We start from the raw sequence: 47,335 nt of genomic DNA, 5'->3' as shown, positions 1-47,335 counted from the left end.
ATTTTTAATGAAAATGGGGCTCCTCTAGGGCGTTAGATCACATTGTATTGGGTGTCTGAGGCTTTAGACCTCGTGGGTCAGCGTTATGGATCTTGTCCTGCAAATACGGATAATACGTGAAATTCAAAGTTTATATTTGCTAGGTGGTATCACTGTAGGATGAAAACACGAGATCCTTTCACGTTCTAGAGGAGCCCTGTTATATAGTTCTGTGATGGTTGAATCTTCAAAAAAATGGATATTGGGGTTCTACTTAAGTTTGGCCTTTTTTATAAAATATTTACTCTTGACTTAATTGCCATTATACGCTGACCCCAGCTAGCTAGAGCCCCCTTTCTCCTTGTTAAAACTGCTAAAAGCCTTTAGGAAAACAAACTTTTCTAGTTTTTAAGATAAGTTTATCAGGAATTTATTCCTTCCGATCCATTCATCTTCTAGGCGGCCTCAAATTAGCATAGTGTACAAATCCTCCTTCCAGAAAATAGTGTCAGTCCCCCACTGCTTTATCCATTTAGCAAACCGGGCGACTAACCCCAAGCGAACCTATACTGTCACTTTTTCATTTTCAAATAGATCATATAAAATGCACCCAATATAATCCAAATCCCACCAATCAGTTTAGCTATTGAAGCTAAGCTAATCCAAACGTAGCCAATAATTATCAATCCAATGATTGGGAATATAAGGTGGTTTAGATAATCCTTACTCTTCTTTTTTCGAATAAAATAGTTTATTACTGAAATATGAAGTAACATGAATCCTGTTAGCGCACCAAAATTCACTAAAGAAGTTAAGTCATCCATGTGAGATGTGAAAAGGGTAGCAACAACTAATGAAATAATGGCAACAATGATGGTACTTGTATAAGGTGTTTTATATTTTGGATGTACTTTCGCAAAGAAGGCAGGTAATTTCTTATCCCGAGCCATACTGAATAAAAGACGTGCTATTGCAGCTTGGAAGATCATGGCATCAGCAACGCCAAAGGCAATTGCCACAGCCCCCGCGGTAACCCACTTTAACCAGGCACCCCCAGCCATTGCAGCAATGTCATAAAAAGCAGTGTCTATATTGGTAAAGCCATTAAAATCAGGATAAATGAGTGCTGCAATCCAGGTTTGAATTATGAATAAAGCCCCTACTGCAAGTAAAGAGTAAATAATTGCCTTCCCTACTGCTTTTCTTTCTCCTTTAGATTCCTCAGAAAGCGTCGAAACTGCATCAAATCCTAAAAAGCTTAATACAGCAATCGAAACAGCCCCCATCACTAGTCCGATACTAAAGTGTTCAGGATTATATAGTGGTTTAATTGAAAACTCAGCACCATTAACTCCATTTGCTACTGCAATAATTCCAAATATCACAAAAGCGACTAACACAGCTAATGATAAAAATAAGATGATTTTAAGTGCTGTTGTTGTAATCTTAACACCAACTATATTTAAAACTGTATTGATCAAAATAAAGAATACAATCCAAGCAACCATTGGGACTCCAGGAAGAATACCACTAAGTGCCGCAGCAGCAACCAAATAAATTAATGTAGGTACAAAAATGTAGTCTAGTAAAAATATCCAGCCAGCGAAAAATCCAACAAACTCGTTTATCCCACGCTGAGCATAGGAATAGACAGAACCTGCAATCGGAAATGCCTCTGACATGCGAGCATAACTAAGGGCTGTGAAAATCATACCAACCATGCCAATTAAATAGGCAAGTGCGACCATCCCGCTAGAAGCTTGCGCCACATAACCATATATAGCAAATGGGGCAATTGGGACCATTAAACATAACCCATAAATTAATAAGTCCCAAAATGAAAGTGTGCGTTTTAGTTCCTGTTTATACCCAAATTCCTCTAGTAAAGTATCTTCCTTAACTTTAATTGTATCTTTGTTCTTCTTTACAGCACCCTCCATAGATTCAACCTCTCCTCATATCATTTAGTGATAATAGGTCAAGTAATGAGTTACCATCGTCCGTGTTAACAAATATTTGGAATCGGGTAGACAAAGGAATCTTAAAAGATTCCTTTGTCTACGGCACCATATATTTTTTCTGCCGCTTTCTTACTTACCTTTCCTTCACGGATATCCTTTAAGATTAGTTGAGGATCACGAGAAATTGGATCGCCGTATCCACCGCCGCCTGATGTTTCAATAATGATCCGATCACCTGGAAGAGCCCGCAAATATCCCTTAGTCATTTCGATCTCTTTTCCATCACTCCCAACATGTCTGATCCTCGCTGGTGTGCCTGTTCCCCCACCGTCTAATCCCCATGGAGCAAAATTTGGATTGGATTGTTCGGTATAAACTAGTCCTTGATGCGGCTGTTCAAGTATCTCGTATTCCCTTCTAATCCCTAGTCCCCCGCGCCATTTTCCCGGTCCTCCCGAATCAGGTATAAGCTCGGTTGAGCGAACACGCACCTGATAAGATAGTTCACATACTTCAGCAGGTAAAATGGCAACGTTCCCACAGTGGGTATCAACTGCATCAATGCCATCACCGTTAGCATGGGCCCCCATTCCTCCCCCGAGGTCGTCTTGGATTACCCTTGGGGTTTTATTAACGGGATGCCAGCTGTCAATGGCCAAACTTGAGAATCCGATGAATGTTCCTGCAGCTGTTCGTTCTGGATATAGCTCTGAAAGCCCCCGTAAAATGGTATCAGCTATTCGCTGAACAGCAAGATGACGTAAACTTACCGCCGCTGGAAAATGGGGATTTACGATACTTCCTTCAGGAAGCACTACTTTTATCGGCCGGAAGCACCCCTGATTTTGTGGTGTTTCCGGATCGACAACACACTTTATTGCATATAGAACGGCTGAAGCTGCTGCGGCTGGCGGAACATTCATACCGCCTGCCATTTGGCGGCTTGTGCCAGTGAAGTCAACTTCAATTTCCTGTCCATTTTTAACAACTTTTACACGTATTTCTACTGGTTCGCCCCCAACACCGTCATCATCCAGCCACCCGCTGACAGTCGCCGCAGCATCCTTCATAGTGGCTAACTCAGTCCGCATGCGCAATTCTGAGTAATCCATGGACTTTTTCATGACTTCCTTTAAATTATTGCCTCCATACCGCTTAGCAAGATCCTTCAAGCGCCCTTCACCAAATCGGCAGGCAGCTATTTGAGCACGCAGATCCCCCATCGTTGCTTTAGGCTCCCGGACATTTCCGGCGATGATTGTTGTAACTGCCTCATTTATTCCCTCTGCTGTTGCCAGCCTTACGGGCGGGATGCGCAGACCCTCTTCAAAAATCGATCTGTTGTCAAAACCCTCCGTTCCAGGATTCTTACCGCCCATGTCTGCATGGTGGGCAATCGTTCCACAAATTCCGATTAATTCACCGTCATAGAAAGCCGGGGTAAACACGTGAAGGTCTGGTGTGTGCTGTCCGCCACGGTATGGATCGTTTACTAAGAACGCATCACCTGGTTTAAATGAATCTAAAGGAAAGTCGTTTAAAAGATCCCTTAGAGCCGTGCCCATTGATCCAAGATGGGCTGGAATATTTTCTGCCTGTGCAATTAGATTCCCTGTAGAATCAAAAATTCCACATGAATAATCAATCATTTCTCGAATAATTGGCGAATAAGCACTTCTCCCAAGCACACCGCTCATTTCGTCTGCGGCAGTAAGCAAGCTGCTATAAACAACCTCCAGCGTAATTGCATCAATCTCCAATTCTGGTAATGGCTTATTTATGGATGTCTGCATTTGTTTGCTCATTCGATCCCCTCCAATAACACAATTAGATTTCCTCGTTCGTCAGACCTTACATTTTGCTTTGGCTCAATAATTATGGTTGTATCCATTTGGACAATAATGGCTGGTCCTTCAATCTCCACATCCAATGTGAAATCTTCACGGCGATAAATAGGTGTATCCATCCAGCCATAATCATCAAAGAACACGGATCGATGGTTAATCGGTATGGCAGAATTTACACCAATCACTTCGGTTACTTGCTGGTTATCTATTCTGTCAATTTCGCCAATGGCGGATAATCGTAAATTAACAATTTCAACGGGTTCATCTATTGCTGCATGACCGTAAGTGCTCCTGTGAACTTCATGAAAACTATCGGTTGCATTTTTAAGAAGTGCTGCTGTAATTTCCTCCTCAATTGGAATATTCAGATAATATTCCTGCCCATTGTAACGAAGATCCAGCGACCGTTTCAAACCTATTCTGTCAGAAGGTACACCCTCTTTATCAAGGCGGTCTACACCCCTATTTTCAAGTTGGATGAAACTTTCTTCTAGTTTCATTAAATTGGCATTCTTAATTGAAACGACCTCGGTATGTGTAAAGTCATGGCGGATATCACTAAGGAGCAGGCCTGTTGCACATAACACACCAGGCGAAGCAGGGATCATCACCTGTCTAATCCCTAATTCCCGGGCAAGTGCTGTAGCATGTAATGGCCCTGCACCGCCATAAGCCATTAACGCAAAGTCTCTTGGATCGTAACCGCGGCGGCTTGATACCACCCGAAGAGCACCGGCCATATTAGCATTGGCAACTTCTAAAATTCCGGCAGCCACTCGTTCCACATCAAGGTCTAACTCATCAGCAAGCCTTTTTAATGATTCATACGCCAGTTCGGGGTAAACATCAAATTCACCGCCGAGATAATGTTCTGGATCAAGCCGGCCTAGGAAAAGATTCGCATCGGTCACCGTAGGATCGATACCGCCTAATCCATAACAAGCCGGCCCAGGCACAGCACCTGCACTCTTAGGGCCTACTTTCAATGCTCCACCCTGGTCTTTCCATCCTATACTGCCTCCGCCAGCCCCAATCGTATGAATGTCAACAGTTGGAACTTGAAGAGGGTACGTGTTATTGACCGTGGTCCCTTGAACCACTTGGGGTTTTCCGTCGATAATGATTCCAATGTCGGAACTTGTACCTCCCATATCAAAAGTCAGGACATTTGGAACATTTGCCTTCCGGGCAATTTCTGCAGCTGCAACCGTCCCTCCAGCTGGCCCGCTGAGGATAAGGTTATGTGAAGACACCTCTGCTTCCTTACCAGATACAATCCCGCCATTTGACTGCATAATATTTAATTTATTCCCGATTCCTTTTGCCTCCAGTTCCTGACGCAAATGGCGAATATACCGCCGTACAACCGGAGCTAATGCACCGTTAATCACAGTTGTAGATGTGCGGGGATACTCGCGAAACTCTGGACTGACCTCTGAAGAAATACATACATAAAGATCAGGAGCAAGTTCTGCGGCTGCCTCTCGAATTGCTGCTTCATGTTCCGAATTAGCGTATGAGAATAGAAAAGAGACGGCAAGGCTTTCAATTTCGTTGGAGACCATTTCATTTAATACTTCGTATATCTCGTCTTTATCTATCTTTTCAACTACTCTTCCATAAGGATCTACACGCTCTGTTACCTCCATTCGGAGATTACGAGGGACGATTGGGGCAGCTTTTTGCTGGTGAAGCTGATATAATTCAGGGCGCATTTGTGTACCAATCTCTAATAAATCGCGGAAGCCTTTTGTAGTAATCAGCCCTACTTTCGCCCATTGCTCCTGCAGCATTGCATTTGTAGCTACGGTTGTCCCATGTGCCAGGAACTTAACACTATGTATAGGTATTTCCGCTATTTTACAAAGACGTTCCAACCCATTCAATATGGCTTCTGCTGGATTTGAAGGGGTCGAAGGGACCTTAATAACAATTAATGGAGTTTCATCCTTCCATAAAACGCAGTCTGTAAAAGTTCCACCAGTATCAATACCTACACGGACATTAGTTGGGACTTCAATCGAGCTCATCATTTAACACCTCTTCTAGTAATGAATTTTATTGATTGCGTTTACATTTGCTTGCAAATACCTTATTAAAAGATATTGCAAGCATCGTGCCAAAATTAATCATTCCTAAATAGACTAACTTTACTGAGTTTTCCTTCTACAATGCATATTATGATGGCATCTTACATCAGCATAAATGCGTTTTTGCATCAAACCAGGAAATAAACGTCAGCCTAATGCGCAAGTATTTTAACCACTTAGCATCCTATCTCTCTATCCCATGTTTCTGCAGCTTTCTAACAATAGTAGATTGGTTTACTCCGAGACTACTTGCCATTTCCCTGGTTGTGTTATATCGGCTCATCGCCTTTAATAAAACTTTCTTTTCAACTGTCTCTATGAATTCTACTAAATTTGGCAGATCTTGATCCTCTATTTCTAAAGGAATTAGTTCCGAAGCATTGTTTTCCTTTTCATCCATGATGATGGCCTTTTCCATTACTACAAATCTTTCTATCGTATTTTCTAACTCCCTTACATTACCTGGCCATGAATACTGTAATAATTGTTTTAACTGCACAGGATTAAAGGCAATATTTTTTCGATATTTTTTATTAAATTCATGCAGGAAATAAAAAGCCAGTTTCTCTATGTCTTCCTTTCGATCTCTAAGGCTGGGAATTTGGATAGGAACCACATTAATTCGATAGTATAGGTCCTCGCGAAATGTACCATCTTTGATCATTTGACTAAGGTCTTTATTTGTAGCGGTAATAATCCTGACATCGATTTTCTTTTCCTTTGTCCCGCCAACTTTCATAATCACCCTTTCCTGTAAGGCTCGTAAAAGCTTAACCTGAAGAGGGAGTGACAGTTCGCCAATTTCATCCAAAAAAAGAGTCCCTTTATCCGCAAGCTCAAATATTCCTAGTTTTCCACCTCTTCTTGAACCCGAAAAAGCCCCCTCTTCATATCCAAATAATTCCGACTCTAATAGGTTTTCTGGTATTGCTCCACAATTGATTGTAATAAATGGTTTATCTCTTCTATTACTTAATAAATGGATTTGATTTGCCACTAATTGTTTCCCTACGCCCGTTTCACCCAATATTAATACTGAGGCATCAACTGATGCTACCGAACTTATAAACTCATTCAATTCTTCCATCTTCTTGCTCTTATAAATAAATTGTTTCTCCTCGGATTTTCCTTGATGAATACGAGCAACTTCTGTTTTATAATTTTCCAGCAGCCTCCTAGATTCCTCCAGTCTTTGATTTAGTTCATTGATCTCAGTTGAATCCTTTGTTATCGAAACTACCCGAATAACATCCCCTTTGTCATTTTTAATAGGGATCGATTCAATATCAAAAATTTCACCCTTACTTGTATACTGCAAGCCACTTTCCCGCTTTCCCGATCTTAAAACCTTCGCGGTGATTGAGGGATAGAATACTTTCATCTTCTCTAGGTCAAACACATTTTTACCTAAATGCTGCTGGTCATCTGTAGAGGTTACCCGAATTACTTTTCCTGTTTTATCTGCTACAAACACACTTTGATAATACTGTTCAAAAACGGTTTGCAATTCTTTCATAAACCACTCATCATTGTACGCAATATTTTGAATATTATTATCAGACTCCCAATCAATTACTCCTTTAATCTCCTTATTTTTATTCATAATAACAATTATTTTATTTTCTTCATAGATCGGTTGATTCGAATCTTCATAATTTAAAACGGAAACCTCCGTCGTGATACACTCAATAGATACCGTATTTATATTGGCGAGATCAACTTCTTTTAATTTTTCATATAACGTTTCGCGTCTAATACACCCCGCTATCCTTTGGCCCGAACAAAGAATAAACCAATTATAATTTGATTTAATTGCCTCAAATACAATTTGATGAAAGGTTACAGGCAATGTTATACAAATCGCATCTCTTATGAAATAATCCTTTATATTCATTTTATTTCACTCCCTTTTATCGCTTCTTTAGCAATCGAAGTAAAAGATTGATTGAGAAATATACAGAAACCACCTTCATACATTATTATTCGATACTAACTGCAAACCTCCTGTTAGAACGTTCCTGTGTGCAAAGGAACAGAGCTCATCTTCATGAAACTCTACGAATCTATATTGCACCTTGCCCTTCATAAACAGCGGTTGTTATCCCATTAACTTGCAGCCCAGATCATCGAAAAGTGATGATGGGCTTTTCCTAGAAAAACAAAATGGCAAGAAGTAAATCTTCCTGCCAAAACTACTTTCTTCCAAACCACCCGCTTGGCTGAACATTTCAATTGATGTTTACCTGCTTAACCTCATGATATGCCTCATTCCTTCAACTTACACGAAAACAGGACTTCCTTTTTCCGTTTCACTGTAGGTAATACTAACTTCAACGTTTTTTTGTTTTAGATACGCTAAAAATTTCATTGGATCAATACATTTCTCAGGAGGCTTAACTCCCTTTTCCGCGACTTCTCCATTCAATATCATTTGCGCAACAATCGAAGCAGGAACAGCTGTCGCATATTGCGTTGGACTGACATTCCACTCCTTTTGATAACCTGTTACAACCTCTAAACGAACCGATGCTTTATTTCCATTTTTAATTCCCTTAACCTCGACTAGTAAGGAATCTTTGCCCCATACCGGTTTTTCATTAGCGGACAATACTGTTTGTAATAATGAAACGGTTTGTTGTCGTGGAATTACCCTTTCCCCTCTAATTTCAACAGGGCCGGTTTCTAAAAGGCCTAAAGAAGTTAACAATTTAATTTTTTCAATCGTTTCAGGATCCCAGGTATCCTTATAGGTAATATTCTTTACACTTGGAAAACTCACTGGCAATGTCGCTAATTCCGAATGGATAATGGAATAGGTTTTTTGCGCCCCAATTTCCTCAGAAAAGCTGGTATATTCTTCATCCGCTAACGGAGGGATTTCACTTAATTTTCCATTTTTTACAACTAGTGCGTTGTTTATCGCCTCATCAATGATGGTATCGACTGCAAAGGAAAAGGTTACTCCTGAAGAGGTCGAACCATAACGGATATGAATTTCCTCCGCGACATCCAGGTGTTCCACGCCATACCGGCTAAAAATATTCGAAGTCCCGGGATCGGAGCCCATTCCCACAATGGATAAAATATTGGCATCAGCCATTTCTTGATCCAATTTTAATTGTTCTTTGGTTCGGTTGAATAATCCGCCAAGATCAAGAACACTAACACCAGCTGCTGCTGCTGCCTTCATTACATCGATGTTAAATATATAATTGGTAGCATTGACGCAAACCCTTGCTTGACTGAGAACTTCCTTTGTTCTTTCCTCGTCTTTAATATTAAGTGGAAAAATGCTAATCTTATTATCCACCCATTTTTTTAACTCTTCTAGTCTATTAACATCTAAATCTGCTGCAATCACACTTATGCCGCTTTCAACTAAATCTTTTACAATGACGCGTCCAATCGTTCCGGTAGCACCTAATACAACAATTTTATTCATATTAATTCCTCCCTAAAAATTTTTTAACACTGTAGTGCACCAAATCCTCCTTGAAAAATTTGGTACACATAAGCCTTACTTATTACTAATGCAAAAATAATGCCAAGTCGTTTTTCCGTATAATTACAATCATTAGCATTGCATCACAAACAAAAAAGATGGCATCATACATCAAATTCGATGCAAATTAGCATCGAATTCTGAGATTAAACGTAATTATTTTTAAAAATGAGGCCCCTTTTTGCTTAAACCATATAGCAAATCAGGGGACCAATTTATGATTCTTCGTACTAGAATCATATCAGTTTTGCTAAAGGGAAACTTTTATGGCACACTTGCCTAGAAAATGATCCGAAATCCGTTATCTAATGGTTTGAAAAGAAAAACCTAGCCAGGAAGGAGGATTTATCCATACGAGAACTATCAAGAATCACGGATATTCGGCTTCAAACATTATCTGAACCAGGAAATCAAAAATGGCAGAATATCAACTTTTTCCACATCCAGCCAATAGCAGAGGAGTTTTATCTAAACCGTCCCGTTGGTCTTTTGAGTGGGGTCTCCCCGAATTTGCATAGCTTCTAGAAACTTACTTTTTCTCATGAAAGATCAACATTCATCCTTTGAAAATGAGGTCAATCCGCCGATACTTTAACTATTTAGCAGACCAGGCGTTTAAAAGGGATTTGTACCACCAAACTTTCAATCTAATCATACCAATTAGTTTCTAATATTTTCTATTTTTCCTGTTGAAAGGCTATTGTTCCATTCATAATGGTTAATTCCACCCGTGTTTCCGGTATTTCTTCTGCCGGAACTTCAAAAAGATTGCGGTCTAATACAATTATATCTGCTAGTTTACCAACTTCTAAAGTACCTAATTCATGTTCTCTGAACGTTCCGAAAGCAGACCCATAAGTATAGGCTTTTAATGCATCCGCAAGAGTAATGCATTCATGAGCATTCCATATCTTTCCGCTTTCATTAGTACTATCCATTCTAGTTATGGCTCGATAAATTTCTAGCATTGGATTTAAAGGAACAACTGGACAATCACTTCCTAAAGCTAACTTTGCTCTAGCAGTCTTTAATGTATTTAAAGGAAATGTAAGTTTATCCCTTTCTGAACCTAATCGAGATAAATATGCATCTCTTTCCAATGCTGCTAAATGATAGGGTTGTACCGAGGCAATGACACCATACTGATGAAAACGACTAATATCGTCAGGATGAATTATTTCAATATGCTCAATGGTGTGTCTGGAGTCTCTTAAACCATTTATTTTCTGTGCTTCTTCAAATGCATCTAACGCTAGACGGACGCTCGCATCACCGACTGCATGAAAACGAATCCTAAAACCTTCTTTATCAGCGTCTACAACCCATTTTTTAATTAATTCAGGTGGAAACGTTGTATTTCCACGTATTTTAGGATTATCTGCATAAGGTTCTAATAAGTATGCTGTATATCCAGTAATGACTCCATCGATAAATTGTTTTAGGCCTGAAAATTGCAGCAAGTCCGTTTTATACGTATCTCTCAGCTTTTTAGCTTGTTCTAAGTCACCGTTTAGAGCAGGATAAAAGTGAATTCGAGTCGTTAAATCACCTAAATCCTCTAAATGTTTATATAGCTCAAAATCATCAATAATCTCACTAGACGGACCATATAAATCATTTAATGAGGTAACACCGTATTTTGCAGCCATTTTAAAAAAGTTTTTTACCATTTGTTTTTTCTTTTCTCGTGAAAAATTGTAGGCACCTTTGGAGATTAATTCCATCGCATCTTCGTATATTATGCCTGTTAGTTCTCCATTCTCATCCTTTGCAAATTCACCAAAAGGAGGATTTTCTGTATCCCGACCAATTCCCATTACCTCAAGTGCCTTGCTATTTACCCATGCATAATGTAATTCTGTATGAGTAAGAATTACAGGTCTATCTGGAAGAACCCGATCTAATGAAGCTCGGGTAGGCAATTGTTTATTTTCCCAATTCTCATTTTCCCATGAAAATCCTATAATCCAATCATCTTCAGGTCTTGTATAAGCAAATTGAAGAACCATTTCTGCTACTTCCTCTTCCGATTTTGCATTTACAAGGCTAATACTATCCAATTCAATGCTTCCTAAGATTATGTGAAGATGAAAATCATGAAACCCTGGCATAATCAGTTGATTTTGATAACGGTAGATTTTTGTATTATCTCCAATAAAAGAAGATATTTCCTCTTCAGTACCGATTGCTGCAATCTTATTATTAATAATGGCAATAGTGGCTGGCTCCGGTGTATTAGTAAGTCCAGTAAAGACGGTATTACTTGAAAGGACAACATCTGCTTTCCTAAAATTGATCATATGTACATTCCTCCTGTCAAAATACCGATGGGATAATATCAGAAATAATTTAAAAAAAGTATAACTACTCCAAAGTATATTGTTTTTACCTTTTTAAGAAGGTATAAAACTGAAACCTTTAAAGAAGCAGCTATACAATCAACTATTAAAATGCTAAGATAGATATTTCGATAACATTATCACAATAAATCAGTATATTAAGTTTAATACCAATCTAATATTTACTAAGAATTTCCTCTGTAATACAATTGATTTAAAAAATTAAGAGATTTCTTAATCAAACCACCCAGTTGGTTTGATTTCCATATTATTTATTACGTGTTTTACTTCCGTATATTGTTCCAATCCATAAGTACCGAGCTCACGCCCTATTCCACTCTCTTTATAACCACCCCAAGGACCCTCAATTAAGGTTTGTTCATACGTATTAATCCAGATTACTCCAGCCCTTATACTTTTAGATACTCGTTCAGCTTTTGAAACATCTAAAGTAAAAATTCCGGAAGCAAGTCCGTAAGGGGTTCCATTCGCAATCTTTATTGCTTCCTCTTCACCTTCAAATGGAATAATGCACAAGACGGGACCAAAAATTTCTTCCTGAGCAATAAGTGCATCAGGATAGACATCTGTAAAAATAGTAGGAGAAATAAAATACCCATTCTTTAATTCATCATTTTCTAAACGTGTACCGCCACAAGCAAGAGAGGCTTCTTTTTTTCCAATTTCAACATAGTTTAGAACTTTTTCCAATTGCCTTTCATTTATTAATGGTCCCATTTGAGAGAGAGAATTCATTCCATTACCTACTCTGATTTTCTTAGTCCGTTCAACTAGTTTATTTACATAACGGTCATAAATCCCTCTTTCAACGAGAAGCCTGGATCCTGCCGAACAAACTTGTCCGCTATTATTAAAAATTGCAAACATTCCATAATCCAAAGCCGTTTCAAAATCTGCATCATTAAAAATAATATTTGCTGATTTACCACCTAGTTCAAGGGATACCTTTTTTAAATTTCCTACTGCTGAAGTTAATATTGTCTTGCCAGTTGCTGTTCCACCTGTAAAGGCAATTTTATCAACAAGGTTGCTTTCTACAAGAGGAGCACCCACCTCAATTCCAGTCCCATTTAAAAGATTCACTACCCCTTTAGGGAAATCTAGCTCATCCATGTATTCAAATAAATGGATCGCAGTAAGTGGTGTAAACTCAGATGGTTTTAAAATACAAACATTTCCTGCAGCAAGTGCTGGCGCCAATTTCCAAGCAGCCATCAAAAGGGGATAGTTCCAAGGGATGATTTGAGCACAGACACCTATAGGTTCTCTTACGATTTTTGATGTAAGAGGTGCTTCTACTTCTAAAGTTTCCTCTAATTGTATTGTTGTTAGACCCGCATAATATCTAAATGTTTGTATAGTCGATTCAATATCAATTTTTGCTTCTTTAATTGTCTTTCCATTATTCATAGTTTCTAATTCTGAAAGAAAGGAAGCATTTTCTTCAATTTTATTTGCAAGCTGATTAAGAAGTTGCCCTCTTTTTCTCAGAGAATAGTTCCTCCATTCTCCACAATCAAATGCTTGTCTGGCAGCTCTAATGGCTGCCTGAGCATCTTCTTTTTCACCAGCTGCTACTCTTGCAAGAACTTCTCCTGTTGCGGGGTTATAGACTGGTAAGCTCTTCCCACTAACCGGCTTTACCCATTCTCCATTTATATATAATTGATCATATCGGGTTTGTATAATATTAACCATATTAAATCCCTTCTCTTTAGGAATTAACCATTTGATATTGTTCTTCTTTAACCATATTGCCAAGATGTTTTTCAATCGTATTTAGAACCGTTTCAATTTGTTCATAAGTAATCACAGCAGGTGGCTCAATCCGGATAACAGTAGCGTTATTTAAAGTCCCCCCCACCAAAATATTGTCACTGAATAGCCGCTTAGCAAGGTCAAAGCCAATATCATTATTAGCAAACTGCATTCCAATCAAAAGGCCTTTACCTCTTGCAGCAACCATTAATTCTGGATAATTAATTTGCATTTGGGTAAGCCGATCAAGAATATAGTCCCCTTTTTCTTTAGCTACTTGAGGAATGTTTTCTTCCAGAATCGTTTTAATTCCAGCAATAGCACCAGCACAACAGAGCGGGTTACCCCCAAATGTGGAAGATCCTAATAGAAAAGGATTTTCCTCCAGCCTTTTCCAATGCTTTCCTCGAGCGACCATTGCAGCTATTGGCATAACTCCGCCTCCGAATGCTTTACCTAAAGTCATAATATCCGGAACAACATCAAAGTGATCAATTCCAAACATGGTGCCAGTTCGCCCCATTCCTGTTTGCACTTCATCAACAATAAGCAGACATTCATGCTCATCACATAGTTTTCGAAGACGTTCAAAATAATCCATCGGCGGGATATTTACTCCACCCTCGCCTTGAATTGGCTCTACGATTATACCTGCAACTGTTTCCCCTGTTGTTTCAAGATTCTTAACCATTTCTTCCATTGCATCGGCATTACCATACTCTACATGATAAAATCCTGGAACAAGCGGCATGTACGGTTCGCGAAAAACTGCCTTTCCTGATGCAGAAAGTGATCCCATTGTTTTACCATGAAAACCGTTCGTTGTAGAAATAAAGCATTTTTTACCAGTAGCTATTCTAGCAAGCTTTATGGCCATTTCATTTGCTTCTGTTCCACAATTTGTTAAATAGGAGTATTGAAGATCCCCTGGTGTTATAGCTGCAACTAGTTTTGATAAATATCCACGTAGTGGATCAACAAGTTCCTGACTATGAAGGGCATATCTTTTAATTTGTGCTTCTACTGCTTTTACAACATTGGGATGCCGATGACCAAGCAGGTAAACCCCATAGCCACCTAAACAATCTATAAATTCTTTTCCTTTTGTATCTCTGAATACTGCCCCTTCCCCTTCCCATTCAACAAATGAATAGTCAGTAGACGCTGCTTTCCGATGCTTTAGGATTGCTTTGTTTACATAATTTTCAAAATTCACGACAGAGTCTTCTACAATTTGGTTTTTTTCCTCCCCTGTAAGAGATGAACTCTCGATATAATGTAAAATCCTTTTTGCAATCTGTAGGCTTTCTTCTCGCGTTTTTCTCATATTATCCATCCTTTTAATCTGATTTTTTGCACATAAAAATCTATTCTTTGAGATTGTGAGAACCTTAAATTTAAGAAAATTCAGGTTCCTCCGCCCAAACAGGTTTACCGGCTGATAAACCTCCGTCAATAACAAATTCGGCTCCCGTGATATATGCAGATTCCTCTGATGATAAATACAACACCATTTTTGCCACATCTAATGGAGCGCCTAAACGTCTTAACGGGATCGTCCTAGCTTGTTCTTCTGGTTGTTTGTTAGCCATCCTGGAGGCATACTCTACCATTTGGGTTTTAATAAAACCTGGATAAATAGAATTTACACGGACATAGGGTCCAAATTCCATAGCAGCATCCTTCGACATGGTTCGAATGGCTCCTTTAGAAGCTCCATATAAAGTGTGTCCAGCCGCACCAATCAATGCAGCAGTAGATGAGGCATTAATCACAGAACCTCTTTTATTCTTTAACATGCATGGGATTACATACTTCATCCCCAAGAAGGTTCCTGTTACATTCACACTCATGAGTTTATTCCATTCTTCCATCGACGTTTCAAGTAAAGGTTTTAATAGAAATAAGCCTGCATTATTAAATAAAATATCGATAGACTTGAATGTTTTCATCGATTCCTCTACCACTCGAGCCCAATGTTCCTCCTGACTTACATCATGTTGAAGAAATATAGCCTTACCTCCCTGATGATGAATTTCCTCTACAGTTTGGTTTCCATTTTTCTCATTTATATCTGTTACAATGATATGGGCTCCTTCTTGTGAAAGCAGTAATGCTGTTGTTTTCCCAATACCTGAGCCACTGCCAGTAATCAGGGCTACTTTGTTTTTTAATTTCATTTGAACACCACCAATTGTTATATTATTGACTGAAAAAGGGGACTAACTGGCAATCCACCCCCCATCAATAACCAATTCAGTTCCCGTTATGAATGATGATTCTTCTGAAGCTAAAAACAATGCCCCATGTGCTACATCTTCAGGCTTGCCAAGACGCGGCCAGGGTGTTACTTCTTTCATCCACTTAACGGCTTCAGGATCAGAGAATAAGACATCTGTCATTGGGGTTTCTATCATTCCCGGATGAATGGAGTTAACTCTTATGAAATCTTTTGAGAATTCCATTGCTGCAGACTTACTTAAAACACGGATAGCTCCTTTAGATGCATGGTAAGATGCGTACCCATTTACACCAATAATTCCATACACTGAAGAAATGTTAATAATGGATCCTCCCCCAGCTTTTCTAATCTCAGGAGCAGTGTATTTCATTCCAAGAAATACACCGCGTGTATTCACTGCCTGAACACGTTCCCACCCTTCAAGCGTTTCATGTTCAACGTTATTAGGTGAACTGATTCCGGCATTGTTAACGAGGATATCCACTTTTCCAAAATGCTGTAATGTCTTGTCTATTACCTTTTTCCAGTCTTCCTCTGATGAAACATCATGACAAAAAGGCAAGGCGATTCCATCCGAATTAATAATTTCGTTTGCAATCTTTTGGACTTCCCGATCAAGGATGTCTGTTACGACAACTTTCGCACCTTCTCGGGCAAATAATTTTGCCTCAGCAGCACCTTGACCCATTGCAGCACCAGTAATGATGGCAACTTTACCTTCTAAACGCTTCATATCATTTCTCCTTAATTTTCGTATGTTTCTAAAATTTATTTGTTCATTTTTGAACGAGCATAATAGTCGAACATAACAGCTCCTATTATGATCATCCCTTTGAAAATCGATTGCCAATATGGGCTTAATGATAGACTATCAAATACATTTGACATCATAATCAGTGTACATCCGCCAACTAGGGTTCTCCAGATTGCTCCTTGGCCGCCACTCAATGAGGTACCGCCGATCACAACTGCTGCAATAACATCCATAATAATTAAATCCCCAATATTCGCCTGTCCCTGCCCCAGTCTTGAAGCGATTATTATGCCGCTAATCGCTGCACATAGGCCAGATAAACCATAGGCACTTGTTGTAAGCCAATTTACCCTCAATCCAGATAACCTGCTTGCTTCGTGATTTCCGCCAATGGAATAGAGAGAACGTCCATATGTGGTAAAGGCTAAAATAATGCCAAAAATAATATAAGCTAAAAAAAGAAGAATAACCGAGACTGGAATATTCCCTATGAAACCCGATCCTAGCCAGCGGAATGATTCTTTTTCTACAAAAAACGGTTGAGCCTTAGAATAAACAAGAGCGAACCCTGTAAACATAGATCCTGTACCTAAGGTTGCTACAAACGGAGGAACCTTTAACTTTGTTACTAATAAACCATTAAATAAACCAGCACAAAATCCTACAATTAAGGTAATTAGGGCGACTATAGGAATGGATATGCGATCAGCCAAGCTTGCAATTAGGACCGCACTTGATGCATAAATTCCCCCAACAGACATATCCAGACCACCCGTTATTAAAACAAAAGTCATTCCTATACTCATCATTCCAATTATAGACAATTGACTAAACATATTTAGAAGGTTTGCTGAGTTTAGGAATCCTGGGTAAAGGATTGTGGAGATGATGATCAAAATGGCGAATGCAACCACAACACCGTATTTGTAAAATAGAGAGTTTAAACTTTGGATATTAAACGTTGATATGTTTTCTGTATTGATTTTAGACTCCAAATTATTCATACGACCCTCCCTTTAAAAGTTGATTTGAGAATATTATTAACACTAATTTCTTCCTTTGTTTTTAGTTCATTAACTAATTTTCCCTTTGACAATACTAGTACTCTATCGCTAATAGCAACTACCTCTTCTAACTCAGAAGAAATGACAATAATGCTGGTCCCTTCTCTTGCTAATTGCTTAAGAATTTTTAAGACATCGATTTTAACTCCTATATCGATCCCTCGTGTTGGTTCATCTATTATCAGAACCTTCGGGTTGATATTCGTTACTTTTGCCAATAATACTTTTTGTTGGTTTCCACCCGATAGATTTCGACAGATTGTATCGATTGAACGGTTAAGACCAAATTTATTTCCAAGCTTCTCAGCTTTCTCCTTAGCGGATTTTTTATGATATATTCCCCATTTTCTTACACTCTTAAAATCCACCATATTAATATTAATCTGACTAGATAAATCTAATACAAGACCTTGATGTTTACGGTCTTCAGGTGCTAAGGCAATACCCAGCCCCATCGAATATTTAGGTGAATGCGGCCATTTTACTTTTTTACCTTCCATCCATAATTCTCCTGAGGATGAAGCCTCTAATCCCGCTAAGGCACGAGCCAGAGTGCTTCTTCCGGAGCCAACCAATCCACCAATCCCAACAATTTCTCCAGCCCGGATCGAAATATCTATAGATTCAATTGAACCTGGAACAGTCACCTTTTCTGCACGTAATATCTCCTGACCAAATTGGCCATTTTCAGGAAATGATTTAGAAATAACCTTAGCTAGGTCATTTCCAATCTCTTCCCCTAACATTTCAGAAACCAATCGATCCTTATTCCAGTATTCTATTCGTTCTGTTCGAATTTTTTTTCCACTTCTTAAAATAGTAATGTGATCACTGATTTCCAGTACTTCATCCAAGTGATGGCTGACATAAATAATACATATCCCTTGGTCTCGTAAGGAATGAATCGTATCCAGCAGCGATTTCCTTTCTGGAGGTGCAAGAGAGGCGGTAGGCTCGTCAAATATAATGACATTTGCGTTGGATTGAAGCCCGCGCATTATTTCTAACATCTGCTGATCCGCAATGGAAAGACGTCCCGCCGTTTCCATCGGTGAAATATTTACTCCTAACTGGGCACACAATTCTTTAAACCGGGCTTTCATCTTTCCTTGGGATAAAAAACCCTTCGTGTTCATATATTGACCTAAAAAGACGTTATCGACGGCAGTGAGTTCAGGCACGATCGTCAATTCTTGAAATATGGTGGCAACTCCAAGATTTCTAGATGATCTTGGGTCACCATACTGTAATTCCCTTCCAAAAATGTGGACACTTCCATCAGAAGGAGCAATTCGACCTGATAACATTCCTAACAAAGTTGATTTCCCCGATCCGTTTTGTCCTACTAACGCATGAACCTCACCTTCATAAATCGTAACGTCAATATTTGAATTGGCAAAAAAATTCCCATACTTCTTGGTTAAACCAGAAATTTTGATTGCTTCTTTTTCGAATGTCCTAACTGGTCCTATCATTGCTCCCTCCATGTCACGAACCTCCAAGCTTTTTAATACTCCGGTAATCCTTTTGCTTTAAACTCTTTAATATTATCCTTTTCGACATAAGGTGTTCCTGGCAGTATTTCTTCTTGTGTTAAGTTATAAAACTTCTTAACTTCTTTGCCATTAAAATGGTCATGCAGTGCTTCTAAACCCCTTTGAACCTCTTCTTTTGGTAACATAATAACCGTTTGTTGAATATCACCATTTTCTACCGATTTAAAGGACCATTGGTCGCCGCCAAAGTCATAAATTTTAACATTCTTTCTGTTTGCTGATTTTACAGCCTCTACGACACCGACCGTCATTCCCGAATAATTTGAAAAGATAACATCTAAATCTGGATTGGCTTGTAATACGTTTTGAGCCACTTGATATGCCTTGTTAGCTGTATAATCTGTAGCAAATTCACCTGCTAGATTCCAATTAGATTGCGAGGTTAACTCGGATTTAACAGCCTGCATCATATTTATATAGTTACTACCTGTTGCCGGACCTCCGATCACAGCTATTTTGCCGCCTTCAGGATTGTCCTTAATAATTTTTTGCATAATATCCTTATAAACAACAAGCCCTTGACCACTTACAAAGCTTAATACACCTTTTGGAGCATTATCCTGTACACCACAAAGTTCTATGTCAATAGCTGCAACAGCAATTCCTGCCTTAGGGGCATCTTCGGTTAGAATTTTACAAACTAGATTTCCGTCATTCGCTTCTACGACAAAACCGTCATACTTGCCTGAAGTAATAGCATTTTGTATTTGGTTTAATTGCACCAGGGGATCAAATTGGCCATCAAACACGTCTAATTTCATGCCTAAATCTTTTGCTGTCTTTTCAGCATGTGTGATTGCTGTTTGTAAATAGTTATTACTTGCAGCGGATGAGAAAAATGCTATTCTTTTAGGTTTATTAGAATCAGTTACCTTTGAACCCGCACTTGCATTATCTGATTTACCTGAACTCCCAGTGGTTGAGCTTGAGCTTGAATTACATCCTGTTAACATGACAATTAACAATAAAATGAATAGCGGCATAAACTTTCTCATCAAAATTCCTCCTAAATATTTATTTCTTGTTCTTTATATGGTTTGTATTTTAAATACAACTCTTTTCTCCGTTGTCGATCCTTAAATGTTGTTGCTGCTCCATTTTTACGATTTTCATATAATTCATCAAGGTCTACTATGCCTGTAATAACCATGCTACAATTTGTTTCCGCCTCAGTGATAACCCCTGTATCCGGCCAAGCACTATCGCAAGGACTCAATATTGAAGCTCGGCCGTATCCTTTGCCTACAGGTCCGCCTATCTCACCAACTGTTGGACAATGGACGAAATACACCTGGTTTTCAATACAACGAGATTGGGCGCAATGACGAACTCTCCAAAATCCATGTTCTGTAATTGTATAAGATGGACAGAAAATAATTTCAGCACCATTTTGACTTAAGATATGAGACACTTCGGGAATTTCAGCCTCATAACAGATAGCCACCCCAATTTTTGCAGGTCCGATATCAAAAACTTCGATTTGATCTCCTTCTTTTGTTCCCCAATCTGCCTCTGCAGGAAAGATATGAGTCTTTTTGTGTCCTACATAGGTTCCATCTTGTTTGAAAATATAAGCAATATTAAAATAGTTATCTCCTCGGCGTTCTAAATGGGATCCTCCAATAATAACCTGCTTCCTATCATTCGCAAGACGACTAAAGAAATTCTTGTACTGTTGCGTAAATTCATCGATTCTAGTTACTTCTTTTACTTCTAATTCATTAAAGTCTGGGAAAACAGTTAATAACCCTACGGTAAACGACTCAGGAAATAGGACATAATCGGAATCTGAAGGCACATCTTTCAACAATGCATTGACTTGATTCTCAAACTCTTTAAAGCTGCTTACCGGCTCTAATTTAAATTGACATACAGAGATTTTTACAAGTTTCATAGAATCACCTCTTCCTAATAAATTTAAATATCAAAACCATTTACTGGTAATGATAGATTAGCCCTTTTCATTATTCAGGATGAATAACATATTCTATATTTTCAACATATGAATCATAAATACTGCCTAATGTAGTAAACCAGGCTCCACGGGAATCCATATATTTGATTAATTTTTCTAACATTTGAATGTTATGTGCACGACCGATGGTTTGAGGATGCACTGTTAATATATAACACGCTCCTTCCTCTTCTTCACATGCATAGTCAAAGATTGATTTCCATCTGTCATATAACTCTTGATTTGATCTCATCCCCTCAGCCCCTCCTGGAACGAATTCCTGTGTAGGGAAATCATCTAAGTACCAGGACACCGGAATCTCTATGATTTTACTTGGCGGCCCAAATTTATTTCCGTTATCCTCATTTATCTCAACTGGACGCGGACGATAAGGATATAAATCATTTCCCATCAAGCTGCTATCATAGCTAAACCCATGTTTTTCCAAAATACTAAGAGTGTTCGGACTATAATCCCACGATGGGGAACGGTAACCTCTAGGCTTAACACCAATTCGATCTAATGCCTCAAGACCCATATTCATGATCTTCTCTTCCTGCTCATATGGTAAATCAGTCGGGTCTTCATGTGCGTACCCATGATGACAGACTTCGTGTCCTATTGTAACGATTTCTTTGCAGATATCAGTGTGTGTGTCGATTGTATGTCCTGGAATGCAAAAGCTTGTTTGGATGGTATACTTATTAAATAATTTTAGTAATCTTGGAACGCCAACTTCCGCACCAAACTCACCTCGAGCCATGTAGGAAGGGGAAAATCTCTTAAAGGTCCCCATCCATACAGATGCAGCGTCAAAATCTACACCAATGTTTACCGCCACTCTCTTTCCTTCAGGCAAGGCAATCTTTCCAGTACTTTGCACAAACAATCCCTCCACTATTTTTGATTCAAGCATTTTCAAACTATAAAAACAGGACTTTCAACTATTCTATTTGTTTATATTAGGATATTTGATTTTTTTAAAAATTTGGCTCTTCTAGTAAGGTGGACATTCTTTTGATTTACCTGAACCATATAAATTAATCTAAATTCCAATAAGGGGATATTAACTCTACTACATTGTCAACATAGGCCTTTTGGTGATCCATTAAACGGTGAATCGGAAGCATATTTGTATGAAAAATCCTAAAAGGGTCTTCCACACCCGAATTTAGACCACTGAGGGATTCAATGATTGCCAATGTACAAAAAGGAACATAAGCAGTACTATAACCTCCCTCATGACAAATAACGATTCTCCCATTACAATGGCGATCAGCTATCCCTTTTACAAGGTCCGTCATTTGTCTAAATCCTTCCGAATTTACCATCATCCTTGATAGGGGATCATAGATACTTGAATCCTGCCCAGCCGAAACAATAATTAATTCTGGTTTAAACTCATTAGCCACGGGAATGATAACCCTTTCAAATGCGTGTATGTAACCTTCATTTGATGTTCCTGGCGGAAGAGGAATATTAATATTAAAGCCAAGTCCCTCCCCCTCTCCAATGTGCTCTGCAAACCCTCTATCTTGGGGAAAATTATATTCTTGATGCAGTGAGATAAATAATGTACTAGGATCATTATAGAAGGCGTTTTCTGTCCCATTTCCATGATGCACATCCCAATCTAAGATCATAATCCGATTTAGGCCATATATTTGTTTTGCATATTCAGCCGCAACCACAACATTATTAAATATACAAAATCCTCTTCCACAATCTGCCTCTGCGTGATGCCCAGCAGGTCTTGACATTACATATGCGTTTTTTACCCGTTCTTCCATAACAGCCTCAACCCCAGTTATAGCAGCTCCAGCAGAAAGAAGAGCAATTTCATAAGAACCTTTTCCAAACGGTGTATACCCATCCCCTGCATCTCCGCCAAAACCATCGCTTAACGCTTTAATCCGGTTTATATACTCTTCTGTATGATAATATTCAATTTCTTTTCTAGTTGCTGGACGAGGGGTTATCACCTCAAGTTGTTTCATCATTCCACATCGTTCTAATAGATTGTTTACCCGTCTTTTTGACGCAGGACTTTCAACATAAGAATCCGGTTCAACAAACCCTCCACTTGGAATAAACAATGCACCATTTCCAGTATCATGCCAAAAGGAACTTTCATCATAAATATAAGCTGTTTTTTTTTCCAATTAAAATCCCCGCTTTCTTTAAATAAAAATAAAACATCGTAGTGTAGTATATTTATTTAAAATTATAGGCCATTCAGTTTATTCAGAAAATTATAATATTTTGAATAGGTGTATTTTTTTTAGTTTTATCTAAAAGGAAACAAGTGCTTTTCTAGGCCAGTTAGGTATTGCATCATTTCAGCGGAAAGATTTAATAGTCCAGGAAATAGAAAAAACCCATTTAATTCAAATGGATTCTTCACTTTCAAATAGGTTTTTTAAAAAAGTAGATTTAAAGAAATATAAGAAAATAATGACCTATTAAGTATTACTTATTTCACGAAATTGTTTTGGTGTTAAACCTGTTTGTTTCTTAAATACACGGTTAAAGTACTTTGAATCGTTAAATCCAACAGCTTCACTAATTAGATAAGCGGGCATTTTCGTGTTCAACAACTTTTCCTTTGCACATAAAACTCTCTTTTCAGTTAAGTATTCTATAAAATTCACATTAAGTTCATTCTTAAATATGTGGCTTAAATAAGAAGGGGATGTTTTTAACGTATCGGCTACCAAAGTTAATGATAACAACGGATTCACAAAATTTTCATCAATATATTTTTTTGCTCTTTTTCCAATATCCGATGGCGACTTATTCCATTCCCCTATGATTTGGTCAAGTAAAGGGAAAATTTCCTCTTCTGTAATCATGTCTAAATCTTCATTACAATTCGCTATTTTCAATTTATAAAACAAGCTATTATTGTTTATTATATTGTTCGGCTTATTTAAATACCGACTCAAAAATGTATAAATTTGGAAGGTGAAAATCCATTTCTCCTCAAACAAGAAATTAGTTTTTATCAGTTCTTTCATAAATTGCAGGAGCTTTGTCTTTTCGCCCATTTGTAACAAAGATAGTATTTCTTTTTCCTGCTCTTTAGACAAATAGAATTTCTTACGGTTTAAATCCTCAATCTTTATACCGTGCTTTAGATTTTTTTGTAAATTAATCTGAGCTTCTTGGAATGCATCGACAATATGGTTTCGTTCACTTGAATAAAGTTTGCTTATACCCAAATTATTGGAAGCATATTGTAATGTGGATAATCGTCCCTTCAACATCTCTTTGTAAGATATTTCATTCTGAAAGCATAAGGTGTACACCATGGCATAACCAAATTGAAAGGAAAAATAATCGCATAAGGAATAATCCGTTTTTAATATTTGTTTTGATAATGGTTCCGTAGATATCAATAAACTAAAGTAAGGAAATGGCAAGATGAATTCTTCATATGCTGGTTTTGAAGTGTGCATAACTTGTTCGTACAGATAATTGGCTACCTGTACCCTAGATACATTTAGGGAAGTTTGGTTTTCCTGTTTGATGGTATGAATCGCTTTTATAACTGTTTCTTTTAATTCATGTGGATCAATTGGTTTTAAAATATAGTCTGTTGCCCCGAGCTGGATAGCCTTCTTTGTAAATATAAAATCATCATAACCGGTTAGGATGATTACTTTAATACGATTAAGCCCCATTTTTCGTATATTTTCCAAAAAAGTGATTCCATTCATAATTGGCATTTTTATATCGGTTATAACAATGTCTGGCCTATAGGTATCGAGGAGCTCCAAACCTTTTTTACCGTTACTTGCAAAACCAACATAATCGATCCCCATATCACCCCAAGGCAACATATTTTCTATCCCTTTTCTAATCCAAGGTTCATCCTCCAAAATCATCATTTTAATCAAATACTTCCCTCCCATAAAGTTATTAAAATTACCATATAAGATGATTATTAGTTCTGATTAATGATAAAAGGTAGATTTACTCTTACAATGAGACCTGAGGGTTCCCGATTTTCCACGGATAATCCAAATTCGTCCCCAAATGCAAGTTTTATTCTGCTGTTTACATTTGAAATCCCTACACCCGTATTAGTATCAGATTTTTCTCTATCATTTTTATGAATTACGTTTTCTTTAAAACTTTTATTCAATCTTTCCCTTGCATCTTCTTCCATTCCCACACCGTTGTCCTCAACAAATATTCTTATTTGTTGATTATCCCTGCAGGCTTTAATCTTTATTACTCCCCCTTCGGTCAAGTCTTCGAGTCCATGATCAAAGCAGTTTTCTATTATAGGTTGAAGGACAAATTTTATGATCTTACAGTTCAAAATATCTTTGTCAATTTCAATTTCCTTTTCAATCATACCTTCAAATCTAATAAGTTGAACATTTAGATAGTTTTCAACATGTTGTATCTCATCACCCAACGTAACATACTTCCCATTACTCACCGTATTATAGCGAAACATGCTGGATAATGACCTGCTTAATTCAGAAATAAGTGGAACATTGTTAATATATGCTATCGAATTTATGGTTTCTAGTGTATTATGCAGAAAGTGTGGATTAATTTGAGATTGTAAAGCAAGTAATTTCGCTTCATTGTTCATTAGTTTGTTTTGGTATTCCATTTCAGTATACCGATGTACAATTCTGTTAAAACTTAATCCGATCTCCCACAGTTCGTCTTTAATCCTAATTTTTCGATCATCTATGATTCTAATTTCGCCATTTTCAATATCTTTCAACTTTTTCTTTAGAGTTGCCGTAGATTTATTTAACCGTGAGGATACAAAATAGATTATAAAAACCAAAATAAAAATACTAGTAATGGTGATGGTAGTCATTAATGTTTTTATGTAGGAAATTTGTTTAAAAATCTCAGCTGTAGGGCTTAGTATAATTAAATACCAACCCAGTATAGGATTATATGAAAAACTTAATTCTCTTTTTACGTTAAGATAATTAACAGTAAAATAGCCATCCGATTTAGAAGTTTTAAAAATAGGAGTTTCAAGTTTTTTACTTGCCATGTGTTTATTAGTAGTAAAAATTAAGTTCTGGTCACCGTCTACTATTAACAACTCACTCCCTTCCCCCCAAATAGAATTAGACAATGAATAATAAATTATTTTTTGCATTTCATCATTTGCTTTTATTGTAATTCCTGTACTTTTTATTAGTGAAAGTGTGTTATTAGATTGTTTTAAGATATCTAAATTGCTTTCCAAAATATTTTTTTGTAATTGTGAATAAAGCAAATTGTAAAGCAAAAAATTTATAAGGATGATAGGGATAATCGTAAGAAGTAGATAGAATGTGAAATATTTGTATTTATTGGAAATATACATGTAACACCTACTACCTAATTTTAATTATGGATAATTCTTATAACACATGAGGAAACCTTAGTATGCGGATTAATAGTTTTGTAGATACACCTTTAAATAGCAATTTATTATTAATAATATCATAGTTTTTAATAAATTTTAATAATTATTAGTATTCTGTGAATAACACTGACAAATAATTACTCAACTTTTGCAGAGCCGTTATTTCATCTCCATAACATTACTTCTAATCATAGATATTGAAACTCACTGTTCTGAGAAGTGAAATTCGAATAATATTTCCAACATCATATATATATGCCTTTTAAAACAATTGGATTTTTTCGTTCAGATTTTGTACCATGTCTAGCAAAAATGATTTTGTCATTAGATTTAACTTCAATAACTGTAGAAATCCATTTATTAAACTTGAAATTTGTGCCTGACTCCCAGTATGTTAACGCTTTAGTCCATCGGGGGTCAGGCACTAGAATTCTATATATAAAATTAATTATTCGTGAGATTTGTATTTAAAATATAAGCCTTTCTAAATTTCTACACTCTCCCTATATTTCTAATTTTAAATCTCTTTTATCTGTTAAAATGCTAAAATATTTATTTTATATTTTCAATTCTCCCCAATAGCCTTCTTCTTTCCGTTGAATTTTGATCAAGATATTTCGTAAACTCCGATTCCCCCGAATAAGACAAACAAAGATACTCCTTCGCCCTCGTCATCCCTATGTATAACAACGATACTTCCCTCTCTTTATCCTCTTCCAATGGAAATGGCATCGAATCAACGTTCACGATAAATACAGCCCGGAAATCCAATCCTTTACTGCTGTCGATGGTACTGATTTTGATTTTGCCATCCTCCTTCTCAAAGGATCGCTTCGATACATCATTTTCAGTTATCCAATAAAACGGGAGTCCGTATTCGGTTAATGAACGTTTAATGATATCAATGATGGGGAATTTATGCGTCCGTTTCACTCGATAAAGGATCAGCATCTCTTCATATGGTACCTTTTTCTCTTCATGCAGCTTCTTAATTTGTCTCGAAACTAATCTCATTTCATCAAAGAAGTTGGCGGCCTTTAAAATTCCAGGATCCGGACCTTTTCTCTTTGTGCTTTGCGGGGCAATAATCTCTCCTTCCAGCTCACGGTTCACCACTTTATTTTTAAACACGGAATGTTCGCGGTAAAAATCCCATGCGAACTTAACAATTTGCTGTGTATTTCGATAATTAATCGATAAAACTTTCGATCTGCCTTGGAAACTTAAACCGGTATCCTGCACATAAGACCTTTTTCGATTGTAAATGGTCTGAGCACGATCTTCTACTAGCAAAAGAGATTGAGTTTCAGTATTTAACAGCAAGCTAACTAGACGCAGCCAATCCGTCTCAAAGTCCTGACCCTCATCAATAAGAATCGCATCATAGTTTGGTAGAATGGCTTCATTCTTCTCAATTTTTTCAATGATATCAGGCAGCTGCTGCTCTCGAATTTTTAAATCATTTTTTAACCAAGCATGGAAATTCCGAACGATAATGTTTTGATTTTGAACACTTTTTCGATTCGGATCAAAATCGAATAAATCCTCGGGCTCATTCAGCATATGATGGATCATTTGTTGGATCGCATTCGCCAGTGAAATGTTATAACAAAGAATAAGAATCTTCCAATCCGGGTTCTGTTTGGACAACATCTTCGCCCGACTGGCTAAGATAATCGTCTTGCCGCTCCCTGCTACCCCGCGAATCAAACGATTTTTATCACCAATTTGTTTCGCAAGATTTTCCTGATGTAAATCCATCGTTTTAATATCATGTAACGAAAGTAATAGCTGGTCCTGATAAGGTACAGGCGGTTTAAATTCGGCGCTTATCCTTACTTCCGGAAATAAATGATAACGAATGGCATTGATATCTTCAGTTGAAAGTGGTTCCCTTAGCCGAAATGGAACGACAAACATATTCAAAATCTTTTCCATTAAGACTTCTTCAGAAAACTCCTCTTTATCTGGATCGATTTCACCGCGTGTCAAACAGAGATGAGGTTCAATGACGGAATATAGTCCCTCCTGAACAAAATCCTTTGCATTCATTCTCGTAAATACGACTCCATGGCCGTATGGGAATTTTAATTGAAACATATATTTCCCATCTAATTGGACTAGATTTTTATCTTTCTTTAGGACATCGACAACATGAAACATATTATCTCTTGCCTGCTTCATCGGACTTTTAATCACCGCCTGATCTCCAGAGGTGGTCACGATATGCCATTCATCATGATTGATTTGAAAAAGTGTTTTTTTCGTGTAATCTTTCACTTCCAACACGACAAGTCCAAGATCCGGTCCAATAATGACAAAATCAGGTCTTTTCCCCTGAATTTCCGGTTCGAAGTAGACAATATAGTCATCAGGCAGATAGGTTTTGAGAGTTCGAAAAAATAACCGCTCACCGGTGGTTGCAGTCGATCTGATTGTTTCAGGTATGGTAATTGCCATAAAAACCGCTCCAAAATTTGCATTTTTCTCCATTATACTACAAATAGTGCAAACGGACTAAATATCCCGCTAAAATATAACAATTTTCTCCTATAATAAACAAAATTCTACCAAAAGTATTGTATTTTTATCCTATTCTTTTAATAATAGAATGAAAGAACCATTAACCATACATAGAAAATGTTGAGAACGGATAGAAAGTGAAGTGGAGAAATTGTTGAAAGGAATCCTGGATAAATTATTTAGTCCAGCCCCAAAGATAACAAAACATGAAGTCAAGTCCATTAGTCATGCAGAGGTGGAGGCACTGGTGGAGGCGAAGTTTAGAGAGCATGCCGCGACGATTGAGAAGACTGTTACGCAACAAGTTACTGCAAACCAATCCCCGATTGACAAAGAGGATTACTCTTTAACGCCGAAACAAATTGAGTTTGCTCTATCTCTAATAGAGAAGACACGTGAATATGAATTGGCAGCAGATGCAGCAAAGTTGACAGTGAAGGATTTAAATAAGTTAATTGCTTTTAATCGATATAAGAATAAGGGGATCCTTGTGAATCTGGTTAAAAAAGGGGTTTTGAGAAATAAAAAATTATTTTAGTTCCTTTAAATATTATTTGAGGTGTTGAATTGCATGAATAATGGTCTTGACAAATTACAAGAATCAAAAAATATCATATCCAAAATAGCAAACGGATTGGACCCTATTAACAACATTCCTATACATAATGATAGCTTTTTAAATGATCCCAAGATCATTCGGTCTTTATTTTTTCTAATTAATTATATTGAGTCTGAGATAACTAAAAACGAATCACCCACCTCAACCCGTAAAAAATCATTTAAAATCACCCAGGAACAGAAATCAAAGGTTATTTTTCCAGAAGGAAAAATTGGAGTAAACGATTTGGCTAAAGCAATAAATGATGTAATTGATACACGTGTAATGAAAAGGATCAATGGGTCTATGATTAATAAACAGTTAAAAAAGATGGGGATTTTAAGCGAAATCAAAAACGATAATGGAAATACAAGAACGATAACGAATGGTAAATCCGAAGGGTATGGAATCGTTACTGGAATTCGATTTTTTGAAAACAGACAATATGAACAGGTATTATTTAATGACATGGGAAAAGAATTCCTTTTAAAGAATTTAGAGAAGATTTTGGAATTTAAGTGATCCTATAATAACATCAAGTTTTATAGTCAAATTAAATTTTAGACCTGCAAATTCATAATGAATTACAGGTCTTTAATTCTAAACTAAAAATAGTAGTGAAATAAAAATTCAATAAAACTACCTGAGGAAATATATATTGATAGAAATCCAAATAAAATGTTTAATACCACTTTCGGGTAATATTATATTTATGAAAAATTTTACTTTTTATAGAATAAATGAGAGAAAAAAATAGTATTCAAAAGTGTATTAATTAATAAATTTAGTTAACTCTTCGACTAAGGCATAAACCTTAGTCGAAGGGTTAGCATTTTCCGGATTCAAATGCTGATTCATTGCATTAACTTTTTTTGCGTTTTTTATTGCAAAATCTTCATTTCCTATGCTGTTTATAATTTCATATATACCTTCTATATTCTTTTCATAAGGTATATCTAATTTTTGATTAAAAATGCTATTTAATATTTCGATATATTGCTCTCGATTAAAGGCAGAATCATAATAATGGAAATGAAGTAAATACCACAATTCAAAAGCTTCATTCGAATAAGCCACTTGTATTCCAGCTTTAGTTGCTTTTTCTATTGCAATATCAAAATTCCCAGTAGGAAATGAATCTCGATCAAATACACACCATACTTGAGTATAATCGGGAATAGCTCTATTCATCAGCCTAATAGTATGGTCAACTAAACTAATTGTATTTTTTCCAGTGCCTTCAATTTGTATATTTACAGTGTCTTTTTTTATTTCATTAATTTTATTCTTGAAATACCTAAAATAATTTGGTTCAGTTTTTTCTCCTTCGCAAACAATTAAAAAACGATCAGGTGCAATTTTTCTAGAATTTATTTTTCTTTCACGTCTTTTATGAAATAAATTATCTGTCCCCATAATTTCCCCCACCGTTAATACGCATATCAAAATCCCCAACATATGGAACTGCTCCATATTTCCCTTGAATGTAATCCTTTTCAAACGATGCGTCTACTCTCACCTTTTTATCATTTTCCATTTTATATTCTGCTAAAGAATATAAATCCGTAGATGAGTATTTATCTTTTTCTGTAAACCAAATCTGGTCTCTTCTAAAGAATCTGCTACTTAAAATATTCGTATCGTGTGTTGCAAAAATTAGTTGTCCATTTTTAGGATTTTTATCTGTGGATTGAAATAAGTTAAGAATAAAGCGAGTAATTAAAGGGTGTAATTTTGCATCCAATTCATCAATAACTAAGGTTTCTCCTTTTAATAAGGTCTCAATGATTGGACCCGACAATGCAAAAAGCTTTTTTGTACCTTCTGATTCATCTCTTTCCATATTCATTAATTCAAAATCGATCACATTACCTTCACTATCCAAAACCCCATGTTTTGTAGAAATTATTCTTTCACTTAATACTAATTCTTTTAGCTCTTTAGGCATTTTAGCAGGTAAATCTTCATCAGATAACTCAATTGTACTAATGTCTTCAATACCAATATCAGCATTTTTTAAGAATTTGACAATTTCTTGCTTATACTCCAAGTTGTCTAACATTTCAACTGTAAATCTCTTATATTGATCATGCCTAATTCCAGAAATCACATAAAACCTATCAAACCAATCCATTACTTTTTTTGCTTTCTCTCCATTGAATTGGTCTACTACTGATAAGAACAACGCATTTTTTCGCGTTTTTTTATCTAAACCTTTTCCTTCATCAAAATAAGGTCCTAAAGAAATATTTTGACCTTCTCGCTCAAAAAGTTTAGCTTCCTTAGTTTTTGGCACATAATACAACCATTCTCTGTGTACTTTTTCTGTATCAATAATAAATCCATATCTATAAGGAATTTCCTCATGAATAAAAATAATTTCAAATTCACTAGGCTTATTTAATGTATCTGAACTAAATTTAAACTCTTTTACGTTAATTTTTTCATTAGATTGTGATTCCTTTGATGAATTAAGAATAAAATTCTTCATAAAAGACATTGAGCTAAAAAGGTTACTTTTCCCACTAGCATTAGCTCCATAAATTACCGCAGTCTTTAGAAGATCTATTTTACTCAAAGAAAAAACATTGTCTTCCTCATGACCTCTGAGATTTGAAGCAACCATACTAAAGGTGACTTTGTTCTTAAACGAAAGAAAATTCCCAACAGAAAATTCTAATAACACCTTAATCACCTTCTCCTTTTTTCTATAATTTTAATTGTATCGATAAAATAAAGCAATTATTTTCGATTTTTTCTCCAATCTACCTATTATATTTATAAAATTCTACATAATATTCATTCTTAGTATTTGCTTAATTTTTCATTTTTTGTAATAAAGTGATGAGAGTGGAAAGTAAGTTTTTAAGTTCATTGCGAATCCCCCATTTATATTATTCTAATAATAGGTTCGCCATATCCTTTCGTATCCCTTCAACTACTTTTTAAATCGAATGAAATATATTGCTAGGAGTGATTTGGCATGATTGAAATTGGAATTCATTAGGGAATTTACGTTATACTTTAAGGTAATATTGCATTTATAGGGAAGTGAAAAAGTGAGTAATTACAACGTAAACAATAGTACTGTCGAATCCATAATAAGTTGGATTAAGAATAAAATGATTGCGATACCGGAAATCCAGAGGCCTTTTGTATGGGATGCAACAAAAGTTAGGGATTTAATGGATTCCCTTTATAAAAATTACCCGGTTGGATATATCATTACATGGCAAAATCCTGATACAAAGCTAAAAGATGGTTCTTTGTCGATGGGTAAAAAAATCCTAATTGACGGACAACAACGAATCACCGCTTTAACAGCAGCGATAACGGGTCAGGAGGTTGTAGATTCTAATTACAAAAAGAAGAAAATCCGAATTGCTTTTAATCCAATAGAAGAAAAGTTTGAAGTGCAAAACCCCGCAATCCTAAAAAATGTAAAGTGGATACCAGATATTTCAGATGTTTTCTCACCTGGGTTCAATTCATTCAGTTACATAAATGAATATTGTTCATTAAATTCAGAAATGGATCATAACGAAATGAATCAAGTGCTCCAAAATTTAATGCAAATAAAATATAGCAGTATCGGGATGATTGAACTTTCACATAACCTTGATATTGAAACAGTTACGGAAATATTTATAAGAATAAATTCAGCGGGTGTTGTGCTAAGCCAAGCAGACTTTGCAATGTCCAAGATCACCGTAAATGAATCCTATGAAGGTCCAGAAATCCGAAAGACCATTGATTATTTCTGTCATTTAATTAAAAATCCAGCTGATTATTCAAATATCGAAAATAATGATACTGATTTTGCCTCAACATCTAATTTTCAAAAAATCAAATGGGTAAAAGATTATCACTCTTCAATTTATGAACCGAGCTATTCTGACTTATTAAGGGTGGCGTTTACTTATAAATTCTTACGGGGAAAAATATCCAATTTAGTAAGTTTGCTTTCAGGGCGTGACTTTGAAACGCGCGAGTATAGGGAAGATATTATCGAATCTTCCTTTAAAACTTTAAAGGATGGCGTTCTTGAATTCATCAATGAAACAAATTTTAAACGATTTGTTATGATTGTGAAGTCTTCAGGAATTATCACACCCAAGCTGATTCGTTCAAAAAATGCGTTAAACTTTGCCTATACACTTTTTCTATTACTTCGTGAGAAAAATATCGACGGAAATGAAATTAATCAAATTGTTCGAAAGTGGCTTGTATTGTCCGTATTGACTGAACGGTATTCAGGATCGCCCGAAACAATGTTTGAATTTGATATCAGGAGATTTAATCTTGCCGATAAACCGATGAATTATTTAAAGAGTATTGAAGCTGGCGAACTTTCGGATGCTTATTGGAACAATATTTTGGTAACGAACTTAGATACCTCCGTTACCAGTAGTCCCTACTTCAACTTGTTTATAATGGCGCAAATTTACGATAAAGATAATGCCTTTTTATCAAAGTCAATAACAGTAAGTCATTTAATCGAAGAACGTGGGGATGTCCATCATATTTTCCCGAAAAAGTATCTTCAGAAAAATGGTATTAACAATCGTGGAAAATATAATCAAATCGCCAACTATGTTTATACAGAACAGATTGTAAACCTTTCGATAAAGGACAAAGCCCCATCCAATTATATGGAGCTTGTCGAGAAACAGTGCACTGGCGGCCAGATTGCAATAGGAGAAATTACAAACGAAGAAGAGTTAAAGTCGAACATGGGAATGAACTGTATCCCTTTATCGTTATTTAATCTCGACTACACCGATTACGAGGAATTTCTAAAGGAACGAAGACAACTTATGGCCAATAAAATTCGCCGTTTTTATGAAAAATTATGATGAATGAAGAAGAGCTGCAAAATTGGGCAGCTCTTCTTCATTAGATTATTTAGCGTTGGAAGAACTCGAAAGATAAAACTTTCTTATTCCCTAGCCTTTGCCGCTAGGCTACGCTTTCCTGGCTATGTTAAGATTTCAGTTGTAGCAGCTTTGGGTATTTTCTTGATTACTAAAAATGGATATTTTCACTTTTTCTTAGTAATGAAATCCTATTTCCCCCCATAAAGAATAGCAATAAAGTTTTATCTCGCCGGGGGGATGAAAATTGGGTAAAACATATAACCTTGATCCAGGTTATGTAACTGTTCCAGATGCAAATAAAATTGTCATACGCATTTTAAAGATTGTTAATCAGAATGATAAATCACATTACAATAAAATTTTGAATGGTGCTAAAATGGGAATGTTTGGTGGTAAAAAGCATGGCATCCGTATGTATCAAGTCAGAAAAGAAGATATTATTCAGTATGCTGAAGAATGTCTACGGGAGGAGAAATCGAAACTTTTTAATATTGATTTAGCTCCGGATTTAACAGCAATTGAAAGCAGCAAAAATCTTTCATTAATCGATCAGAAAACATCAAAACTTCTTCACCATTTTTTAACTTATTTAAAGTTTTATGAGATTATTTCAGAGGAAGTATTCCGCCAATCGGAAAATAATATCGTTTTACGTTTAAGAATTAATGAAATTTCTAAAGCATAAATTCAAATACTAAATCCCCGAATGTTAATTGATTCGGGGATTTCTTGTCTTTCTCTCAAAATGATAATGAAGGCGATATTCGCATAATTCTTTTGTCCAATTGAAGAGAATTTCCTGGTCCTCTTCGGCAACATCAAAGTTTAAAACAAATTCGTCATTATCATATGAAATTAACCCCTTAGAACTGCCACTCCATTTGGTCATCGGCATCGTAGCAATTAACTTGCTGACACCTTTTTCATCGTAATCCCATAGTTTCTGTGCACCCTTATCGGAAAAATCAATCCGTTTTCTATGCTCCTTCTCCATAAGGTAATGATGAAAAAATGGTGCAACCTCCTTTGAACTAATTGGTTGAAACCAATCTGACATTCCTCTCTCTAACATTCCGAGCAAAACAACCATTTTATAACTCTTTGCCATACCGGTCTTTTCTGCTTCAACAAGCCAGTTTTCATAATGGTTAAAAACCTCATTCTCCCGTTCTGATAATTCCTCCGCCCAATGCAAAAATCCAACATAGGAATTAAACTCCTGCCTGTATTGTGAAGAGTCAGAAGCCCCCTTCAGATGTAATTCCAAATAGGTTGGTCTTCTCCCAAGTTCCCGCTTCAAATCAAAATAATCATTCAGCAGCTTTTCTCGTCTTGGCTGTCTTTTTCGTGTCATTTCTCGAAGAAGGTCGATGACTTCTACATCCAAATCCATTTCACAAAATGCTGGCAGACTTGGCTGTATGCGCCGAACCTTTCCATCATTAGGCTGGGTATCAAATAAACTCAATTTTATATCTGCATTTCGGTAATTACCAATGAGGTCAACAATTACACAGGTCTCTTTCCCCGGATGAAGGCGAAGCCCCCGGCCAATTTGCTGTGTAAAAACCGTCAGCGATTCGGTTGGGCGAACAAATAATAATGTATCAACTGATGGGATATCGACACCTTCATTAAACAAATCAACCGTAAAAATGACATCTATGTCACCATTAGAAAGCTGTTGAATAGCCTCTTTTCTTCCAACAGCAATCTGTTGAGAGTGCAAACTAACCGTCCGATAACCATTCCGATTAAAATAATCAGATAAAAAATTAGCCTGCTTAATAGATGAGCAGAACCCTAGTGTCCGAGTCTGCTTTTTATCTTTCCAAGCATGTAGAATTTTTTGAGCTAATTCCTCTTTTAATTGAGCTTGGAGTAATTCTTCCTCATCATACCGATTTCCCAGCCAGGTAATTTGACTATAATCCGTATCATCATACACACCAAAATATTTAAACGGAGATAACCATTTTCGCTGAATCGCCTCTAAAAAATCGAGTCGAAAAGCAACGTTGCCATCACAAATAGCGTAAACATCCTTATTATCATTTCGGTCTGGGGTAGCCGTTATACCGAGCAAAAAGCTTGGTTGGAAATATTCTAGGGCCCTTTTATAAGAATCTGCTGCAGCATGATGAAATTCATCCACAATAATAAGATCAAACTCATCCGGACGAAATTGCTCAAGATGTACCCTCATGCTTAGAGTATAAATAGAAGCAAAGATGATATCCGCTTGCCCTTCTTTTTCTTTACCGTTGTATATACCAAAGCTTTTATCCGGCATAATTCTTTGAAATGAATCTCTAGCTTGGTGTAATATTTCTTCCCGATGAGCAACAAAAAGAATCCGGTCAAAGTTTTTAGCAAAAAAGCCTGCCAAATAGGTTTTTCCTAAACCTGTTGCCATTACAACAAGTGCACTATTGTAATCTTCTTCTAGCGTTTTATTTAATTCCTCTAAGGCTTCCGATTGGGCAAAGCGTGGTTGGATTTCGCCGTATTTAATTGTTGTTTCTTTTATCATTTCTTTTAAGGGAGGTTCATCCATTTGTCTAGGCAGCATTAAATCCAATTCTTCCATTTGAGACCATGCCCTTGCTAAATTAGGGTTTTTCTTATGATACTCTTCGAATTTCTCTTGGTAGTCCTTCAATGTCACCTGATTTAAGGAGGTTGTTTGACCCGCATAGAAGGCATTTAGAAAATGGTCAAGCGCCTCAGCAAAAACTCGTTGATCATTGCTGACGGAAAGATTCCATTCAACACCCTGATTAAGTGCAGATCTTGATAAATTGGATGAGCCAATAAATAGGCATTCCTGCTCCTTGTCTTGAAATAGATAAGCCTTTGGGTGAAACGATATACCGTTACTCTTCCATAGACGAATTTGAATTCGATCATCAATAGCGAGAAGTGCATCTAACCCTTCAGGTTGAGTTACGTATAAATAATCACCTGTACATATTTTTATATCTGCACCTCTTATTGCTGCAGCCTTGAGCGCATTCTTTAAGAAGTCCACACCTGACTTCATAACAAAGGAGGTTAAAATACAAATTGAAGAAGCTTTTTCTATTTGAACTAACAGATGTTTTCCTAATTCTTTGGTGATTAATTCAACCTTACTCATCTTCAACCTCAATTAAGAAGATTTTTTCTTTAAATCCGCCTCTTTTTTCTGCCTTCTTTTGACGGACCTCCTCTACTTTCTCAATAGAAGCTCCGTGGTACTCAGCTAGAGAATGGATAATTTCCAAAAGGTCGGCTAGTTCTTCTATGGCATCCTCATTGTTATTGGTATTCATGTATTCTTCAAGTTCTTCGAAGCTTTTCTTGCGAAGTTCTGTTATGTATTCATCGTTATTTAATGTTTTAGTAGAAAAAGTTTTACCTGTATTATCAATGATTTCTGGAATTCTGTCTCGAACAAGTTTATTGTATGTTGGCATTTTACTGCTACCTCCAAGATCTATGTACTTTAATTATAACTAAGGAGGGCTTTGATTTCTAAATAAATTTATACTAAAACTGAATTGTCCTTTTTATTAACAACGGATTTTAATATTTTAAGAATAAAGATTGTTGGGAAAATAAGTATAAAAAAAGCCCAGGAGATAACATGTTCTCGAGGGCAGGGCCTTTTACAACAAAATCGGTATGATTAAATGAGATTATAATCTAGGGTTACATATTAATATAAACAGTTGTCGGGATTTAGTAGAATCCACCCCACCCTGGAACACAGGTCTCAAGCAGTTTTGAAGACTTTTGACATGGCATTTGTATTATCTGAAATGAGCCAAAAAGATTTTGAGGCGTACATAGAAGCTTGCATACATGGTCGAGAAAGTACAACTTTTTTTATAGGACTATTCATACAATAAAAGGTCGTTAATAAAATAAAACAAAAGCATACACGTGATGGACACTCAAATGTTCCGCCTGGTTATAATGTTCCATTTTACCGTCCCTACTCAAAACAAAGCCATCATCGGATGGGCTTTATTCTCAACACGAAGCATTTATCCGTCTAAGTCTCGTTCACGGTACAGAAGTAGTTTATGCTTGTCCTATGCTGTTTAATTCAAGTGACGTACTATTCAAACCAGACTTAAGCAAGTTACAGATTGTTGAAGTAAATACAAAAGTAAGGAAATATTACGGACAGTGGGTCAAAGAAGGAACGCATATGGATAAGCATTACATTGTATTTCAAAATATTAATGGCTCAAACCAAAAATGGTGTAGCAGCGAACCAATGGATGGAGAGGCAAAAAATTTTACTAATTGGATTTCCCAAAATAGATTTAACATACTGTCTCCTTTAGAAGTTCAGAATACTGTTAATAATACTAAAAACATTTTAAGTAACACAGTGGTGGAAAAACCTACCCTTTATTTATTTGAATTTGAAAAACCTTCAGATTCAAAAACTATTATGGGTACGGAGCAAATATCTATAAAAGATGGCCCATTAGATTTAAATTTAGCCAATTCAAAATAATAGTAAAGCCCCCGCGTCCTTTTAAAGGGTGAAAGAGTGCATAAAAAAACCTTTAATCAGAAATGTTAATACAAAGGATTAAAGGGGTTAATCTATAGTGGTTTAATTGATAGCCAGGTCAAATAAACTAATTACCACTGCTTATTCATATATTTTATGCAGGCAAGTCAATACTTCGCTTTTCACAACCGTGGCGAAGATTTACATTTATGATACCTTTCGTGAATTCTTTGTTTGCTGAAAAAGGTCTATTCCTCTCTTCCCCCTGTACAATCTTGTCATAACAGTTTTATAGGGTACATCATAAATTTCAGCCCATTCAATTAATGGCTTTGTCACCCCATTTATATTTGCGTATTTAGTATCCCGTTTGTTCCTGCATTGCTCACGCGGCTCTATCCATTTACAATTACTAGGTTCATAATTTCCATTTACATCAATACGTTTCAGGCTTAGCCCTTCTTGATAACCATTAGACATTGCCCAATCATAAAAAGCCATAAAATCATTAAGCCAAGAATTGCATACCCATATCCCACGACCCCCATAATTATGATAATTTGAAGCATTTAGGTTAGTACATCTATCTATAACTTTTCTCCATAATCCATGTATCCGTGTTTTTGATAGGCCATGTTTATATAATCCCATTATGCCAGACCTCCGTAGAAATGGTTTAAAGAAAAATTACCAGTTCAATAAAAAAGGTCAAGTAATTTTTGTAGTTATTATTTGTTAAAAGGTTAATCAGTGTCCAAAATTCTTTATAGTATTTTCGCTTCTTTTTTAATGACTTCTTCCTCCCAGATGCGGAGGCGGATAACTTATGGAAACAAAGTGCTCAAATACAAAAAAAGCCCTTCAACCATTGGTATTAATACTTCATGGTTAAAAGGCTTTTTTATTTAAGTTGCCGAATGTGTAATGAGCGGAAAAAGGCGATAAAATATATCCATATTTCAATGTGTGAATCATGATTTTTTGAATAACTAAACCAATCAATACACCATTCTGAGGAGAGAATCGAACTCCCGACCGTACGCTTAGAAGGCGTATGCTCTATCCTGCTGAGCTACTGGGACATACCGCTATTTTTCTTCCGTACAGTATAACGGTCACTTTTCGAACTTAGACCGATTGACTTATTTTCTATTATAATGTAAGCCCGTATTCAAACAACGCATATAAAACAGCAGCATCTCCTGGTACGATCAAGGTATCAATTTAAGGAGGTACTTTTCATATGCCGCAACAAAAACTAACCATCGTCCCCGTTACATTACAAACCGATAGCGAAAAAATTTCCGCATCAAATCCAGCAGTGGTCTCCTCAAATCCTACTTGCACAATCAAAGCCGGCAATACTGAAATTACCTTTTTCAACGGCGTAGATGAGCACATCATCCAAACCGTTATGAGGGAGTTGAAAGATCGGTGAAACACGATTTTACAAGTGTGAAGAATATTTATATCATTTGTGGTAAAACGGACATGAGAAAAGGAATTGATGGCCTGGCCACACTGATCCAAGATTCTTTCGAACTTGATCCATATGGAGATTCTATTTTCTTATTTTCTGGATGGAGTAAAGATCGTTATAAATGTTTATATTTCGACGGTGATGGCTTCGCCATGCTTTATAAACGTTTGGATAACGGCAAACTCCAATGGCCAAAAGATGAAAATGAAGTCCGCAATCTTTCACAACAGGAGCTTCGCTGGCTCCTCGAAGGATTATCAATCCAGCAGCCAAAGGCGATTCTGCCATCAACAAAAGGTGTTTTTTAAATTCGTTGAAGTCCATTATTTTACCTTTATTCCACTCTTCGAACTCGTTATAATAAGAAGAGTGAATCCGAACAAAGAGTGGTGAATGATGTGACGAACGTTTCTTCTACAAGTGAAAATCAATTTGATAGATTAATTAGATTGCTTGAAGAGCAATTGGCTCATTCAAATCAACAAAACCAGGAACTATCAAAAAAATTGGATAAATCTTTGAAACAGAACGAAGCGTTAACCGAGCAAGTTCGCCAATTAACAAAGCTTTTATATGGATCAAAAACCGAAAAATCAAAATACAATACACCAGATGGGCAAGTATCACTATTTGAAGATGACCCGTCTTTTAATGAACCTGAGCACACAGGAGAACAAAGCCAACAGACAATTTCTTATACAGTTGTACGAAAAGTTCAAAAGAAGAAAAAATGATTCCATGCATGATGGTATTGAGGTAGAAGCAGTTCACCATCATCCGGAAAATACGTTTTGTGACTGTTGCCAAGGGGAAATGATTGAAATTGGCAGTACAATCGTGCGCGAAGAAGCAGAATTTATTCCTGCTAGAATGAAGAAAGTTCAACACATTGAACACGCGTATGAGTGTAAAAATTGCAAAGGCGATGCCTTTCAAAAGGCTCAAATAAAACGTGGTAAAGCGGCACAGTCTCCTATTCAACGCAGCATCGCAGGCCCTAGCGTACTTGCCAAAGTCATCTATGATAAATTTGTACAATACTTACCCCTTTACCGTCAGGTAAAGGAATGGGATCGTTATGGCCTCAATACCAATGATAAGAACCTTTTGAATTGGGTCATTCGTGCATCACACGATTGGTTATTACCTATTTACCTACGAATGAAAGATTTGATGATGGATAAATCTCTTTTACATATTGATGAAACATATGGACAAATCCTCTACCGATCCGATGGGAAATCTGGTCAAACAAATGCCTACAATTGGGTGGCGCGAAGTGTGCCATGCCAAGGACCACCCATGACTCTCTTTCATAGCGCATTATCACGAGCTCGATCTGTCCTTGAAAGTTTCATAGAAGGCTTTTCTGGCACGATTGTTTGCGACGGTTATTCTGCCTATGATAAATTGGAGGGCATTACCTTCGCAAATTGTTGGGCGCATGTTCGTCGTTATTGGCTGAAAGCGGACAGTAAAAATGGTCGAATTGGTGTGAGCTATTGTGACGATTTATATCGACTCGAAAGGGAATTTAAACATTTGTCTCCGAGTAAGCGAAGAAAAAAACGCCAAAAATACTCGAAGCCAATTGTAGATAAATTCTTTGAATGGGTTGAAAAGTCACCATTCTACGGGAAAAATGCGCTAGCGAAAGCAGCTGAATACACATTGAACAGAACAAACGGTCTCAAAGCATTCCTCAATGACGGGCGCATTGAAATTGATAATAATCCGGCCGAAAACGCAATCCGTCCTAACGTTCTGGGTAGAAAAAATTGGCTCTTTAGTGTTAGTGAAGCCGGCGCAAAAGCGAATGCCATTTGTTTGAGTATCGCAGAAACGGCCAAAAGTAACGGCGTTGATTTCTATGAATATTTAAAGAAACTTTTGACGGATCTACCGAATCTCGAAATCCAGCAAAACCCTGAAATATTAGATCAGTACATGCCCTGGTCAAAAATGATTAAGGTAGAATGTAGCAAATAACTAAAATAAGCTGTAAATTCGATTGAAAAAATTAGGATTTACGGCTATTTGTGATGCGTACCTGAAGGTACGCTTATTTTTTTATAATTCGGGCTTACATTATAATTACTTATACTTCATAATTCAATAAGATAATAGCTAAAATAATCCTAGTTCAGTATCCTTTTATAGGTGAAATAAAAAAAAGACATCCTACCGATAACGGATGTCAACTTAAAACTATTTCATTTGTTCCTTCAGCACTTCTTTTAATAATTCAATCGCACTTTCTTCACTTGGGTCATTAGTTCCAAGTTCCCCTCGGAATGCTTGTGAAAGGATAGATTGTTTTAATGCTCCTACATAATCATCTAAATCTAATATTTTTTTAGTTACTTCTTCCTTAGCAAGTAAAACTTTTAACTTTTTAACAATTTCTTTCTGTTCTTCAACTGGTGGTAAAGGAATAATTGTTGTTGCTAGTTCTTCTGTGTTAATATTGTTTATTCCAGCTGATGACTTAGATTTCGAAAAAAATTGTTCCTTCACCCTATCTGATTTTAAAAGCCACAATATAAATTCAGGCACAACTAGCACAGGACGTAGTCTTATTAAGTATGATGCAAATGCATACTTTTCTTCGCTTTTTTGCACAATAGAACATTTTCCAACTAAATCCCTACTCCCATTAGACCTTACAATTAGTATGTCCCCCTCTAACACTGAAGAACTAAAATCAATGATGTTCTCTTTTAGATATTTTAAATCATCGGTATCAATGAATTCTTCTTCTATATTAGGTATTCTAATTACTGGTGTACCTTTGAAATCATAGTCACTCTTCTCCGAAGTCCCATATTTAAAATCATAAATTACATCTCCTAATGTACAATAACCCCAATTATTAGGTAATGATATTGCATCCTCTTGATTAAATTTATTATCATATTTTTTTTGACGTGCTGGCTTTTTACTTCCTTCTTTTTTGGCTTTATCTAACAATCCTAAATAGATGTTTTCTTTTTCAATTCTTATTTTTTCTAACAGTTCATCAAAAGTTTGTTCAGTAGAAATTTCTTTTCTCCACTTCCTCGTTAACTCCCCGCTAAATGCCTTATCTAAAATAGCTGATCGACGAAGTTCAGACGTTTCTTTCGCTTCCTCAATCAATTGCTTTGCTTCTTCAACTTTACCTAGAAGATGCTTTACTTTTTCTGCTATACGGACTTGCTCATTAATTGAAGGTAAAGGAAAAGGTAAAGTTTCTAATTTTTTCTTCGTGATATGAGTTAATCCTGCTCCTCCATGTGCATTTTTGTGAATATCATCAATTCTCGATTGAATGCAAAAATGAAAATACATTTTTAAAACCAATTCATTAATAAAAACTTTATAAATATGCTGGTTAAGTATACCTGTTTCTCCTTCATATATTCTGCTTCCAAATGACGTTCCAATATTTCCAGACCATGCAAACAATAAGTCTCCGTTTTTCACAAGGTATTTTTCATCGTAATCACCTTGATAATAATTGAAATTACGATAATTAGGGTTCTTACTATTAAGGTTTTGTATTCTGATAATCGGTAAACCTGAATCAGTCCATTGGGATGGTTTAAAAGCTATGCCATTTAAAAAATCAGCTACTGCTCCTAACCGTAGCCACACCCAGTTCTCTGGCACTTCATATGGCTGTTCATCTTTTGGTATTAATGCTTCTTTCAATAATTCATCAATTTTTTCCTTTTTGCTCATTTTGTTACCACCTCATCTTCCTCAACAGCACGTAATTCTTCAACTACTTCAGTTAATAAATCCATAGCCTGTTGCAGTTTCTCAATTGCCTCTTTTGCGGATTCAATTGGGTCTGGTAGGTTTTCGTATGAGGATAATGATTCATCAGCAATCAATCCAATATCTAAACTATCATCTTTTTTAGCAATTTCTTCTCGTGTAAACATATTCCAGCGTTCGTCTTCAATTTTCGAACGGTCTTCTGCCACGTACGCTTTCATGAAGTTTTCAAAATGAGCCATTGTTAACTGATTCCGTTTACCAAACGAAGACATATTTGTACGAAGGTCATATACCCAAACGTCTTTCGTGTTATCTTGGTCTGTTGTTTCTCTTGTGAAGAATAAGACATTTGTTTTTACACCTTGTGCATAGAATATACCTGTTGGTAAACGTAAAATGGTGTGTAAATTACATTTATTCATTAGGTCACGACGAATTTTCGAACCAATACCACTTTCAAACAACACATTATCGGGCAACACAACCGCTGCCCTTGCATTTCCATCATCTTTTAAAGCGTTATAAATCAATTGCAAGAAATTCAACTGCTTATTCGATGTTTCAAATGTTAAATCATCACGGGATACACGTTCCCCGCCCTTTTTTGTACCAAACGGCGGGTTTGTTAAGATAACATCAAAGTTCTTCATCCATTTTCCATTCCCAGACAAAGAATCCCCTTGTTCCAACCGTCCTTCCATGTTATGAAGCAAAGCATTCATTAACGCAAGGCGATGTGTGTCTTTTACAAGTTCCATTCCTGTAAAGGCTTCTTTCTTTTGAAACTTGGCTTCTTGCGGGTCGAGGTCAAAATAGTCATCTGTTTTATTTTTTAAATATTGGTCTGCCGCAATCATAAAACCCAATGTTCCACAAGCAGGGTCATTACATCGTTCTCCAACTTTTGGGTCAATAAGCTGTACCATCACATCAATCAATACTCTTGGTGTGAAATATTGTCCCGCTCCCGATTTCTTTTCACTTGCATTTTTCTCTAATAGACCTTCATAAAGATTCCCAAGTCCCTCTTCTTTTGCATTGTACCAATCAAGTGCATCAATTGATTTAATAATTTTCTCTAAGTTTTTCGGCTCAGCTATACTTGTAGAAGCATCACTATAGATAAGACGTAACTGCTCATTTTCGCTACTTCCTAAATCAAGTAATAATCGCTGGTAATATGTCTTTAACTCCAAGCCTTCCCGTTCCAATAAGTCACTCCAACGATACCCTTCAGGAATAACATCCTCTGTCTCTTGTTCTTTCATCATTTTAAGAAATAATAAATATGTCAACTCTGTAACATATTGCTGATAGGTAATCCCATCATCACGCAACACATTACACAAATTCCATAACTTTTGAACGATTTCTTGATTGTTCATTTTTCAACCTCCCGCTAACTCAGCCTAGTTATTTTAATTTAAGGTTCATCCTTCAAACATCATTAATGCTAAAATTAAATTAATGCAACCTACTAATTATAACTTAAAAATGCCTCTATTAAGAGGCACAGTATTAACTAATATACAGGTTCTCATTTATCGTGGTAACAACTGTATCAATATAATCACCAAACTCCCGTTTCAGCAATTTGTAGCCACCAGAAGTTTTAAATGGTTCTTCCGAAAATGCCTCTTCTGCAGTCGGCGCAAGAACAGGCACTTGAAGTAATTGTTTTTCAATCCGCTCTAGCCATTTCTTCTGCCTTGGAGTCCAATCATGCAATGAATATACTTTTTGCATCGCATGTTTAATACGTGTTTCATGGTCAATGAGCGCTTCACCTAATGCAGCTTGACGAATAAAGCTAATAATGTCTGCGGCAATGTCTTCATTTTTTGTTTGTTTCCAAGCCGTTTGTAAATGTGATTGCTTAAATCCCTTTGTTTCTAGAATGGTAATTAGTTCTCTTAGGTCTTGTTTAGTCAAATCCTTCGGTCTTGTACAAACAAGATGAAGAGCAGGAATTTCATTTATATTCTCCTGAATAAAACGAACAAACCCATCTAAATAATCTTCAGGCCGTTTGTTTCCTTCCCCATATCCCCTAATCACATCGGTCACTTCATCATCCCTATTGGATATATATCGCTTCTCGCCCCTTACTCGATATGCTTCTATATATTCAAATAACATACTGTGTTGCTTTGCTTCTTGAGGTGAATATGTTAGAATTTCCTTCGCCCATTCATCAACATTTTTTCCGTCTGACAACTCTTCGAATTTTTTCTTACCCTCATCGTTTAGCCGCTGCTTACGACGTTGAATTTTCGCTACTAATTGTTCCCTATAAAATTCCGCTTCTTCTTCGTTTGAGGCATTTGCAAGTGACTCATACAATTCACCAATACTGTAATTTTGTTGCTTTACAACAGGTTTCATTTCCGTATAACTTTGCAGTCTATCATAGATACCCACTGCATCATATATGTTAAAATGCGTTTTCCCAATGTCTGGGCAAAGACGAGTAGCACGACCAAGCATTTGGTCATATAAAATACGAGACTGAACACGCCGTAAAAATACCAAATTTGTGATTGGTGGAACATCAATGCCCGTTGTGAGTAGGTCTACCGTTACCACGACATTTGGTAACCTTTCGTTTTTAAATCGTTTAATCGCCTCTAATGGCTTGTAGATATAGCCTGTAAGTTTCATAATGGCATCATCTTCAATTTCATCGCCACGCTCTTTAAATGCTTCCTTCAATAAACGTACCACCAAATCGGCATGCTGGTCTGTAGCGGCAAAGATAAGTGTCTTCTCTTTCCCTGTTGGGTCAATATATTCAACCAGCTTATTTAGAACCGCTCGATTAAAAGGTTCAGTTATAACTCTTTTATTGAACTGCTGAACCTCAAAATGTAAGGTATCCTCTATTTTCTCTAGTTGAATTTCACCTTGGTCAACATCATATACCTCTACTTCTTCATCCTTTTCAAATGTAATCCCTGCCTCTGAAAGTTCCGTCTTAAATAAATACGGTGGTTCATGGTCAACTAAAAACCCTTCCAACACTGCTTCACTATATGAATATTTAAAAATAGGCATTCCGAAGATTTCAGTTGTATGAAGTGCTGGTGTTGCTGTAAGTCCTAAAGAAGCTGCATCAAAGTA

The 47,335-nt window shown here is 36.5% G+C and carries 34 protein-coding genes and 1 pseudogene (1 of these 35 only partly in view); 8 read left to right on the top strand and 27 right to left on the bottom strand.

The window, feature by feature from the left end; genetic code table 11:
* Positions 1 to 551: 551 nt before the first annotated feature.
* From M028_RS0121780 to M028_RS0121685, 19 genes are all read right to left on the bottom strand, one after another.
* Positions 552 to 1,919 carry an APC family permease gene (locus M028_RS0121780; protein ID WP_051591156.1) on the bottom strand — a complete coding sequence of 456 codons (1,368 nt, stop codon included), beginning with the start codon at positions 1,917 to 1,919 and terminating at the stop codon, positions 552 to 554.
* 101 nt (positions 1,920 to 2,020) lie between these two features.
* On the bottom strand, positions 2,021 to 3,745 hold the full coding sequence (locus tag M028_RS30750) for a hydantoinase B/oxoprolinase family protein (RefSeq protein ID WP_051591155.1): 1,725 nt from the start codon (positions 3,743 to 3,745) through the stop codon (positions 2,021 to 2,023).
* The gene (locus M028_RS0121770; protein ID WP_051591154.1) at positions 3,742 to 5,820 is read right to left on the bottom strand and encodes a hydantoinase/oxoprolinase family protein; all 2,079 of its coding nucleotides are present in this window, start codon (positions 5,818 to 5,820) and stop codon (positions 3,742 to 3,744) included. The genes M028_RS30750 and M028_RS0121770 overlap by 4 nt, the downstream gene beginning before the upstream one ends.
* 241 nt (positions 5,821 to 6,061) lie before the next feature.
* Positions 6,062 to 7,771, bottom strand: a complete 1,710-nt coding sequence (locus tag M028_RS0121765) for a sigma-54 interaction domain-containing protein (protein WP_081810824.1) — start codon at positions 7,769 to 7,771, stop codon at positions 6,062 to 6,064.
* 384 nt (positions 7,772 to 8,155) lie between these two features.
* The gene (locus M028_RS0121755) at positions 8,156 to 9,319 is read right to left on the bottom strand and encodes a saccharopine dehydrogenase family protein (RefSeq protein WP_026575723.1); all 1,164 of its coding nucleotides are present in this window, start codon (positions 9,317 to 9,319) and stop codon (positions 8,156 to 8,158) included.
* A gap of 737 nt (positions 9,320 to 10,056) precedes the next feature.
* A complete protein-coding gene (locus tag M028_RS0121750) occupies positions 10,057 to 11,679 on the bottom strand; it encodes an amidohydrolase (RefSeq protein ID WP_035424254.1) in 1,623 nt (540 codons plus the stop codon).
* A 273-nt stretch (positions 11,680 to 11,952) separates the two neighbouring features.
* A complete protein-coding gene (locus M028_RS0121745) occupies positions 11,953 to 13,437 on the bottom strand; it encodes an aldehyde dehydrogenase family protein (RefSeq protein WP_026575721.1) in 1,485 nt (494 codons plus the stop codon).
* Between the two features lie 16 nt (positions 13,438 to 13,453).
* Positions 13,454 to 14,824: a putrescine aminotransferase gene (locus tag M028_RS0121740; protein ID WP_026575720.1), complete on the bottom strand. Its 1,371-nt coding sequence runs from the start codon at positions 14,822 to 14,824 to the stop codon at positions 13,454 to 13,456.
* Positions 14,825 to 14,894: 70 nt separating this feature from the next.
* A complete protein-coding gene (locus M028_RS30745) occupies positions 14,895 to 15,677 on the bottom strand; it encodes an SDR family NAD(P)-dependent oxidoreductase (RefSeq protein WP_051591153.1) in 783 nt (260 codons plus the stop codon).
* Between the two features lie 42 nt (positions 15,678 to 15,719).
* On the bottom strand, positions 15,720 to 16,472 hold the full coding sequence (locus M028_RS0121730) for a glucose 1-dehydrogenase (protein WP_026575719.1): 753 nt from the start codon (positions 16,470 to 16,472) through the stop codon (positions 15,720 to 15,722).
* A gap of 35 nt (positions 16,473 to 16,507) precedes the next feature.
* The gene (locus tag M028_RS0121725) at positions 16,508 to 17,497 is read right to left on the bottom strand and encodes an ABC transporter permease (protein ID WP_051591152.1); all 990 of its coding nucleotides are present in this window, start codon (positions 17,495 to 17,497) and stop codon (positions 16,508 to 16,510) included.
* A complete protein-coding gene (locus tag M028_RS0121720) occupies positions 17,494 to 19,044 on the bottom strand; it encodes a sugar ABC transporter ATP-binding protein (protein ID WP_051591151.1) in 1,551 nt (516 codons plus the stop codon). The genes M028_RS0121725 and M028_RS0121720 overlap by 4 nt, the downstream gene beginning before the upstream one ends.
* 20 nt (positions 19,045 to 19,064) lie before the next feature.
* Positions 19,065 to 20,108: a sugar ABC transporter substrate-binding protein gene (locus M028_RS0121715; RefSeq protein WP_026575716.1), complete on the bottom strand. Its 1,044-nt coding sequence runs from the start codon at positions 20,106 to 20,108 to the stop codon at positions 19,065 to 19,067.
* 11 nt (positions 20,109 to 20,119) lie between these two features.
* The gene (locus tag M028_RS0121710; RefSeq protein WP_026575715.1) at positions 20,120 to 21,007 is read right to left on the bottom strand and encodes a nitrilase-related carbon-nitrogen hydrolase; all 888 of its coding nucleotides are present in this window, start codon (positions 21,005 to 21,007) and stop codon (positions 20,120 to 20,122) included.
* Positions 21,008 to 21,077: 70 nt separating this feature from the next.
* Complete coding sequence (locus M028_RS0121705) at positions 21,078 to 21,950, bottom strand: polysaccharide deacetylase family protein (RefSeq protein WP_026575714.1); 873 nt, start codon at positions 21,948 to 21,950, stop codon at positions 21,078 to 21,080.
* A gap of 157 nt (positions 21,951 to 22,107) precedes the next feature.
* A complete protein-coding gene (locus M028_RS0121700; protein ID WP_026575713.1) occupies positions 22,108 to 23,229 on the bottom strand; it encodes a class II histone deacetylase in 1,122 nt (373 codons plus the stop codon).
* Between the two features lie 300 nt (positions 23,230 to 23,529).
* Positions 23,530 to 24,957 (bottom strand): response regulator transcription factor, encoded by a 1,428-nt coding sequence (locus tag M028_RS0121695; RefSeq protein ID WP_231510874.1) that lies wholly within the window; start codon positions 24,955 to 24,957, stop codon positions 23,530 to 23,532.
* A gap of 56 nt (positions 24,958 to 25,013) precedes the next feature.
* A complete protein-coding gene (locus M028_RS0121690) occupies positions 25,014 to 26,417 on the bottom strand; it encodes a sensor histidine kinase (protein ID WP_026575711.1) in 1,404 nt (467 codons plus the stop codon).
* Positions 26,418 to 27,011: 594 nt separating this feature from the next.
* Positions 27,012 to 28,919 carry a 3'-5' exonuclease gene (locus M028_RS0121685; protein WP_026575710.1) on the bottom strand — a complete coding sequence of 636 codons (1,908 nt, stop codon included), beginning with the start codon at positions 28,917 to 28,919 and terminating at the stop codon, positions 27,012 to 27,014.
* 217 nt (positions 28,920 to 29,136) lie between these two features.
* Between M028_RS0121685 and M028_RS0121680 the strand changes: the two genes are divergently transcribed.
* On the top strand, positions 29,137 to 29,520 hold the full coding sequence (locus M028_RS0121680) for an ABC transporter ATP-binding protein (RefSeq protein ID WP_231510857.1): 384 nt from the start codon (positions 29,137 to 29,139) through the stop codon (positions 29,518 to 29,520).
* 33 nt (positions 29,521 to 29,553) lie between these two features.
* Complete coding sequence (locus M028_RS0121675; RefSeq protein WP_026575708.1) at positions 29,554 to 30,102, top strand: hypothetical protein; 549 nt, start codon at positions 29,554 to 29,556, stop codon at positions 30,100 to 30,102.
* A gap of 249 nt (positions 30,103 to 30,351) precedes the next feature.
* On the opposite strand, the gene M028_RS0121670 is transcribed toward M028_RS0121675, so the two are convergent.
* Both M028_RS0121670 and M028_RS0121665 read right to left on the bottom strand, forming a co-directional pair.
* Positions 30,352 to 30,996, bottom strand: coding sequence for an RloB family protein (locus M028_RS0121670; protein ID WP_026575707.1), 645 nt, complete (start codon positions 30,994 to 30,996; stop codon positions 30,352 to 30,354).
* Positions 30,983 to 32,266, bottom strand: a complete 1,284-nt coding sequence (locus M028_RS0121665) for an AAA family ATPase (protein WP_026575706.1) — start codon at positions 32,264 to 32,266, stop codon at positions 30,983 to 30,985. The genes M028_RS0121670 and M028_RS0121665 overlap by 14 nt, the downstream gene beginning before the upstream one ends.
* A gap of 373 nt (positions 32,267 to 32,639) precedes the next feature.
* Here M028_RS0121665 and M028_RS0121660 point away from each other — a divergent pair, with 373 nt between their 5' ends.
* Positions 32,640 to 34,436, top strand: a complete 1,797-nt coding sequence (locus tag M028_RS0121660) for a GmrSD restriction endonuclease domain-containing protein (protein ID WP_026575705.1) — start codon at positions 32,640 to 32,642, stop codon at positions 34,434 to 34,436.
* Between the two features lie 265 nt (positions 34,437 to 34,701).
* Positions 34,702 to 35,142, top strand: coding sequence for a hypothetical protein (locus tag M028_RS0121655; protein ID WP_026575704.1), 441 nt, complete (start codon positions 34,702 to 34,704; stop codon positions 35,140 to 35,142).
* 24 nt (positions 35,143 to 35,166) lie between these two features.
* Here the strand turns inward: M028_RS0121655 and M028_RS0121650 are convergent, their stop codons facing one another.
* Together M028_RS0121650 and M028_RS0121645 are read right to left on the bottom strand one after the other, a co-directional pair.
* Complete coding sequence (locus M028_RS0121650; protein WP_026575703.1) at positions 35,167 to 37,596, bottom strand: DEAD/DEAH box helicase family protein; 2,430 nt, start codon at positions 37,594 to 37,596, stop codon at positions 35,167 to 35,169.
* On the bottom strand, positions 37,589 to 37,915 hold the full coding sequence (locus M028_RS0121645) for a nucleoside triphosphate pyrophosphohydrolase (RefSeq protein ID WP_026575702.1): 327 nt from the start codon (positions 37,913 to 37,915) through the stop codon (positions 37,589 to 37,591). The genes M028_RS0121650 and M028_RS0121645 overlap by 8 nt, the downstream gene beginning before the upstream one ends.
* 740 nt (positions 37,916 to 38,655) lie before the next feature.
* Here M028_RS0121645 and M028_RS0121640 point away from each other — a divergent pair.
* Positions 38,656 to 38,970 carry a hypothetical protein gene (locus tag M028_RS0121640; RefSeq protein WP_026575701.1) on the top strand — a complete coding sequence of 105 codons (315 nt, stop codon included), beginning with the start codon at positions 38,656 to 38,658 and terminating at the stop codon, positions 38,968 to 38,970.
* A gap of 207 nt (positions 38,971 to 39,177) precedes the next feature.
* On the opposite strand, the gene M028_RS30740 is transcribed toward M028_RS0121640, so the two are convergent.
* Entirely contained in the window at positions 39,178 to 39,621 is a 444-nt protein-coding gene (locus M028_RS30740) for a hypothetical protein (RefSeq protein ID WP_051591150.1), read from the bottom strand.
* Between the two features lie 592 nt (positions 39,622 to 40,213).
* Here M028_RS30740 and M028_RS0121625 point away from each other — a divergent pair.
* From M028_RS0121625 to tnpC, 3 genes and pseudogenes are all read left to right on the top strand, one after another.
* Positions 40,214 to 40,408, top strand: coding sequence for a hypothetical protein (locus M028_RS0121625; RefSeq protein WP_026575700.1), 195 nt, complete (start codon positions 40,214 to 40,216; stop codon positions 40,406 to 40,408).
* Positions 40,405 to 40,758 (top strand): IS66 family insertion sequence element accessory protein TnpB, encoded by a 354-nt coding sequence (gene tnpB / locus M028_RS0121620; RefSeq protein WP_026575699.1) that lies wholly within the window; start codon positions 40,405 to 40,407, stop codon positions 40,756 to 40,758. Before M028_RS0121625 ends, tnpB begins: the two co-directional genes overlap by 4 nt.
* Before the next feature lie 90 nt (positions 40,759 to 40,848).
* Positions 40,849 to 42,439 (top strand): annotated as a pseudogene (gene tnpC, locus M028_RS30735) (IS66 family transposase).
* Positions 42,440 to 42,658: 219 nt separating this feature from the next.
* Here the strand turns inward: tnpC and M028_RS0121610 are convergent.
* The 3 genes from M028_RS0121610 to hsdR form a co-directional block, all read right to left on the bottom strand.
* Positions 42,659 to 44,173 carry a restriction endonuclease subunit S gene (locus tag M028_RS0121610; protein ID WP_026575698.1) on the bottom strand — a complete coding sequence of 505 codons (1,515 nt, stop codon included), beginning with the start codon at positions 44,171 to 44,173 and terminating at the stop codon, positions 42,659 to 42,661.
* Positions 44,170 to 45,600 carry a class I SAM-dependent DNA methyltransferase gene (locus M028_RS0121605; protein WP_026575697.1) on the bottom strand — a complete coding sequence of 477 codons (1,431 nt, stop codon included), beginning with the start codon at positions 45,598 to 45,600 and terminating at the stop codon, positions 44,170 to 44,172. Before M028_RS0121605 ends, M028_RS0121610 begins: the two co-directional genes overlap by 4 nt.
* Positions 45,601 to 45,733: 133 nt before the next feature.
* A protein-coding gene (gene hsdR / locus M028_RS0121600; protein ID WP_026575696.1) for a type I restriction-modification system endonuclease crosses the window boundary here: on the bottom strand, positions 45,734 to 47,335 show its end. The gene runs 1,608 nt beyond the window's last position; the window shows 1,602 of its 3,210 coding nt (coding positions 1,609-3,210); its start codon lies beyond the right edge, outside the window; the stop codon is at positions 45,734 to 45,736.

Source organism: Bacillus sp. UNC438CL73TsuS30, assembly GCF_000482325.1.
Lineage (GTDB): Bacteria > Bacillota > Bacilli > Bacillales > Cytobacillaceae > Neobacillus.
Note: the sequence above shows the minus strand (reverse complement) of the source record. Positions and strands in the feature narration are given on the sequence as shown.

Excerpts from the sequence above, each read along its gene's own strand:
- M028_RS0121780 (WP_051591156.1), bottom strand. The coding sequence starts at position 1,919 with ATGGAGGGTGCTGTAAAGAAGAACAAAGATACAATTAAAGTTAAGGAA.
- M028_RS30750 (WP_051591155.1), bottom strand. The coding sequence starts at position 3,745 with ATGAGCAAACAAATGCAGACATCCATAAATAAGCCATTACCAGAATTG.
- M028_RS0121770 (WP_051591154.1), bottom strand. The coding sequence starts at position 5,820 with ATGATGAGCTCGATTGAAGTCCCAACTAATGTCCGTGTAGGTATTGAT.
- M028_RS0121765 (WP_081810824.1), bottom strand. The coding sequence starts at position 7,771 with ATGAATATAAAGGATTATTTCATAAGAGATGCGATTTGTATAACATTG.
- M028_RS0121755 (WP_026575723.1), bottom strand. The coding sequence starts at position 9,319 with ATGAATAAAATTGTTGTATTAGGTGCTACCGGAACGATTGGACGCGTC.
- M028_RS0121750 (WP_035424254.1), bottom strand. The coding sequence starts at position 11,679 with ATGATCAATTTTAGGAAAGCAGATGTTGTCCTTTCAAGTAATACCGTC.
- M028_RS0121745 (WP_026575721.1), bottom strand. The coding sequence starts at position 13,437 with ATGGTTAATATTATACAAACCCGATATGATCAATTATATATAAATGGA.
- M028_RS0121740 (WP_026575720.1), bottom strand. The coding sequence starts at position 14,824 with ATGAGAAAAACGCGAGAAGAAAGCCTACAGATTGCAAAAAGGATTTTA.
- M028_RS30745 (WP_051591153.1), bottom strand. The coding sequence starts at position 15,677 with ATGAAATTAAAAAACAAAGTAGCCCTGATTACTGGCAGTGGCTCAGGT.
- M028_RS0121730 (WP_026575719.1), bottom strand. The coding sequence starts at position 16,472 with ATGAAGCGTTTAGAAGGTAAAGTTGCCATCATTACTGGTGCTGCAATG.
- M028_RS0121725 (WP_051591152.1), bottom strand. The coding sequence starts at position 17,497 with ATGAATAATTTGGAGTCTAAAATCAATACAGAAAACATATCAACGTTT.
- M028_RS0121720 (WP_051591151.1), bottom strand. The coding sequence starts at position 19,044 with ATGGAGGGAGCAATGATAGGACCAGTTAGGACATTCGAAAAAGAAGCA.
- M028_RS0121715 (WP_026575716.1), bottom strand. The coding sequence starts at position 20,108 with ATGAGAAAGTTTATGCCGCTATTCATTTTATTGTTAATTGTCATGTTA.
- M028_RS0121710 (WP_026575715.1), bottom strand. The coding sequence starts at position 21,007 with ATGAAACTTGTAAAAATCTCTGTATGTCAATTTAAATTAGAGCCGGTA.
- M028_RS0121695 (WP_231510874.1), bottom strand. The coding sequence starts at position 24,957 with ATGATGATTTTGGAGGATGAACCTTGGATTAGAAAAGGGATAGAAAAT.
- M028_RS0121690 (WP_026575711.1), bottom strand. The coding sequence starts at position 26,417 with ATGTATATTTCCAATAAATACAAATATTTCACATTCTATCTACTTCTT.
- M028_RS0121685 (WP_026575710.1), bottom strand. The coding sequence starts at position 28,919 with ATGGCAATTACCATACCTGAAACAATCAGATCGACTGCAACCACCGGT.
- M028_RS0121675 (WP_026575708.1), top strand. The coding sequence starts at position 29,554 with ATGAATAATGGTCTTGACAAATTACAAGAATCAAAAAATATCATATCC.
- M028_RS0121670 (WP_026575707.1), bottom strand. The coding sequence starts at position 30,996 with ATGGGGACAGATAATTTATTTCATAAAAGACGTGAAAGAAAAATAAAT.
- M028_RS0121650 (WP_026575703.1), bottom strand. The coding sequence starts at position 37,596 with ATGAGTAAGGTTGAATTAATCACCAAAGAATTAGGAAAACATCTGTTA.
- M028_RS0121645 (WP_026575702.1), bottom strand. The coding sequence starts at position 37,915 with ATGCCAACATACAATAAACTTGTTCGAGACAGAATTCCAGAAATCATT.
- M028_RS0121640 (WP_026575701.1), top strand. The coding sequence starts at position 38,656 with ATGGATAAGCATTACATTGTATTTCAAAATATTAATGGCTCAAACCAA.
- M028_RS30740 (WP_051591150.1), bottom strand. The coding sequence starts at position 39,621 with ATGGGATTATATAAACATGGCCTATCAAAAACACGGATACATGGATTA.
- M028_RS0121625 (WP_026575700.1), top strand. The coding sequence starts at position 40,214 with ATGCCGCAACAAAAACTAACCATCGTCCCCGTTACATTACAAACCGAT.
- M028_RS0121610 (WP_026575698.1), bottom strand. The coding sequence starts at position 44,173 with ATGAGCAAAAAGGAAAAAATTGATGAATTATTGAAAGAAGCATTAATA.
- M028_RS0121605 (WP_026575697.1), bottom strand. The coding sequence starts at position 45,600 with ATGAACAATCAAGAAATCGTTCAAAAGTTATGGAATTTGTGTAATGTG.